We start from the raw sequence: 57671 nt of genomic DNA, 5'->3' as shown, positions 1-57671 counted from the left end.
TACAAATACTTTTAGCTTAAGAAATAACACCAATCTAACTTCCCTATCCTTTCCTGGATTGTTACGTATTTTATCTCTTGATATTAACGAAAGTAACTTAACGGAAATAAATTTTGATGTATTACAAGAAGCCACAAGAGTACAGATCCGAGAAAATGAAAATCTAAGTACCATTTCACTGCCAAGTCTAACATTTACTGAAGGTATTCAAATTTCGGAAAATAATGCTTTGACCAATATACGATTCGACGGACTACAAAATACCGATGCTTCAATTACTATTTCAGCAAACGAAAATTTAAACACTATTAGTTTTGCTAGCCTAGCTACATTAAATGGTAACTTAGGGATAATTAGTAATAATTCTTTAGAAAATATTCGGTTCCCACAGTTAACTTTGCTTGGAGTTTCTGACATCCGAACTGTTCTTACTATATCAAACAATAGTATGTTGAACAATATGGATTTCTCTAATCTTACCACCTTGAATTCTGGAGTTACTATAACAGGAAATGGTGCTATTACGTCTCTCGCATTTCCTAGTTTAACTACAGTTACCGGTTTCAATACTTCTACCGATATAAGAATAAATAGTAATCACTCGTTAACCAACATAGATTTTCAAAATCTTGAAATGATTACCAACATCAGACGTATAGTTATTACCGAAGAACTTTTGACAGATGTTAATTTTATGAATCTGGCTTCTTTTTCCGAATTAAATATTGATTCTAATAGCTTAATAACCTCTTTAGATTTATCTTCTGTTCAAGATTTTTCAAGTATGCGACTGGGTAATAGCGGTCGACTTTCCACAACAACAATTGATAGAATATTTGCAAGACTTGTAAATGTTACACCAGCATTAACCGGAAAAAGCATAACCGCGAGAGGAGAAGCTTCTACTCAAGCACTAGAACATGCCCAAACTCTTAGAGATAACGGAAATAACGTATCTCTTTCGAACTAAAATGAATCAATTTGACAAAAGAATTCTTGAAATAAAAATGAAAAAGATGCACTCAATAACTAATTGAATACAAAGATGAAATTGTAGTGATTAAAGGAAAATCTAGTATTCACAATTACAAGAAAGCATTGACCGATTAGAGGTATCTATGAAATTTTATAGCTCCTTTTTCAGCTAAAAATTGCCAAAATCTGCATTCACAAATAAAATGATTTGGCATAGTACATTGGATCCAAAAGTTTTAGTGAGTGACATTATTCAAATTCATATTTCACAAAACAACGTATTAAAAATCAAAGCTTTAAGTTTCATTTAAGAAGTAGTGCCAAATTATAATTTGAACCGTTTTTATTGAAATTCATAACTACATTGCCTTTTCTAACGCTCCAAACTAAACTCTTGATTTTTTTCATTTGGTAGTTGTTAGTGATTACAGTTTTGACATTAAAAAATCTTTACTCGTCAAAAACGCTTTCATACAAATCGAAAATACTCATGAAAATAATACTGCTTAAAACCTTCATATTATTTCTTGTAACGATATTTTGCTACGGATCTCCCGGAGATACGCTTTCGGTGAAAAAAAGTCAGTCAGCTAATTCAATAAATCCGAAAGAGTTTGTCACTTCATTCTTTCAATTTCCCGAGTTAGATAACAAATTCCCTTTTAACCATCAGGTGCATAGGTATGATGACCTAAGAAAGGAGATTTATGAAATGCCCGATACGGTTAATGATGCTAAATCAGAAGCTATTGAAGGCTTTAAAGAAATTGATAGCACAGGAAAATGGATATCGTCATTTGGGACAGAGGATATTCAAGTATTGCCCGTAGGAATCAAACATAAAATCAATGAAATAGAATATCAAATTGGTTTTATGAAAGCTAGTTTTACTAAAGATTATACTGAGTTATTAGTATTCGCCAAAGTTATTTTACCGCAAACTGATAAGGACGGATTACCGGTAGAGCTGTTTTTTGGAGCAAACAATGTAAAGCTTTCGCACAAAGGGGGTATATACGAAGGTGGTGATCTCGTTTTATTGGGAGATATGTTTATCCCATTTGGAGCTGGTAACTGGCTATTAATGCTTAAAGGAGGTTTTGATTATGAATCCAGTTCTGTAGAAAACCGAACTTATATCAAAATTAGCTGCGAAGGAGTAGAAGAAATGCAAATTGAAGGTGAAGTTCAATTTTCTCGAAATTTAGTGTTACCTCTAGACAAAAATGGAGATCTGGATACTAGAGAAACCATTCCATATGAGGGAGCGTTGAAAGAAACCATACAAGTTCCAAACAGAGTAAAAGGAGAATTTACAGCCCTAGCTACAGCTTGGAATGATTTTATTATTGAGGTTAACCTTACTCCATTTGTAATAGCTGATCAAACAGATAGATTTACTTTTTCTGCAAACAAAGCTATCCTGGATCTAAGTGATTTACGAACTGAGAATGTGATCTTTCCCCAACAATATATGGATAACGGTTGGTTAATTAATAAAAATGTTTGGAAAGGGATATATGTAGAATCACTAGAGGTTGGACTGCCCAAAGCATTTAAAAGTAGAAAAGAAGCAGGTAAAAAACGGGTATCTTTTGAAGCAGCAAATCTCTTGCTTGACAGTCATGGTGTTTCGGGACTCTTTTCTGTGAATAATCTTATCCCCCTAGATTCTGGAATTACATCTGAAACTGATGGATGGGCTTACTCTGTGGATAAAATGAGTATTGAGTTGGTATCAAATCAATTAACCGGAGCTGGATTCGAAGGACAATTAATTCTACCTATTTCTGGCAAGGAAACTAAAGAAATTCAGCAGGACAGTACCCAGAATACTAAAATAGGACTAAAATATAAAGGGCTTATCTCTGAAGAAGAATTCATGATGTCTGTAACAACAGGGAAAACAATTGACTTTGATCTATTTAGTGCTAAAGCAGAATTACTAGAAGACTCAAGGATTGAATTAGCCGTTGTAGATGAAGAATTCAAACCTAAGGCTGTTTTAAATGGAAGAATGGCCATCTCTGCTAGCCAGAAAAAATCTTTAGCCGATGAGGGTGAAAAAATCGAAGGAAGTAATGATGTTGTGAAATTCAAAGGGATTGAATTTAGAGGACTAACATTACAAACCGAGACACCTCTAATTTCGGTTGATTATTTTGGATATAAAGACAAAGTAGAGCTAGCTGGTTTTCCTGTTTCTATTAGCGATATCGAATTGAGTGCAAACGACAGTAATGCGCAGTTGGACTTTGACCTTATGATCAATCTAATGGGAGAATCTGATAAAGGTTTCTCTTCTTCAACACGTTTAGGAATCGTTGGTAAGAATAATAATTCAGAAGGAGTACAAAATTGGAAATACGATGGTATAACATATTCTGCCATTAAATTGGATGTTAATTTAGGTGCAGTAGCATTTGATGGCGAGCTATACATCAGAGATCAAGACAGTATTTATGGTAATGGTTTTTCGGGTGATGTAGAAGCTACATTTGGTGGTATTGGTCCAATTCGATCCACTGCTGTTTTCGGAAAAAAAGAATTTAGGTATTGGTATGTAGATGGAGCAATTCACGGTTTTAAAATACCAGTTGTGGCTCCCTTTGAAATTAATGGTTTTGCAGGAGGAGCATTCTATCGAATGACTAGAGGAGCCGGTACCGAAAAAGTATTTGCCCCTTCTGGATTATCGTATATCCCCAATGATACATCTGGACTTGGTGTTAAGGCTATGACTTTTGGATCTATTGCCGATCCAGGAACAGTGTCTATAGCAGCAGGTTTCGAAATCGAGTTTAATAAAAGGGGCGGTGTAAATAGATTAGGTTTTTACGGAGAAGCCCAACTGATGGATGATTTTGATTTTTCTAATCCCATGGGAAAACTTCAAGATAATTTAGCCAAAATTGTTGATTATGAGGTTATAAATCAAATAGAAGATCATAAAGTCACCAAAACTTTTTTTGATAAAGCTACCGAAGAATATCCTTCGAATACCAAAATAAGTGATGGAGCTATCAGTGGTTATATAGGGATTGAATTTGATTTCGCAAATGATGCCTTTCATGCTGTTACTGACTTGTATGTTAATATAGGAGATGTGTTACAAGGTAGAGGAACAGATGGAAGAGCCGGATGGGGTGAAATATATGTTGATAAAGAAGATTGGTATCTGTACCTGGGGACCCCTAAAGATCGCATAGGGCTCAAAATGGGTATTGGTCCTATCTCTGTCAAGGTAGGAGGATATTTTATGACAGGATCTAAAATCCCAGGAAGCCCTCCCCCACCCGCAGTCGTAGCAGAAATTCTTGGTGTCGAAGCCAGTTCGTTGGATTATATGCGAGATGAAAATGCTCTGGGAAAAGGACGCGGCTTTGCTTTTGGTTCAGATTTACATGTAGATACCGGAGATATTAGATTTCTAATGTTTTATGCTCGCTTACGAGCGGGAATAGGCTTTGATTTGATGATGAAAAACTATGGCGAAGCGCGTTGTTCAAATACTGGAAAAAAGGTAGGGATCAATGGATGGTATACCAATGGTCAGGCCTATGCATATTTGCAAGGAGAACTAGGCATTCGAGTAAAACTATTTTTCAAAAAGAAGAAAGTTCGGATTTTTAAAGGAGGAACTGCTGTATTGATGCAAGCAAAACTGCCAAACCCATTCTGGATGCGAGGATATATGTCTGGAGATTTTGATGTTCTAGGAGGATTAGTCAGTGGCCGTTTTAGGTTTAGAGTGACTATAGGTAAAAAATGTGATTTTGAGGATGAATCACCTATTGATGGTATCAAAATGATCACCGATGTTTCTCCAACTAAGGATGAACAAGAAGTAGATGTATTTACCTCTCCACAAGCCACATTTGCATTAAAAGTAAATCAACCAATTGTAATTCCTGAAGATGATGGAGATAAGACTTATAAAGTAATCCTAGAAAAGTTTACGGTTACAAATGAAGCCCAAGAGAAAATTGGGGGTACTCTAGATTGGGGGGCAGGTAGCGATCGCGTTACTTTTATTCCAGAAGATATATTTCCTCCAAACACAAAGCTAAAGGTTACTGTAGAAGTAAGTTTCCAAGAAAAAATCGGAGGTGTTTTCAAGCCAATAATGGAGAATGGTAAAAAAGCTTTAGAAACAGAAGAGCGCAACTTTACAACGGGAACAGCTCCTGATCATATCCCTCTACATAATATTCAATATTCATATCCAGTTGTAGATCAAAAACATTTTTACAAAAATGAATATGGAAAAGCATATATAAAATTAAAACAAGGTCAAGATTATCTTTTTGAAAATGAAAAATGGAAGAGTACCGTAAAGCTCACAAATCAACAAGGTAAAACCTTAAAAACAGACCCGTCTTATAATAATGCCACTAATGAGTTATATTATGATTTACCCAATATTGACACAGATGAACTTTATGAAATAGTAGTTGTAAGTTCCTCTAAATCCAACACTACCAGCAATCAAAATCAAACGGCTACAGAACAACAAAATTTTGAAGATGGGAACACTATAGAAATCCAAAGAAATACAGCTCAGAATGTTTTAAAAGAAGGTGAAATTGAACGATTGGCATATAGTTTTCAGTCCAGTAACTACAGAACTTTTGCAGATAAGATAAAAGATATTGATATCGAGGAGAATAATTGGGGTAAAATCTCATCAAATGTAATTTTTCTCTCTTCTAAAATCAATCCGCACGAAGGGTTTGATCTTGTAGAACTAAAAGGGACTAAATATACAGAAAACAAAGCATTGGTAACTGTTGAATCGGATCTGAAGGATGTTTATTTTAAAGAAGATATTGATCCTATTTTATATCAAAAATTTCCGTTAGGTGGTAAATATAGCATTAATAGAAATCCTGAAATTTTAGGTTTTCGACCTAAGAGAGCATTACCACTTCTGAGCAATTACGTAACCAGTCTCGAAAACAATACTAATCTTACTTGGTTAACTACGCGATTCCCTTATCGCTATAACCTTCCCGATGCTTACTATCAAGATTATATAAGTATTCGGGATAGGGTAATTAACGATTACGCCAATGGGCTATTAAATCGTAATGCACCAGAGCTTGCAATAATGACAGAGGATTACAAATTAATGTCTTTTGGCAAATATACCGTAAAGCTACAGTATATACTTCCCGGAGGCAAGTTAGGTAGTTCTTCAAATTATAAATTTAAAAATCCTCTTTCACTAAGACCATAGAAAAAAAATAAAAAATGTATCATATTAAAGGGGCTTTATCATCAAATTCATTAAAAAGATCTATCTGTCTTTTTATTCTGTTCGTAGTATCTCTTTCTGCATTCACTCAAAATGTAGGTCAAGACCCGACGATACAGGTAATAGCCCGTGTTCAAAACGAAAAAATTTTATTGAGATGGGCTCCTACATCACCTTCTGCTTGGATGAAAGCCAATACCTATGGATATCAGATTGAACGATATACTGTTTCAAGAAACGGAATATTAGTTTCGCCTCCTGAAAAAAAAATACTTACATCTGCCCCGTTAATTCCTGAGCCTTTAGAAGAATGGCAAACCCTAGCTGAAAACAACGACTATGCGGCAATTTTGGCACAGGCCTTATTTGGAGAAAATTTTGAGGTGGAAGGTATGGAAGATGAGGGCGCGATGGCTCAAATCATTAACAAATCCAAAGAAGCAGAACAACGATTTTCGTTTGCACTTTTTGCTGCCGACATGAATTTTGAAGGAGCAAAAATGGCAGCATTAGGTTATGAAGATAGATCAATCTCTGATAATGAAGAATATCTGTATAGAATATCCGCTGTTGTACCAGAAAACTTATTAAAAATACATTCGGGTTCGGTAGTTGTGAAATCTTTGCAGCCAGAACCCTTACCTGCCCCGATAGATCTTATAGCAATACCAGATGATAAAACGATCCTATTAACTTGGGAATACGAAATGTTCAAATCTTTATTTACAACGTATTATGTAGAAAAATCTGAAAATGGAATTGATTTTACTCAATTAGAAGACATTCCGCTGGTTAATCTAAGCAGAACATCTGAAAGTGAGAGACAAAGAATGCAATATGTTGATACTCTTTCTGTAAACAATAAAAAATATTACTACAGAGTGAAAGGTATTTCTCCTTTTGGAGAGGAGAGTTTACCCTCAGAGGTAGTTTCTGCAGAGGGAATCAAAAAATTGACCGCTATACCTCATATTGTAAACTATACATTAGAAGACATAAACACTGTACTGATCGAATGGGAGTTTCCAAAAGCAGTAGAAGGCAATATATTAAGGTTTGAATTGAATTGGTCTATGAATAAAAAAGGTCCTTATACAATTGTGGATAAGGACCTTTTGCCTAATTCCAGAAAAACCAGATATCAAAAGCTAGCACCTTCTAATTATTTCACGATCACTGCAATTGGAAAAAACAACCAAAAAAAAGAATCCCTATCAGCTTTTGTTCAAACTATAGATGAAACTCCTCCAACGCCCCCAATAGGTTTTGAAGGAACAATAGATTCCTTAGGTATTGTTACGTTGCAATGGCAACCAAATATGGAGAAAGATATTTTGGGATATCGGATTTTTAGAGGGAATTTGGCAAACGAAGAGGTTTCGCAAATCACCATTGCTCCTATAGAAAAAGCTGTTTTTCGGGATACGGTACAAATCAAATCGCTAAATAATGAGGTTTTCTATCAAGTTGTCGCAGTTGATAGACGTTTTAATATGTCTGACTATTCCGAAAAAATAAAACTTGAGAAACCGGATGTGATTCCTCCTTCTTCTCCAACATTTGTTGATTATAAAATAAATACTAATGGAGTCTATTTAGAATGGATTAGAAGCAGTAGTACAGATGTAGAATCACATCAATTATACAGGCAAAATACTGAAGAATCAGAAAAGGGATGGGAACTACTATTGACTACAAAAACCGAGACTTCGTTTACGGACACTACGCTTAAATCAAACACAAAATATAGGTATGCCATTTTTGCAAAAGATAATACAGGTCTAATCTCAGAAGCCTCAACTCCAGTTACTTTAGTCTTTAAAAATACTGTCCCTGATATGATAAAAGGGTTTTCTGTTATTGCAGACAGAACAAACAATAAAATCAACTTGAACTGGAGAAATACGTCAAAAGATATCGCCGAGATTTTGATCTACAAATCAAAAAAAGAAGAAGATCCAGTTTTATGGAAACAAGTTCTAGGATCGATCAACAAAATAGAAGATAGATCAGTTTCTCCCAATAACATTTATGTATATCATCTTAAGGCGATTACTACAAACGGTAGTCATTCAACTATAAAAACCAAGGAAATAGAATTTTAACTATGAAAGCAAATATGAAAAATGTAATCACGGTACTTTTTGTTTTATTCTCCTGTATTGTTTTTGCACAACAAACTAGCATAAAAATCACAAACTACGATTATGATGCCCGATGGGGAGATGGAAGATGTAGAGATAACATATATCTCACAGCTTATTTCAAAGGAGGAGGTTCACAAAGATTTTTGACAGACGGAAATGGTCGTGAAGGTCCGTTACCTGATAGAGAATTTATCTTAGACGGCATTGTAGAACGGATGGATATCTACATGTACGGGAAAGATAGAGTTAACTATGGTTTTTTTGGAACACGTTGCGTCGGTGGATCCAGAGGAGGTAGAGTACGAGAGACTTTTCGAAGAAACATAGATATGGATCCATGCACAACGGGTTCTTTCTATGCTAGAGAGCGAGATGGAAATATTTTTACTGGAAGTATGGAAGTTCAATTAACACTGTCTTTTGATTATGAGATTACTCCATTACCTGATGTTCAAAGAACATCTCCATCCGATATAGTAGGTTATGAAGATCCTTTTCAAGTATTAGCAAGTGAAGAATATAATAGTAGCGTTTACAATTGGCAATATACATTTTTGGATGGAACAACTCTAGAGCCCTGGCAGGATTTTCCAGGTTCATCTTCTAGCCCTGTATTAGATGTAGCACTAGAAAGTCTATTTGATGACTCTGTTATAGGCAAAGAAATCCTATTTAGAATAGAAGGGTGTGAATATATTGGTGATGGAGAGCAGCAAACTATAAACTATCAGATTAGAAAATCGGCACCTCACATCATTGATATATCCACGAAACCGGTAAGTTGTTATGATGCAACCGATGGAGAGGTTACACTAACTTTCGATAGGCCACTTATTGAAGGTGATTTATTCGGTTTTAGTATCTCTGATAACTCAAGTTCTGATGCAGAGATTGTAGCAAACGCTAATAACATTACAACCTTTCAAGAGGGAAACACATTAACGATAACGAACCTACCTCCAAGTTCTACAGATTTTTTGATCCAAGCTTTGGGCACTTATGAAGGAGCAACCTATTTTACCGGTGCACCAAACCATTCAGCAACCTTTGTTATTGACAGACCAGCACCTGTTGCTTTTATCGAAGCCCCTGCCGATAATGTCGTGAATGTATTTTGTTTTGGAGGACAAGACGGTTCGATTACTATAAATGCTACAGGTGGTATTGGAGGCTACGAATACCTAATCAAAACAGAAAACGAGACTTGGGAGGAGAACCAATGGTTGCCTTTTTCATCAGCGACATCCCACATTCTAGAAAATCTCTTCCCGGACACTTATGATATCAAGATACGTGATGGTAATGGGTGCGTAGCAAAGAGGCAAACAGTTATAGACGGAGAAATTGAACTCGGAGAAGAAATCGTACAACAAGTAGTAATAACTCAACCAGATGCCCCCTTATTTATTAGTACTGAAGTTTTAAACAATCCACTAGCATATAATTTTACAGATGGAAGAATTATTGCAACTATTACCGGGGGTACTTCTTTCGATAATAATTCTTATGAATTTGAGTGGCGAGATCAAAATAATAATATTGTAACAACTACAAATACTGTCTACAATGAAGGTCAGGGATATTTAGTAACGCTACATAGTGTTGGAGAGGGAGAATATACACTTACGGCAAGAGATGCTAATTATGCTGGCGCAACCAACAAAGAAGGTTGCACCATGACCAGTGAATCTGTTATTCTTACTCAACCACCACCTATAGAAATAAGCATTCAAACAACTCCTATTTCTTGTAATGCTTCAAATGCTTACAGTAATAACATAGATACTAATTTTGATGGCACCCCGGATCAATTTCAGGATGGAGTATTAACGGCTACCGTCACCGGAGGAGTTCCTTTTGACATTGATAACCCGGACTATAGCGAACCAGTGCCTACTAATCCCAATGGCGATCTACTCCCATATTTCTACCATTGGAGAATACAATCAAACGATGGGAGTTCGCAAGAGATATCTACGAATAACAATTATATTGATTTTTTGGATACGGCAACATACTACTCGCTCAATGTAACCGATAAAAATGGAATAACCCTAGGAACATATTCTACTCTGATTGAAGCAGATGGTTCTTTAAGCTACCAAATTGCTCAACCTAATGATGTGACTTCATATCTGCCTCAACCAGAACAATTAACTGTAGATTTTCTCAAAAATGATGTTACCTGTTCTAGAGGAAACGATGCAAGCCTGGAGGCTTTGGTAACTGGTGGTGTCCCGCCTTACTCCTACGAATGGAGTAATGGAGGAACTACGCAAAACATAGACAATCTGATAGCAGGAACTTATATTGTTTTCGTTGTTGATGCTAACGGATGCCAGGTTGAGGGCACAATTACTGTTGAACAGCCCAATACAATTACCATTGAGCCTGTAGCTGTAGAATCTCCAACTTGTGCTGAAGGCAATGATGGTCAAATCGACCTAAACATCACAGGAGGTCAAGCACCGTATACCTATTTATGGAATACGGGAAGCACATCTAATAGTTTACAAAATTTATCAGCCGGCATTTATAGGATTGAAATTACAGATGCTACAGGATGTAAGGCATTTTATGAAACTACTCTAGAAAATCCGGAACCACTGCTTATAGATATGGTTGAACGGAGATCTTTATGCAATGATCAATCCTTAGAACTAGATGTTAGCATTGATGATTCCAATGCGACTTATTCCTGGACCAGCACAAATGGTTTTACAAGCTCTGAAAGTATAGTAAATCTAACACATACAGGGACCTATACCGCTACTGTCACTAATGGATCCGGATGTGTGGGAGTAGGACAAGTGAACATAGAAACTTTTGACAGACCGATCGATTCTAATTTTTACATCACTACGCAGGCATATACCAACGAAGACGTGATCCTAATTAACGTAAGTAATCCCATTGGCGAAACTGTGGACTGGAACGTTCCAGAAGGAGTAGAAATTATCTCACAATCAAATGAAGAATTAGTTGTAAGATTTGAGCAAGAGGGTGCATATGATATTAACATGAGGTCCTACCAGGGAGATTGTTTTTTGGACTTCGAAAAAACCATTTTGGTACAACCCGCCATAGACGCCCCACAGGTTACAAATACAAATCTAAGAGGATTTATCGAAGAGTTTATTTTATATCCGAACCCAAGTGCAGGAGATTTCAATGCAAAAATCAGTTTGAAAGAAACTTCTAATATCAAGATAAAAATCATTGACCTTGTGTCTGGAGCTACTATGAACGAACGTAGTGAAAGTAATAATCAAGAATTTCTACTTGACTATTCTCTATCCATGTCCACAGGGGTTTACTTAATGCTTCTTGAAACTCCTTATGGTTCTGAAACTCGAAAATTAATCGTTCAATAGGAGCATATGAGAACAATCGCGTATATAACAATTTTGGTTCTTTTTTGGGGATGTGTAAAAGAAGAAGCTATTCCCGTTATAGTCGATTTTGATTTAGAAGTATTTAATGATGACTTTTCTGTTCCTGTACAAATAGTTTTTTTCAACAGAACAAATGGAGCAGAAAACTATGAGTGGAGATTTACAGGAGGATCTCCTTCAAGATCAATAAATAGGAATCCAGGAGTAATAGTATATGAAACTCCAGGTGTTTATTACATAGAATTAATAGGGACAAACCAAGACGGTTCTCGGGATGCCAAAATTATTGAAATAAGAATAGATGATCCAGTCGAGGTAGATTTTGAAATTCAAGAAACGACCGATAACTTTTCTCCTGCTTCCTATACGTTTGTGAACAGGTCTGCAGGCGCTACCTCATATTTATGGCTGTTTGAAGGAGGAACTCCTTCAGAATCCACAGAAAGGGATCCGGAAGAAGTAGTTTTTACAGAACCTGGCGAACATTCAATTACCTTAACTATAACCAATGGTAGAGAAACTTATGAACTTCAGAAAACAATTACAGTAGCTCCATTGTTATTTGCGGACTTTACCTATCAACCTGCTTTCGAAGATGATGATTATCAAGTTCCCGTTCAAATTGAGTTAGAAAATAATTCAATAAGTGCTACTTCATTTCAATGGAGTTTCAGCAATGCAACTCCTCAAACCTCTAATGATGAGAATCCTGAAGTAGTTTTTGACCAACCTGGTATGCAGACAATAACACTAACAGCCTCGAACAGCAAAAACATCGAAGTAATAACAAAAACCATAGAAGTATTCCTCAATACCAACTTGCGAGTGTTTAACGATGTTAGGCTTGGCATCAATACCGCTCATACATCAAATACTGTAGGAAGTTTTTTCAGCATCTCGAATCGACTTGTTTATACAAGCGACGAAATTACTAACGAAGTTGAAAGAAGTATTGACTTGGTCTTCTTTGGATTGAATGAAGGATTTACAAGAAATAGATTCGTGAGTCCAGATCAGTTATCAGAAACCACATTTGAACCCTTTCAAAACGGTAAGCGTACAAGAGTTATTAACTCGCAAGAACTCTGTAATTGTACGGCATCACTTTCAGTAGAACAATTTGATGAAATACAAGACGACACTCAACTTAGAAATCTTGTAATCACCGAAACACCCGGTGGATTACAAAGTTTCGATAATCAAGAAGTCCCACGCATAGTTCTTTTTCAAACACAAGAAGGTAGAAAAGGCGCGATAAAAATAAAGCAATTCGTTCTAGATGGGCAAAATTCATACATCATTGTTGATATAAAAGTACAAAAGCAAGGTGTTTAGAACTGTAATCTAGAATATAAAGTACATGGAGATGAGATCATACACAAATCAACTGCTATTTTTTTTACTCTGTATCCCTATTTGGATACATGCACAGGTGTTTCCTGTCCAAGTAAGTCCCCAGCTTATTCCTCCTTACAGCTTAAATCTTTCAGAGTATGCGACCTCTGGAAGTGAAAAGCTAATTCTTAATTTGTTGTTTACCGATATTAACGAATCCAATGTACAAGTAAGGATAAAATTCTTTTTAGAAAATAATGCTGGACTTTCTGTTCAAAACAATGATGTTTTGGTAGGTGCAAATCCTATTTTCTTGGATGGAGGTGTTCCTCTACGATTAACAAACTTAGATCTACAAGCCAATTTTTCATTTCAGAATCTTTTGGGAATATCTCCTCAACAATATGCTAATCCTCTACCAGAAGGCTTGTATCAATTCTGCTTTGAAGTATTTGATGTTTTTTCAGGAAGACGAATTTCTCGTAAAACTTGTGTACCAGTTTATCTGGTGTTAAATGATCCTCCTTTTCTGAACATTCCCAATCGAGGAGAACAAGTATTATATAAAGAACCACAAAATATTATTTTTCAATGGACACCCAGAAACCTTAATGCCACAAATGTTTCTTATGAATTTACATTAGCAGAGTTGTGGGATACTCAAATGGACCCACAGGCCGCGTTTCTTGCCAGCAGACCATTGTATCAAACCACTACCTTTGCAACCACTTTATTATATGGACCCGCAGAGCCTCCTTTGTTGCCAGACAAAATGTATGGTTGGAGAGTTAGAGCTATTGTTGATGACGGAATTAGCGAGACTTCTGTTTTTAAAAATGACGGATTTAGTGAGATTCATCACTTTCTATATACAGGGATCTGTGCAGAGCCTGCGGCAATTTTGGCAGAAGCAAAAAACCCAACAACCGAAAAAATATACTGGCAGGGTATTGATCATAAGTTATATGATATTCAGTATCGAAAAAAGAATGGAAATACCAGTACTTGGTTTAATGCTGGCACTCAGAATCAATACACTACCATTTATAACCTAGAGCCTGGTACAACGTATGAGTTTAGAGTTGGAGGTCAATGCTTACAAGATGGTCCACTTACCTACTCTCAGGTTTATGAATTTACAACTACCCTTCCCGGTTCTGAAAATGAAACGGTATATAATTGCGGTATCACTCCCGAAATAGAAATTACAAATCAAGAATCTATTCAACAATTGGTTATTAATGAAACTTTTACGGCAGGAGATTTTCCTGTCACCATAAAAGCTATCACAGAAGGGAATACAACCTACACTACAACTATCCCTAAAGAGCCTGATGAAGATGAAAACCCAACAGAAATTGAAAATGAAAACCAAGGGTTAGCACAAGAAAAAACATTTTCGGGGTGGGGATACATCGTAGTACCATACTTAAACGACACGAGAATTAAAGTAAGTTTCAATAACATAAAAATCAATACAGATTATCAACTGATTGATGGTAAAGTAGAAACTGACTATGATCAAAAATGGGGAGGTTTGGCCTCTGTAAATGAAATATTAGATGTTTTTGAAGGAGATAATGATTTACGTAATATCAATCTAGATTATGATATCACCATAGAGCATATAAGTATTGCAGACGATGGTAGTATTGTGATTACTAACCCTACCAGTGGTGCAACTATAGAATATCCTGGAGGAGATGATGTGACCATTATGGATACTAATCCCGATGGCTCCAGAGATATTTTTCATGTAGATGCTGACGGAAATATCAGGGAAGGTGGACAAATGGCTCCGGGTGGTCCAATAAACACTCAAAATACTGATGGTGTAAATAGTAGCGGAGAAGTTACTGAACTCACCGCTCAAGGCATTAAAGTAGAATTCTTGGAGTACAATGACTACTCCTTTGGATTTGATAGAATACCAACCGGTCAGGAATCTAAGTTAGGACCCCATTACAAGCAAATTAAAGATGTTCAAGGAAACGCCTACAATATCATCAATAAATCCGTGGGGAATGGAGATACCGATATCATACGCGCAAAAGTTACCATTACTGATCCCGATCTTAAGATTAGTGATTTGGTAATAAAAACCGTCCATGGAGAAAAGATAGATTATGAAATCTATCAAGATAATATCATCACACTTCAAATAAAGGGATACTACACTTTTGAGCATGAAAACATTTATGCTACGATACAGCCAAAAAACAACAATGATCAACAGAAAATTGCGGGAGTATTCTCGCAGTGGCACTTAGCTAATAAAAATGTTAATATCACTGTTATACCCGTTAACGGAGCCAACTTGCCTGCCTCAGATGTTTTGGGGTTGCAACTCAACAAAATATATAAACAAGCTTCGGTTACGTTTAACCTTAATATTGCCGGAAACATAAATATTGATAAAACTGAGATTGGTGTTGGCGAAACTGGAAATCTTTCTAATTATACAAGCGATCAGAAAACACTTATCAATCAATTTAAAGCAAGTCGCCTTGTAGATCGTAAATCGTATTATGTTTTTGTTTTTGGTAATGACATACGCCCTAGCCGATCCAGCGTTGCTGGATTTATGCCGCTAAAACGACAATTTGGTTTTGTGTTTTCTAACAACCTCTCCCAACAAGAAGAAGGAAAATCTTCGTTGGCAGGAACGTTGGCGCATGAATTGGGACATGGTGCATTTGCATTACAACACCCTTTTAAAAAATTAGGTACTACCCCGGGAGGTACCGATTGGTTAATGGATTACGGAAGTGGATTAAGACTTTCGCATTTTGATTGGTCACAAATCCATAATCCTGAATTTCGACTGTACTTATTTCAAGATGAAGAAGATGCTGCTTTGACGGTTTCAGTACTAGCTCCAAACGGATATCCTATCACCTATCAAGGAGAGGGTGGTATTGTTTTTACAGAAGAAATTCCAACCTATAGTAATGGAGCCGCTTTTGCCATTTTTGAAAATGATAGATTGTACACTTGGGATCCAGGCAGAGGAGATTATTTTTTCGAAGATATTAGAAACTCTAATATAGTTGAAGCATCAAATACTGGAATTATACAATTGTATTGGCATAAAGGTAGTTGCGAGGATAATGAGATTTATCAGACCTCATTCACAAACATTAGACAAAACTATTTAAACAATAACCAGATTCAACTAAACTTGAATGTTTCAAAAAACAGCTTACCTCAAGGAATATCCTTTGTAGGTAAAGCAGGTTGTTCAGCTGATGACTGCGGTAATATTGCGATACCCGAGGTGTTTTTGTTAAAAGATCTGGCCAAGGAGATTAGCATTTCTAAAAATATGGAGTTGGTCTCAAATCTTGATATGATAGAATATATTAATAATCTCAATCAATGCGCATTAAAAGAATTGACATACGAAGAAGTATCTAAATTACTTACCATCGCTATGCTACAAAGTGATTTTGGTACACCGCAGCAAACAGAAAGGGCTATTATGAAATTAATGCAATTAATCCCTTTGGATCAAGAGAGGGTTTTAATGCGTCAACTTCTAGAAATTAATAATGGTTTACCTATTGGTAATACGATTGCAAGAACTGTTAATGAGAGGTTCCCCGAAATTTCAGAAAATAAAGATGGTGTTTTTATCTATCGCTTATCAGAAATGATTTCTTCTTTGTCAAATGATGAAAAGTGGAAAATATTCAATCTAATTATAAAATATAAATTCGATTCATTAGAAGGAATTGTTCTAGAATCTTTAAATAATGGTTTGACTTCTTTAAGTGAACAGACTGATTATCAAAAGGCACAAATCCCTGGAGTTTTAAGTCTGTTTGTGGAAATGCTAAAAGATCCAAACATAACCTCAGCTATTAATGATTTTAAGTTGGTTTATGATATTGCAGAGTTAAAACTTCAACATCGAGAACAGTTTATTGCATTTACAATTTCGGATCATTTGATTCTTGATTTTAATCACAATCACCCTAGACAAACTCCGATTACCCCCAATACTCCAATGAAAAGAGTATTCCAAATAACACCTAGACAATTCTCCTGGATAGTACCGATTTTTAATATCAGGCAAGCCCAGAACCGATTTGTACTTGAAGGCGGTCAGTATAGAATTGTCGATAATTATCTCGAAGAATATGTGCATTGGTATCAATACTTAAGAGATAATAATTGGGATAAGACCAATTTTGAAAGAAATCCCACAGATTTTTTAAAAGCTTTCTATGATGAATTTATTGAGTATCTAGAATTAAGTAACGAAAACAATGCTGCCTTTTGGAATAGAATAGGCACCGTGACTTGCGACAATATTACAGAGGTAATCCGCCATATTAATGAAAAAGAAAATGCAGAAACACTTAGGAACTTGAATTTGGAAACCAGGGCTTCATTTTTAGAAAGTTTCTTTAATCCAGATTGCAGTTATACTTCAACAATTGCTACTGACAACCAATCTCATACTATACCAGCATCTGTAAGTAGTGTTACTAAAGTACTTAATAGTTATACCAAAAATGATAGATCTATTTTGAGTACTATTGAAGACATAGGTTTGAAAAACATTGAAAGAAGGTTTTTCTTTGATCGCGACTTTAATATGTTTTGTCTTTGGTTAGGTACACAGATTATGGTTACAGGCCAAGGAAACATTGTACAACTACCTAGTGGAGCTTTTGACATTAAAGATATTCCCTCGATTGATCCTTCCCAAATGCTTCAATTGGAAGCCGACATTTTTCAATTTGAAAACTTTAGCGCTCAACTCGAACAAAATCAAGTAGTTGTTTCTGAGATGATCGATCACGGTGGTAGATCTAGAGTACCACAAATAAGAAAAGATGTTTATAATTATGATGATCTGGTCTTAGTTTATGTAAGTGGTAGTTTTAACTTTTTAGGTAAACCCCTCAAGAAAGGAGAGGTTTTGTTGCTTCCAGCCATTCAGGCTTACGCCATGAGCGAAACCAATCAAACCACAGTTGGATGGAACACATTTATGTTGGCTCTTGATGTAGCATCTGTGGTTGTTCCTGTTGTTGGTGGTACCGCAAAAATATTTCGTTTATCTGGGCACTATGCGGCCAAAACTATACTGGCCAGTGATATTGCTGCTTCAAGTGCAAGTGCAGTAGTTACTGCCTTAAATGCAGATGCTATAGATCCGGATTTACGTTTCAAAATTCAAATGACCGCTCTGGTCACTTCATTACCCGCATTTTTTGTCAATGCTCCTAATCGTGCAGATCTCGATGCATTAAGGCGAAATTTGGATAATGAAATAAATGGTCTGGATATACCTTCTAACATGAAGACTGATTTACGAAGTTCTTACGGAGGAAGCAGCGTAATTAATCAAACACCCGCGCAGAAAATGCGCAATAGCTTACCTACTGATGAACTAAGAAGAATTTTTGATGAAGATTTTCAGAATATCGATCGATTAGATGATTTAGGAGATGAATTCTTTGAAGGCTGGTTAAAGTTTAGAACAAATAATCCAACCCAAGGCCGTTGCAATTAAAATAAACCAATTATGTGGAATAAAATAAAAATATACAGTGCTCTATTTCTGGTCCTGTTTAGTATCAATACAAATCTTGGTCAGGATAGTTGTTGGTTTTCTGATTTAGCAACGATCTTACAAGCTCCAGGAAATCCCGAATTCAAAAGGTTTATAGGCAGTCATGAGGATGGCTTTATGAAGTTTAGAGCCTTGCATGAAGTGGTAGGGTCGACAACCGCTCGCACCAACAATAATGTTCTCAGATTTTATGCTAATGTCGCCGACGAGGTAAGGGATAAAATGACCAACTTTACCCATCGTCAGGTCGTAGGTTTTGCCAATGATTTTGGGTATACTTCAAATAGTACTGTAAGAAATCTAGATGCACAGTTCGTCGATAGTTGGAGAGTATTGGACGAAGCTGGAGTTGATGAGGCTGTAAGAGGAAATATTAATGAAATACAACTTGTTTCTAGGCACTATGATGAAATTATTAATTACCGCGGAGGTTATAATGCATGGAAAAGTGATAATCTTACAGATTCTTTCTTTAGAAATGTTGATGAATTTGCATCTACAATTGACGGAGGAGCTAGTCAAGACGTCTTAAATAGAGCTTTTGACCTGTATAAACAACGTAATTGGATTGAGTTAGAAAACCTATTTAATAGGTATGGTTTAAATGATAGTTGGCCTCCGGCTAGAGGTGGATTCAATATTGTTGATAATGTGAGGATAAGGAAGAATCAAAAGTTTGATCGCTATGGAGGGGGACGTGGTTTTGACAGTAACGGCAATCCAATCTTGACGGGTGAATTTACAAGCCCAATAATTAACAATAGCCCTTATAGTTTTCCTCAAAGAGCTTTGCGAGATGAACAAAATAAATATGATTATTATTATGAAATAGAAGTCCTTAGAGATTTACCTTTCGGTTCTCAAAATGCCGATGTAATTCCATGGTTTGGCCAACCTGGTCTAGGACGACAAGCAATGTGGAAAATACCAATTGATCCTAACACAGGATATCCAAAGACCTGGAACAGATTGGCGGAAGAAGGATATGTTAAAATAACCATCATAAGTTCTCCTAGCGGAAAATTTTCGGATAAAGTTGGTAATGTAATACAAGACTAGTTATGAAAAGAATAGAAGAAAAAATACACTCAATTAAACCGGTATCTTACGGAAAAGATAAATTTATAAATAAAGAATTAGAGCCTAGTGCAAAAACATTTTACGTCTGCAGAAATTGCAAAACTGAAAATGAAATAGAAATTGAACCTTATAAAACTGGATTTCCTTTCTTTGAAATCTACAGAAATAAATTGATTGACGAATCGATAATATTGGATTCTGGCATGGCATCTAAATCAATAAGGCAATCAGAATACCTAGGAGAATATTTAGTCCTTAATTTACCTACACTTTACTTCAAAACTTCTTGTAAAAATTGTAATAGTGATCATATGGTTGTTTTTGGTTGTGGAGAAAGTCAACCTGGTAAACAAATCTGTAAAATTTCGGGGGTATGGAATATACCAGAAACTACTAAATTACTTTAGTTCTTCGATTCCTCAAACCACTCTTTTATCATTTAGGAAAGTATAATTGTTACCTTTTGCAAAAGCTAGTATACATACTGTTGCTCTTCTCTGCTATTGCTCATGCGCAATCGCTCGACTACGAAACTATAACCAATAGTAAACCTTTTAAACTAAGTGGTCAAATCTCTGCCAGTGGTGTATACTATAATTCAAACCTTAATCAAAGTAGAGAACCCTATACTTACTTTTTGCAAGGAGTGTTGAATGTAAATATTTATAGTTTTTCAATACCTATCTCGTATAGCTTTTCCAACCAGGGAGAAAATTTGGGCTATCAATTGCCCTTTGATTTTAACCGTTTGAGCCTTCATCCAAAATACAAATGGATTACCGGCCATATTGGTAATGTAAATATGACTTTCTCTCCTTACACTCTTAATGGACATCAATTTACAGGAGGTGGTATTGATCTCGCCCCATCAGGCCCTCTTAAAATTAGTGCCATGTCTGGGCGTTTACTTAGAGCCACAGAAGATGATGAAGACACTCGAACAATTCCTGCTTTTAATCGAATGGGGTATGGTATAAAAGCACAGTATCAAAAGGAAAGATATACATTGGGGATTATTGGCTTTTATGCAAAAGACGATGTCAACTCTTTAACTTCAATTCCGGAAGAGAAAGGAGTACTACCTCAAGAAAATCTCGTGGTGAGTATAGAAGGTACTGCCAAATTGGGGAATAACTTTGATATTCAAGCCGAGTATGCCACCACGGCAATAACAAAAGACACAAGAGCAGAAAAAATCAATCCCTCTGCGGTGTCCCCAATTGCCTTTTTTTTTAACAATCGAGCTTCAACAGAATATTATAACGCTCTCAAAACCCGATTAGGGTACGTTGTAGGTAAAGTAAATTTGGGGTTAGGATACGAACGTATAGATCCGGGTTATGAAACCCTAGGAGCTTATTTTTTTAACAATGATTTTGAAAATATAACCTTGGATGTGACTAATACGTTTTTCAAAAACAAATTAACCTTAGCCTTAAATATTGGTTATCAAAGAGACGATTTAGAAAATCTAAAAGCAAATAATACGAATCGGACCGTTGGATCCTTGAATGCAACTCTTGCCCTATCAAAAAGATTAAACATTACCGGGGCCTATTCAAATTTTAGCACATTCACAAACATTAAACCCAACCAATTTGATGAAATTAATGATAGTGATATTTTTGATGAACAAGCAGAGGATTTAGATTATCGACAATTATCCCAGACCGCAACGCTCACCGTGAACTATTTACTTTCTGACAAAAAAACAGCCCGACAAAATCTAGTAACAAACTATTCTCTTAATGATGTTTTTAATGAACAAGGAGGAATCGTTCGATTAGGCGACGCTTCTACTTTTCATAATATGAACATTGCTCATACTATAAATTTTTCAGAAAGAAACCTGTCTATAAATACTTCGATCAACGGAACATACAATACTATTGGGAGAGAAGAGTCTACGACATGGGGACCAACCCTGGGTATTGGAAAACGATACCTAGAAAAAACATTAAACACGAGATTGTCTGCAAGTTACAATAGCACAAAAAGCAGAACCTCAAGTACAAATATTGTAAACCTGAGAGCTACAATCAGCTATATCCTAAAAGAAAAACATAATTTTAGCCTTAATGCTATACAGCTCTTTAGACAGAGTAATACCACAGACAACCTAAGTGAGCTTACCGCAACCTTTTCTTATAATTATGCATTTGGTCTAAAAAAACCTAAACTTAATTTCAAAAAGAAAACTAAAGCCCCAAAAGAAGAAAACGACACTATTAAAATTCAATATAGAAAGTACAGATATGAGAATATCCCTAAGGCAATTACTCCAAAACTGATCATTTTACCAGAAAAAGAAGGTTTTGCCCATCTTGTTACCGATAAAAAAAGTAAGCTATCCAAACTTACAGATCAGTTAATCGAAACGCAGGAAAAAGATAAAAAAGTATATAAAGAAATAGCGCTCACCTATCTTAAATCTTTAAATGAGTACTTTGATTTTATATCATTTTACGACGAAAAAGTGTATGAAGCATATCTAAAGTTAATAAAAGAAGCTAGGGAAATAGATCGCCAAATTCGTGATGAATATACAGTGCTAACAGGTAAAATTAATAGTGCTGAAGAGGAAAACACAGAGGATATTGAACGTCAAAAAATACTAGAAAAACGATATAAAGCTCATTCGAAGTTGTTAAAATCATTACTAAAATGGAATCTAAAACCGGAAGACATTGAAAATCCAAATGATGATATTCGTTCTTTCAAAAAACAACATGCTTCAAAGGTTTTTGAGATGTATCAAAATCAGGCATCTGAAAAAACAATTATTGAATACATAGAAATAAGGTTGGCCGATTTATTTCATAAAGTACTGGACGAATAAATAGGACTTGGCTTACCTTTAAAATAAAAAAAATTATAAGTAATCATAGATTTGAAAGTAAATCTTTAAACAATCTAATCCGCGTCTTTTTCGTTAATAAATCATTCTTATTCTCAAGTGTAAATCATCATGTAAACAGTTTGATAAGATTTCTTTGTAAACTTTCTTTATACGCCTTGATTAAGGCCTCATTATGATATGCCGACAACCTTTTATGGTGTAAACAAAAAAGCTCAAAGCGAGTTTTCCTTTTGTGTTTACCTACTCCTTTATCGTGATCTTTCCATTCCTGTTCTGTTTGCTGAATCAATAATTGATTTCTGATCTCTTGTTTTACAACCTCTTGCTTTACAAACCATTTATAAGTTTCTCTAAAGCTATTCTTCTGGTTTTCTGGATGAAAGTATACATGTGCTGGCGGGATCTATCGATTTGAATCTCGTTCTAGCCATCTCGATACCATATCAATGCGTTTGTAGAGAATATCCTGATACTCCTTCCAATCTTCTTTGTTTCCTTCTATCTTAAATTTTAGATACACTGAAGACCAAATGTGATTAAGAATCTCCGCCTCCTCTGGCTCACTATACAATTTGTGGGTATACAAAATCACTCTGGCATATCTCCAGAAGTTGCGAATCAGTTGTAAAGAAAAAGCCGAATCTGATTCTTTTTTCAAATCCTTGATTTGTTTTTTCGAATCAAAAATCCGGCTTTCCTCCGTGTTCATGTCTTGTTCTTGTTCAGTTCCTGTAACGCAGTTATTATCTGTTTTGTGAACCGATAGGTGAACTCCTTTTTTTGAAGTTATCAACTTATCAACACCCCTATTATTATTTACTTGTTCTTGTTGTACATGAACTAATGGGTGTAAATTTTTCACTCTTTGACCAAAAACATCCATATTAACCCATAATTCGATCCCAGATTTACCTCTGTTTTGTTCATAACTTATAAACCCTGCTTGCTTCAATCTTCTCTTATGATTTAAGATCGTTTTCACTGTACATCCTTTACAACTAGCAAGGCTAGAATTATAGGTTCTAAATCCTGGAAGCCCCTTCTTAAAAGAATCTCCTAAACTAATAGCTTGATTTAGCTGTTTAACATACATTCTAATGATCAGTTCTGCAGTAGCTCTATGGCTTGCATTTAGTTTTGCCTTTAAATCACAATGTTTCTCATTGTGGGTATCAATAAATGTCTTCGTTTTTTGAAAAACTTTAGAGAAATTAATATATCCTAGGGCTTCCTTATCAGTCATGAGGTCTGTTTTTAAGGTGTTGTAATTCTTTTAAGGAAGTTAGCACAGAATCATAACAAAAGATCGTATGACTTATTTTTTCGTTGAAGATTTCACTGTTGCGTTCTCCAAATTGATTCCTCAAATTTTCTAAGGTTTGGATCATATCTTGCCGCTCTTGCTTTAAAAACACCAATTGTTCTTCTAGGGTTAGCATAAAAGGTAATGTTTACATGGGTATATTTCTCTCGAGATACTCTAAAATACTCTTCTTGGAATACCGGATTACCTTTCCTGCTTTAGAATATCGAATCTCATCAAAATCTCTTAGTTCCTGCATTTTAGTTTTACTTTTCACTCCTAATAATTTCTTGGCTTCCTCCGTGGAAAGCCAGTCATTTGCAGGATCCATATTTGCTAGAGCTTCTTCTTTGGCCTCGCGGATAGTGGTTCTTACCATTTGTAACATCTCTCGTTGTAAATGATGATAGGCTTCCGATTCAAACACTATAATTTCCATAAAATTAATTGTTTACATGTATTTCTAACTGTTCAAGGAATTTGTCTCGAGAGATCCAAATGGATGGGTATTGATCGTTACTATTAATCTGAATCAAATCCCCAAATGGTAGTTCATTTCTTTCCAATTTATACCATTCTATTTGTTGCTCTGTTGACATAGGCCCTTGATTAAAACTTATGGGAACAAAGAGAAGCATTTTGATAATACAAAAACAGTGGCAAAGGGGTTTACAACCCCTAAGTTTTTAAATCAACCTGTTGTATTTCAATGGTTTAAAGTTTGAAAAAAATCTATTTTGAAGATCACATTATTGCATTACTCAAAAATATCAACAAATCAAATCTAACCATCTATAACTTTTTATAAATTATGGTTTAGAATTAATAAGAAGAAAGAGGCTTCCTAAAACAACTTTGCAGATTTCACTAATATTTATCCTGTAATTTGTTAAGGTCCTACATTAGGATAAGAGATTCTATTTGAAAATACTCTCCGCAGCCTTATCTAAAACCTGATTGTCAAAATCTGCGAAGTAAGCCTCAGTTGTATAATAATTGGTATGACCTAGCATATCTCCAACCTGTGCTTTTGAAACTCCCTTATGTAAACCAGCTGTAGCAAAAGTGTGTCTAGCTACATAGGTAGTTAGTTTTTCTTTTAGTCCTATTTGTTTTCCTATCGTAATCAATCTTCTTAGATGATTTCTACGACGATTCTTATAAACTTCAAATATTCTATCATCAGATTCTTCGCGAAAAACGTCTTCTAGTATAGGAAAGATTAAATCATTACTCGATTTTTCTCGTAGATAATATTCAAAAATAGGAGCTACATTTTCTGGGATCAGAATATCAAATTCTTTTACATTACTGCCCCTTTGAGTTTTTCTTCTTTTATATTGAAGTCTTCCCTTATCTACAGCACTAACTTTTAAGTAGGCTAAATCCATAAAATTCATTCCTCTCATATAGAAACTCACTAAAAAGTAATTCTTATGATGCCATAATGGAGAAGCTACAGGGTATTCCTGTTCTACTATCTTGTTTATTACATCAAGTGATACCGCTCGTTTTTTGGTTCTTTGTTGTTTTATTGAATACCCGTTTCTCCCAAATGGATAATGTTCCATAGTAAGTTCCGTTTGCGAATCCTTAATCGCCAGATTATATATCCTTCGAATAGATCTTAAATGAACCCCCAAACCATTAAGACTATTACCCTGACCTAAATAATAAGCTTCTAAATCTTCTAAAAACAGCTCATTGATATCCAACATCAATATATCTTTACCATGATTGTATTTCATTAGAAAAACGATTGCATTATGAATAGCATCTGCAGTCCCAAATCGCTTAGCTCCATAATATCTTGTCATTACTTTTCTACCATATTCTTTTAAATATGTCCCTCTTTTCAGAGAAACTATATCGGTATTCATCGACTTCTGTTCTTCTTCATTTTTTATAGCTCTTACTATTAGATCTGCAACTTCATAAACCGTCATGTTTTTCAAATTAGTATGGTAGTCTGCAATTACTTTTGTAGCAACTACCATTCTCGAGCTAATGAAATGATTTGCTCTGGCCGAATTTTTAAATGTTGATTTTATTTGTCTCTTTTCTGCATTCCATTCCGCCGGATTTAACTTATATCCTAAAGCAATATTCTTTGGAATTCTTTTATGATAAACTCTAATAACTAGAGGAAATTTGATCGCCTTTTTATTTCGTTTATCCAACATTAAAGTTAACGTAGCCATATGAATATTTTTACATGTCTAAAGTAGGTCATAGGTTCTCGACACGCAAGCAAATTTGCTTGCATTTTGCTTGCATTTTCTGGTTTTATATGGTTTTATAAAATTCCATTTAGATTCATCTTTTTTTACAATTACCTTATTACCAAATAATTAAAGTCTATTTGAGATTCATTAAAATCATTTGTCTATTAACTGTTAATCAAAGGGTCCTTGGTTCGAGCCCAAGAGGGGGAGCAAAAATGAAAGAGCTGTACGAAAGTGCAGCTTTTTTTATTTTCCCAATCTTGGTGCGAGAAGTTAACCCTGAACTTGTTGAAGGGAGCCCAAGAGGGGGAGCTTAAAACAAGAAACGTCATCTGTAAAGATGGCGTTTTTTTATTGTACCCTGTTGGGTGAGAAGTTTATCCTGAACATAAAAAATGGCTTAAGAATAGTATTCTTAAGCCATTTAATTGTTGTTTTAAGAGAATAGATCTAGATATCAAATCGATCTAACATCATTACTTTGTTCCAGGCGGCTACAAAATCTTTTACAAATCGCTCCTTGGCATCATCACTTGCGTATACTTCAGATAAGGCTCTTAGTTCAGAATTGGAACCAAAAATCAAATCGGCCCGTGTTGCGGTCCATACTTTATCCTTTGTTCCTCTTTTAAACCCATTAAACAAATATTGTTTATCATCTACAGCTTCCCACTCATACTCCATACTTAATAGATTTTTGAAATACTCATTGGTTAGCGCTCCTGCTTTGCTGGTTAAGATACCCGTTTCAGAGGCATCATAATTTGCGCCAATCGCACGCATCCCTCCTACCAAAACGGTCATCTCTGGAGCAGAAAGTGTAAGCAATTGTGCTTTGTCCACCAACAGCTGCTCTGTAGTAAGTGTATACTCGGTTTGTTGATAGTTACTAAATCCATCGGCCATAGGTTTTAGCAATTCCATTCCTTCGATACTGGTTTGCTTTTGTGAAGCATCCATTCTACCCGGTGTAAAAGGAACCTTCGTTTCATATCCTGCTTTTTTTGCTGCTTCTTCAACACCTACACATCCTCCCAAAACAATTAGATCTGCTATAGAGATTTTCTTAGCTCCATTGTTCGCATCAAAATCTGCTTTTACCTTTTCATAATAAGCTAGAACACGTTTTAACTGTTTAGGATTATTTGATTCCCAATTCACCATTGGCTCTAATCTAATTCTGGCTCCGTTTGCACCTCCTCTACGATCCGAATCTCTATAGGTAGCTGCAGAATTCCAGGCGGTACTTACCAATTCGCTATTGCTTAGACCAGATGCTGCAATCTTGGTTTTCAACGATGTAATATCTTTTGCATTTACCAGTGTGTGATTTACTTTAGGAATAGGATCCTGCCAAACAAAACTTTCCTGGGGTACTTCAGGTCCTAAATATGTTGTGTTAGGCCCCATATCTCTATGCGTAAGTTTAAACCAAGCTTTGGCAAAAGCTTTTTCGAACTCCTTTGGATTTTTGTAAAATCTCTCGGATATTTTTCTGTACGATGGGTCATGAAGTAGTGCAACATCTGTAACCAACATGGTCGGTTTGTGCTTTTTATTAGGGTCAAAAGCATCTGGATACATCTTTTTAGGATTTACGGCTTGAAACTGATGTCCTCCTGCTGGACTTTTAACCAGTTCCCATTCATTTTCAAACAACCCTTCAAAAAAACCGTGACTCCATTTGTCTGGTGTTTCTGTCCAAATTACCTCCAGGTTAGAAGTCGTAGCGTCTGGACCTTTTCCTGATTTGTAATTGCTTTTCCAACCCAATCCCATATCGGTAATTCCTGCCGCTTCGGGCGCTGGACCTATATGCTCTTCAGAAGCTTTACCATGGGTTTTACCTACTGTATGTCCCCCTGCAATAAGTGCAACGGTTTCTTCGTCATTCATTCCCATACGACCAAAAGAAATTCGAATATCCTTTGCCGCTGCTGCTGGATCAGGGTTTCCGTTAGGGCCTTCGGGATTTACATAAATCAGTCCCATTTGTACTGCTGCCAGCGGTTTTTCTAACTCTCTATCTTCAGAAAATCGCTCATCGTCTAACCACTTTTTTTCAGATCCCCAGTACACATCGGTTTGAGGCTCCCAGGTATCTACCCGACCTGCCGCAAAACCATAGGTTTCGAAGCCCATAGACTCATAAGCCACGTTACCTGCCAAAATAAACAAGTCCGCCCAAGAAATCGCTTGTCCATACTTTTGCTTTATCGGCCATAATAACCTTCTTGCCTTATCAAGATTTGCATTATCTGGCCAGCTATTTTGTGGTGCAAAACGCTGTTTTCCTTCTCTTGTTCCGCCTCTACCATCACCAGATCTATAAGTTCCTGCACTGTGCCAGGCCATTCGTATGAACAATCCTCCATAATGTCCAAAATCTGCAGGCCACCATTCTTGAGAATCGGTCATTAAGGTTTTTAGATCTTCTTTGAGCGCAAAATAGTCTAAGCTCTCAAACTCTTTTTTGTAATCAAAATCTTCTCCTAGCGGATTTGATAACACTGCATTTTTACGAAGTACAGTAAGGTCAAGTGAATTAGGCCACCAATCCCTATTAGATTTGGGCTTGCCATTAGTTACCGTACCTGTAGATTTAGCAAGCTTATCAAAACCAAAAGGACAACCGCCCTTCTCGGATTCGCCAGTTACTTTTCCTTCATTACTACTAAATGAGGAGAATAGAACAATCGTTGCTGTGATCGCCAAGGCGCCTACAGTCATCAAAATTCTGGAAAGTGTTTTTTTCATTGTGTGATAAATTAATAGTTGGATTGTAAAATTCTTAAATATTTATCATTGATAAAAACTAATATATAAATGCAATTATTGATGATATAAATAATTATTATCTTTACATATGAACATTCAACAATACCAATACGTATTAGCGGTTGTGAATTCTAAAAATTTTGAATTGGCAGCCGAAAAGTGCTTTGTGACGCAATCTACCTTGAGCACTATGATCAACAAGTTTGAAAATGAAATAGGAATCAAAATCTTCAACCGTAAAACCAAACCGGTTACGGTCACTAAAGAAGGAGAAAAAATAATTGAACGACTACAGATTATTGTCAACGAAATCGACTTGCTTACCAATGTCATTCAAGAAATCAAAGGTGAAATGATCGGTACTCTAAAAATAGGAATCATCCCTACCCTTGCCCCATACTTGCTTCCACTTTTTATCACTGATTTTGTAGAGCGTTTTCCGAAGGTCACTATTAGTGTTCGAGAATTAAATACAAGTCAGATACAAGAACAACTATTAAAAAGAAATCTCGACATTGGAATTCTGGCCCTACCCTTAAAACACAAAGAATTAACAGAATACCCGTTATTTGAAGAACCTTTTTTAATCTATGATTGCACCGATGAACATACAAAATCCAAAGTTTCTCCTCCAGATTTAAAATTCTCAAAAATGTGTTTATTGGAAGAAGGGCATTGTTTAAGAACGCAAGTATATGATATCTGCGAATTATCTGCCAAGTACATGAAAACCCATGGTAATTTTAAATTTGAAAGTGGATCTATGGAAAGCCTTATCCGCATCACAGAATCCAGAAAAGGGATTACTATTTTGCCCTTTTTGGCCAACAGCATGCTAAATCATACCGAAAAGTCACGGATTACTGAGTTTAAGGCCCCTGTCCCCGTGCGATCTATTGGGCTGGTTACTCACAATTTTTTCGTTAAGAAAGTACTTTGTGAAGAATTAACACGACTTATACAGACTTCGGTTACTCCTTTAATTCCTAAAAAGGAGCAATTTAAAATTGTAAAGCCTATTTAAAAAACTGTTTTTATGATCTTATTCAACCATATTAAAGGTTCAACTGCCAAAGCCCTAAATTATTGATAAAAATCTTCGCGATGTTTCGAGCATCATCGATCCCTCTATGGTGCGTACCTTCCAGCGATAATTTTTCCATTTTTAAGGCACCGCCCATCCCGATAGGTTTTTTTAGTTGTTTAATCTTAGCAAATTGATGTTTTAAGCTAATATGTCGCTCCAACCAACCCGTTTCAAGATCATACAACTCGTTATCCTTTTGAAATTGTTTTTTATCATAGAACCCCCAGCTGCATAGCAAATACGATTCACTAAGGTTGATCCAGTTCTTAAATCGTTCTATCACCTTATCATAAGTATCTGCGCTATCGATATCGCTCTGCTCTATAGTGGTTAGTTCTTTGCAAAAGTCCGACAATTCTGGATGTAGTTTCGGTTTTACGAATTCATTAAACTCATCCGTAATTTTACCTACAGCATTTACTTTTACTGCTCCTATTTCTATGATTTCGTTTTGTTTTGGTGTATTTCGATCTTTCCAACAGGTAGCTTCCAGATCTAATATTATGTAGTTCATTGTTTTCTCTTATTCATAAATTCTGCCATCTTTTGAACTCATCTGGATTTTACTTTTTTAACTTCATCAATAAATACGAAAAAGACATGGCGCTAGATCTTGCAGATTGTTCATTGGTAGACGAACCCGCATGACCACCTTCGGTGTTTTCATAATAAAGTACAGGATGTCCCATATCGATCATTTTGGCTGCCATTTTTCTGGCATGTCCCGGATGTACTCTATCATCTCTAGTGGAAGTATAAAAGTACACCTCTGGATATGTTTTCCCTTTTTTCAGATTCTGGTACGGTGAATAGGTTTTGATATACTCCCACTCGTCTGGAATGTCCGGATTACCGTACTCTCCCATCCAGCTAGCTCCTGCCAGTAATTTATTATATCGTTTCATATCTAGCAACGGTACTTGACATACTGCTGCATTATACAAATCAGGACGCTGGGTAAATGCAACCCCAACTAATAAACCTCCATTGCTGCCACCCATAATACCCAGATGTTCTGGAGCAGTTACTTTTCGGGTAATCAAATCTTTTGCCACCGCATGAAAATCATCGTATACATTCTGTCGTTTCTCTTTCAATCCTGCCTGGTGCCACCTAGGGCCAAACTCGCCTCCACCTCGAATATTTGCCAATACAAAAACTCCTCCGTTCTCCAACCATGCTTTACCAAAAGTACCCGAGTAAAACGGATCCATGGATACCTCAAAACCTCCATAACCATATAACAAAGTAGGATTTGTACCATCGTATTTCATGTTCTTGGCAGAAACTATAAAATAAGGGATCTTGGTACCGTCTTTTGACGCTACTTTGATTTGATTTACTTCGTATGCGCTTCCATCAAAATATGCTTTACGTGATTTTAACGCTTTAAAACTTCCGTCACTCGCATTAGCTATAAACAATGTATTAGGTGTCAAAAAGTTGCTAAAACTAAAAAAGTACTCATCAGAAAACTCATCTAAATCAACAACAGAAATTGAACCATGAGCAGGAGCATCAATTTGTTGCTGTTTCCATTTTCCATCCACAAAAGAATATGTATATAGTTCTCCACTCACATTGTTCAACATGTTGATCAACACTTTACTTTTTGTAGTATAGATTCCCGATACACTAGAAAATTCATCAGGTTTTAGTAATTGTTGTATGGTTTTTTTGTTTTCTAATAAGTCTTTAAAATTTAGACTGATTACTGTTCCTTGGGTATAGGTGATTCCATCCACTTCCCAATCTGATTTTAAATCCAAAATCAACTGGTTATTTAATATACCCGAAATGTATACATCTTGAGGGATATCCAATTTAACCAGCTTATCATTGATCCAGGCAAAAGTTTGATACTCATAAAATGTAATCGAACGACCAAGGATGATATAATTTTCAGATCCGTCTCTAAGCGAATATCCTCTTGCTGCCACATCTGAAGTTTTTGCCTCGTATATCAATTTTGCATTAGAAAGCGGAGTACCTCTTTTCCAAAGTTTTATTTGCCTAGGATAACCACTGGTTGTCATGGTATTTTCACCAAAGTTTGAAGATACGATCAAGGTATTCTCATCGATATAACTAGCGTTACCCTTCGACTCTTCGATATAAAAACCATCTTCTACAAAGGTTTTTGTAGTTACATCAAACTCTCTTTTGATCGTAGCATCTCCTCCTCCTTTTGAAAGACGCACCATAAATCGATTGTATTTTGGATACAATCCATTTGCTCCTTTATATACCCATTTAACACCATCTTCTTTAGACATTTTATCAATATCGATCAAGGTTTCCCATTGCGGGGTGCCATTTAGATATGCTGCCTTTGGACTACGCCTCCATATTCCTCTTACATGGTCCTTATCTTTCCAAAAATTATATACAAACTCTCCATAAACACTAGGATATGCGATCTTTTCGGTATCGTTATAAATCTCTAAACTGCTATTATAGATAGCGTCGTACTGCTTAAAATTTGTTAGTTTATCTACTGTAATTTTGTTTTGTTTTTCCACAAATTCCAGTGCCTTTTTGCCATCTACTTCTTCCAGCCATAGGTATGGATCTTCTTGAGCATTAAGGTTGCCGAATATTCCTAAAATAATGAGAGTAAAGAAAATTGATTTTTTCATCGGTTTTAATTTGAGTTGATAAAGAGGATATTATAAACTTGCTTTTATGCGTTCGGTTATTTGGTCTATTGATCCCAATCCATCAAAAGTTTTGACTTCGAGTTTTGATTTCATATAGGTTATCGCTGGTCGTGTGGCAGCTTCAAAAACCTCGATTCTTTTTATATGAATCTGTGGGTCTTTGTCATCCTTTCTATTGGAGGTCTGTGCCCTTTTTTTGGCTCTTTCCAAAAGCTCTGTTTTAGGTACTTCGATATTGAGAACTTTAGTTATTTTCAGATCTTTTTGTGCTACCAATTCAATAAGGTCATTAACCTGAGCTTCAGTCCTAGGATATCCATCGAGGATTATTCCTTTATTGCTAAGATTTTCATCCAGAATTTGGCTGAATAATTCTTTCATTATTGCATCAGGAACCAAATCTCCTTTCTCCTCGTATGCAGACATCGTTTTCCCAATTTCAGTTCCATTTTCTTTTTCCAATCGACATCTGTCTCCGGTAGAGATATGCTTGTACTGCAATTGTTTATTCAGAATTTCGCACTGGGTTCCCTTTCCAGAGTATGGTGGCCCCGTTATTACTAATATTTCCATAAATTATTGATTCTCATCTTTTACCATACCTGTGCGTACAAACTGAGTATTACTTACAAGATGAAATACTACTTATAGGTGTTATAACCACGCCAAATGTTACCATTTAACGATTTTGTATTTACAAATATGGATTAAAGATAATTGTTAGCAGTTTCACTTTTTGAAACTCTTAGTTACAATCAAGACTTAATCATCTCTTCTATCTTGTCTAAAGCAGGTCTTCCTGAACCGCGATGTACTATTTCCAGTTTTGAATTCAATAAGATAAAAGTTGGATATGCTTCCACAGCGAAATTTTTGATGAGCCTAGGTTTTTCTTTGATATTGGCTTTGGCATACCCTTCGACAAAGATATGTTCCCATGCCATATTGTTTTTGGCAATGTATGTTACCAATGGTTCTTTCTTTTGATCGAAAGCGATACTTAGTAATGCCATCTTATTTTCATATTCTTGAGACATTCGTACCAGATCGGGAGTAAGTTCTTTACAAGGAGCACACCAGGTCCCCCAAAAATCAATCAACACATATTCTTTCCCGTCAAATACCTCACTTAGCTTTTTCTGTTCTGCATCGATATTTTCGAATGTAAAATCTACCGTGGTTTCTTCCACGCGGTATCCCCATTTTGGGGCTTTGATATCCAGTTTTCGGATAAACAATTGATCCTTCTTTGGGGTGATGCTATCCAACACATAATAGGTGTTTCCTAATTTGATACTATCTTTTATAGCATATCCTTGATGTTGAGGATCTATTGTAATTGCATCTCTAGGGCCCTCATGAAACTGTATTTTTGGACCTTGAAACCACTTCATGACATTAACCACATAGCCCTTGTCTTCTAGCTGCAATTGGCCTTCCCAATCTTGTTGATAAAACAGTTTTATAGCAAAACTATCCTTTAGTTGCCTTGGGGGAATTTGCTTCAATTGCTCTTTGTTTAAAAACTCCTCATAAGGCATTTTTTCCGGTAGCGGTTTTACTTTCATGGTTTTCTCGATGAGTTCTTCCCCATCAAAATCCTGATACACTATAGTTACAAAAGGAATGCTATCTCGAAGAAAAGGTTCTTTGGGAATGCGGTGTTTAAAATCGTTTTTAAAGTAAAAAACAGTATCGTCTTTAAAAGTATAATTGTTATTGGCATCGATAACCACAAACTGCTGCCCATCTCGATATCCATTGACCACATATACTCCTCTTTTTATACTATCCATTGGATATTTGATGCTATCCAAGCTTCCATTGGCATATAATTCCTTTATTTTTCGCGCACCCAAAAATCGAGTTAGCCGAACTTCCAAAGTATCTGCTTCTGGAAAATCCTTGAGAAAAGAAGGCGTTTCATCCAGCCAAGCTGCAGGTCTTGCAGTACCAAATTTTTGATTAAGTACCTGTTCTGCTTGTTGTTCTTGTAGCTGTATTTGATAGCGATCAGGATCGGTTGGCGTTGTAGTAGCTGTTTCCTTTTTCTGGCAGGAAATCAATACAGCGAAAAGACAAAGTGATAGTAGGTATTTCATTGATGGTTTGATTTTATATGCCCCAAACAAAGTGAGCAAGACTAATGTATCTTTATATGTTCCAATCTATCGAAATGTTACCTATCTTAATCACTATCAACTCTTATTGTCGAAGCCTTTGCAAAGCATCTTCATAGTTATTTAATAAACTTCGTTCCTGATTATAGAGTTCTCCAAAAGCCAGTTGAAATCGTAATGCCAATTGTCTGGCATTCTCTCGATTGAAGGAATCGGCTTCAGAATAGAAACCGGCAATAATTTTCCAGGTGCTATTAGGGCCACTTTCCTGAACTTGATACAGATTAGACAGTGTATACAACACCTCATAATCAAAAGAATTGACCACCCCACTTAGCACAGCACTATCCCAGGCGCCGGATTGCATATTGGGGTTATAAATCCCTTTAGACATTAACTGGGTTACCGCTTCTACTCCCGAATTGTATTGTAAACTACCCCACAAACTATCATTGGCCAAATATCTCCCGATCTCTTGAGAGGTTTTGAGATGGTATTTGTGTTTTATTTCCAGATCTTTTTTGTTGGCTTCTATTTCATTTACGATGTTTTCGAGCACTTTATCCACCGTATCCTGTTCTTTTACCGCGGTACGCCATTCATTAAGCACCAATGCCAATAAAACGGCAAAAACGATAAAAAAGGTTTCAATAAGCAGCTGTCGATAATTGATCTTACTTTTTTTAGCCATGGATCACGTTTGTTTTATTCCAATACGTTACCAATATAGGGTTTTTGGATGGGATAATAGGTTATCTAGATTTTGAAATCAGCTCCAGCTTCTTCAACAGTTGTTTGATATTTTCCTCATCTGTTTTTGCGTGAGGGTAACTCTTGCCGTATTTATGTCGATGCATATTATTGAGTAAAAAGGAAAACTTCTCTTTTGGGATTTTTCCTTCTTTATAACCTTGGTAAAGATATGGGAACAACTGTAGCTGTTTCTCATACGTAGGTTGATGCATCAAGACTGTATTAAAAGCATGCAATGCTAATTCGTTTGTGGGTTTAAAATCCGGAAATCCAAATCGCTCTAAGTAGGTTTTTATTTTAATAAAATTTAGTGAATCGGTGATATGAACTTTCTTCAAATATGCTTTATATTCCTGAGTTTGATAATCAAAATTATTCCTCTTAAGTATTTCATGTTCTTTTTTGTCATCACGAACCTTTTGATCATCTTGAAATATAGAAAGTAAGTATGCCTCCTTTTTGGTCTGACTGTCTAAAGCGGAAACGGTTGTTGCTATATCTTCGGTTTTTTGCTCTTTACAGGAAAAAAATGCTAAAATTACTACCAGCAATACTACTTTTCTCATTTGTTTTGGTTTTAAAAGTTCTGGGCGAATTATAACATGTTATAATATGCTTTCGCCTTATCTTTTAATGGATTATTAGCCCAAGGCTCCCAGGTGTTGGTATATGGATCATATCCACATTTTAATGGTTTCGAATATAGGTCTTCTGGATTTTCTAGGTACGCTCTACAATCTGTGCATACATATCTGAATTCGCAATCCTTGCAAGTGGTAATCGAATCTTTATTTACCAACCAAACTTGTTGAAATTCTGTAGATGAAATTATTTCTTCTGTGTTATCCACTTTGATATTTCCAAATGCTTTTGACATTGATGGGCAGTTTTTAATATTTCCTAAGTGATCAATAGACACCTTTCTATGCAAACATGAATTATATTTTAATGACTCTGTAAATGTTTTAATGTTTACTGAAAACAGGCTGGGATCTATCACTCCACAACATCGTTGATCCTTTAAAATGGTATCACTGTAGATAATGTATCCTCGTTGTTTGTCTACGGGTGGAATAAATTCATTAGTCGAAGCATTATATATTTTAAAAGAAGCAATCCTGGGATACTGCAATAGCAATTCGATGACATTTTCTTTACAAAAACCCGGGCTTTGGGGTACGATAAAATCTATAGATATAATTGAAGCCTGGATATCATTCAACATACTAACTATGGGTTGAAGTTCATCTACATTGGTACTTCTAAAAAATCGAATCTCAACATGTTTGCAACCAATTTCATTTAGATCTTTTAATACTTTAATAGGGTCAAAACTTGAATATTCTGAAATATCCAAAATCGCATTTGTAATGTCACTGGGTTCATGGTATTGCAAATCCATTTTTGGAAACAGCTCCGGTGTTTCGGTAAACAAAATAAATTCCTCTCTGACCAAAAAATCAAAATACTCATCAATAATAGCATCATGTTTATTTTGATAGCTCTCTTTGATCTCACCTACTCTTTTTCCTTCATGGAGATCTAAAATATCGTACAAATCATTAGGTATCAAACGAATTTCACTGCGTGTTAGGTCACAAATAGCACTACGTTTGGCTCCTTTTACAGGAATACAATTGCTAATTAATACAAATGGTAAATCTGGATTTATTGTCATATCGATACCATTTTTGAAATCGGTCTGTAAAAATTATACGGCTGCATTGCAGTAGTACCTATTGCTTTTACCGAAATGAAATGTGCATTCCTTTTTACGTCATACGGAGTCCTCTCTACCTTCTGAAAAGTTAACGGTAATATGGGTTTGAAGTCATCTAGTGTTTTCATTAGTTGGCAATTAAATATTCGGCAATATCTTTTTCTATATAATAATTGCAATTTTTGGAAACCCAATCCAGTTGCCCTTGGGGATTAACTTCCAAAAAGACATACTCCCCTTTTTTACTTACAATAATATCGATAGATCCTGTAGACAATTCGGATAATTCAATAAATTGTAACACCTTTTCCTTGATCTCACCTGGCAATAGCACAGGGATATTTCGATTGGGTTTTTCTCTATTATAATTGCGATAATCCACTGCTGTTTTGGTGTCATTTTGGGATAATATAGCCATGGGATAAAGACGATTTTTGAAAAAGAAGATTCTAATTTCATACTCCTTCTCTATTTTTTCCTGAATCAATGTCGGTCCAAAATCAGTATCCATTGTATCTATCATTTCTTGAGTGACTACAAACGTTCCTGAAGAAAACAATTTCCCATCTTCAAGATGAAGTTTGATCCCATATCGAATATCTTTAGTAATGATGCCCTCATGATGATTAAAAAAACGTATCAATTCTTTTTTTGAAGTTGTGATCAGGGTGTCTGGGATACGCAAATCGGCCTCCTTCGCATTTATTAAATGATCAATCTTGTAATTTTCAATTTCTTTATGATAGCTCCCCACATAATCATGTTGTCCTCTTAAAATATCCTCTATAGATTTTAATATACTATCTTCTTCTTTTTTGAGGTAAGGATAGAGGTTAGTAACATTTCGTAATGGCTCAGGCAAAAATCGAAGACTCCCTCTACGATGCCATACCTTTTTGAGACAAGATGGATCAATCCCTGCTACTTGTATGTTACACTTGGTATTGGATAATGCTACACGATGCAATCGGGCGTATGCATCATTATTGATTCTTTGATAAGTTGCTCCATAGGCATTGAGCCAAGCTACCACTTCATTAGTGGTTATATCATTTGTTTCACTAACTAGTAAAACCATATCAATTTTTATTTTGGATTCAACTATTTTACTACTTTAAAAGGAAGTTCTTTTCTCTCCCCTAGATGCCATTGTATCATAGCATACTCTAATGACCCTATTCTACCCGCTTCGCATTCTCGTACTAATAGTGGTCCAATTTTTTGATGGTATTTTTTAGAAGAATGATGAAAAATCATCCAAGCCGCAATAGGCTGATTGATCCTATTGGGATAAGGAAATCCATACTTTTCTGTTATTTCTATCAAACGTTCTGTATTGCTATCATCAATTTGCTTTTGTAAAGCCCATAAAGAATCCCATCCTTTCGGTTTCGCCTTATCCACACGATAGGCAGAATCTAAGGGTTTTCGATACTTTTGATCGTTAATTTCCATTTGTCTTAACTCTTGCCAAAAAGGTTCCTTATTAATTTCTACAAAAGCTTTTTCTATTTCTTCATCGGTTCTTTGTGGACTAGTACATCCTATCAAACAGCATAGTATGAGAAGAAACATTGAATTTTTCATGGTAGTTTTAATTAAGTATTGTTATCGATTATCAATGATTTGTAATCCTGTACCTTCTGGTAACCCTTTTCGACCATTAATATGCCATTTTACCAATCCGTAGGTAGTTTGACTAATTCTACCTGCTTTAAACTCTCGCTCTAATAGTGGTTTTATCTTTTTATGATATTGTGATGGGGCATGATGCAATAGTACCCAAGCGGCAATTGGTTTTCCTGTGCGATCGGGAGAAGGAAACCCGTTTTTTTTGGTAAAATCAATAATCCATCTAGTATTATGCTTATCGATTTCTAGCTGCAATGACCAAAGTGAGTCTCTCTTTTTTTGATAATCAACACTCGATTTATCCAGCCCACTCATCAAACTTCTATAACGTTGATCATTATGGCACATTTGCTCTAAATGTCTCCATAACTCTTCATTATTTACTTGTTGAAAAGCTTCTTCGATATCTTTGTCACTAGGTTCGGAGCAACACACAAATAATAACAAAAGACAACATGACAAGTATCTATACATTTTTCTTAAGGTTTTAAAAGTTTGATTCATTTTGAAGAGATAAGTTCTATTAAAATATCAATAAAACTCATCTCTTCTTGTAATTAATGATTTAATTTACATCATAAGGTTCCATAAAACAAATCATATCACCTTCTCCAAAATGTCCATCGCCATTACTGTCAATCCAGCCATCGGTTGCTTTACCATCCGAATTAATTCCGGTAGGACCATCACCTCCTGTAATGATATGTAATTTGTCTTTATTGATTTTATAATCCAAAACACTTTCAATTGTTTTCATTGTTGTTTGTTTTTATGATTAAACGATTATACACTACAAGAAACAATCTCCATACATTCACCTGGATCCTGCTTCCCATTATCATTGGAGTCTTCCAAACAATCACAATAACCATCAAAACTGGTATCAATATATTGTACTCCTCCATAGATTTTGGTTAACCCAATTGCTTTAATTTCAAATTCTTTAAAACTTTCCATAATTAAATGATTTAAATAAATATCCTACTCTATTCAAGGCTTTTCGGTTTTCGCCTGGGTTACGTAACGTATATTGATCAAAATTTTGTTTCTAGTGTTCTCGATCGATCTCAATAGCATAGTGCTCAAGCATATTTCTTAACTCCTTGTCTATTTGCATTGAGCGAAGCCGAAGTATAAAACCCAAACTGAAAGCCCACTGCCTCCTCATATACAAAACTTTCTACATATGGATCGTATACTACTGGGGCATTTAGATCTTTCATGGTATTAATGATGCGATACAAAGTAGTTTTTGAAACCCCTAATCGTTTGGATAAACTAACCGGACAACCTGTAGCTTCTAGACGGATCAATTGATCGATTCGTGCTATTAATTCTATTTGTTTGATAATGACATTCATGTTTTTCCCTTTACTGAGTTTGTATTCATTTTTATCGCAATCATAATGTCACTCACTTTCTCGAGATAAGGATAGGACCTTGCGTTTTGTTGAGATCAAAAGTAGGGGGAGAATAACATGTTATGCAAGTAAAGAAAGTCTTGATTCTAGAAATTTGGGCTCTTATTTCTAGAATTAAGAGTAAGAATACTCAATTTTAAACACCTAATTATCAATAAATTAAATTAATATCCCTAAGAAAATATTAAATGTATCTTTGTTTCGTTATCAAACAAGGTAACATTTTGCTAATTCACACATTAATAGATAGCTGTTATTAGTAATCCTTGAATGTATTATGCAATTATTGACTTTTAGTAAACAATACAAAATTTACAAGATAACCTATGTTGTAACTTTTCTTTTTGCAATACTATCGCCACATATTCTTTATGGTCAAAATGAACATTTTGCTTCAATTGATTCTCTTGTTAATCTAGATTACCAATTTCTTTTGAAAAAATATGATACCTTTATTAAATCTCACCCACAAAAAGCTGAACCTTTCGCAAGAGCTATTTTAATTAAAATAAAAAAAGGTAATGATGCCAATAATACTGCTAAAGCGTATCGTTTAATAGCACGTACACATGAAGGAAATCCTAGCCAATTTATAAAATATATAGATAGTGCTATCGTATATTCTAAACATACAAATAACAAATACTTTCCTACTTCTTTATATGTTAATAAAGGAGTATTTTACGAAAATAGAGGATTTTTCAACAAAGCTTTAGATAGTTATATAAAAGGATTATCATCTGCCCAAAATAAAAATGACAAGGACTATGAAATGATAATTAAGCATAACATTGCCATATTAAAAAGAAACCTTGGGAAATATAAGGAAGCAAAATCACTTTTTAAGGAGTGTTTAATTTATGAAAAAAATAAATTACGGAATTCCGGTAAAGATTCTATTGGATATTTAACTACACTTGCAGAATTAACGGCTACCTACAGAGATAATAAAGAAATAGATTCAGCATATCAATTGAATGCTAAAGGAATAAAAATGTCTAAAGGCAAGCCAAATCATTATTTATTTAAATTAAATGAAGGTATTATACAATATTATCGAAAAGAATATGATGATGCAATAATAACATTAAGCATTACTTTACAAGGGTTTCTAAGTCCAGAAAATGAATTTTATGATCAAAGTTATAATGTAATTGACACTTATCTTTTTTTGGGAAAATCGCATGCCGCTTTATCCGAAAATGAAATATCTATCAGTTATTACAAAAAAATAGATTCTTTAACTAAGAAAACCAATTATTTAGTTCCTGAAATCAGATCTGCTTACATAGGCATTATCGATCATTATAAATCTCAAGGCGATCAAAAAAATCAACTCCATTACATAAATAGGTTATTGTCAAACGATAGCATCCTTAATCAAAGATTTAGAAAACTGAATAATAAACTAATCAAGGATTATGACACCCCTATTTTATTGTCAGAAAAAGAAAAGATAATCGTAGAACTATCAAATAAAAAAAAACAATCTTATTACGGTCTTCTTCTTTTAGCAACCACAACCCTTATAATTACTACACTTTTAATTTTTAATTATAAGAAAAAGAAACAGTATAGGATTCGTTTTGAGGAACTGATGAAAGAGAAATTAGTGGTTGAAAAAAATATCCACTCAAATAAATCTAATTCTATTGGAATCGCTGAAGATGTAGTACAAAAGATCTTACATGGATTAGATAATTTTGAGAAGAATAAAGATTTTTTAAAACCTAGTATAACTTCTGGAATATTAGCAACCAAATTAAACACTAACAGTAAATATTTGACCACTGTTATCAAATATTATAGAAAAAAAAGATTTTTACCCTACATCAATGATCTAAGAATTGAATACATTATAGAGCAGTTGAAAATAGAACCAAAACTTCAAAAATATACTATAAAAGCATTAGCTAAAGAAGCTGGATTTAATTCTACAGAAGTATTTTCTACCTCTTTTTTTAAAAAAACAGGAATCTATCCTTCATATTTCATAAAACAACTACAACTAAGAAATAATCAATCCTTTACAAGTGAGTTTTGAGATCGAAATTCTAGAATCAAGAGAGTCATTTTGGAAAAAATTAAATATTTAGAATGCTAATCCTTTATATTTACCTAAAATTTTAAAGTATCAATGAATAATGAAAAAACGTAGAAAATTAACCCCTCTAAATCTGAATAAAATTAATGTAGTAAAACTTTCAAATGAACAATTCACTAAGATCTTTGGAGGAACACAAGGTCATGATGGTTGTGATAAAACGCAATTGGGAGATCCTAACTGTCCAGATGAAGATGAATTTACTGTTAGCTGTCCATAAATTTTAAAATAGTATAAATGGTAAAGAAAGTAATTTTTTTAATTTTTCTCTTCGTTGTTTCATGTAAAAAAAGGGAAAGTATTGCCCCCCCGATAGCAAAAACAGTAATTGCTGTTGATGAATATCATGGTAAGCTAGTAGAAGACCCTTATAGAAATCTGGAAAACATTAAGGATTCTACAGTGATCAAATGGTTAAAGGGACAAGGAAATTATGCTGATAGAATTTTACAGAAAATTCCTGCGAGACAAAGATTAATTAAGCAACTTCAAGGTTATGATATAAAAAAAGAAGTATCTATATATAAAGCCAAAACTACACCCAATGGAAAGTATTTTTACACTAAAACACAGGGTGATGAGAAAATTGCTAAACTTTACTATAAACCTAGTTTAGAAAGTGACGATATTTTGCTTTACGATCCATCTTTAAATGTTGAGAGTAATGATTCTTATATCAATTTTATTAAACCAGACTGGGAAGGTAATAAAGTAGTAATTAGTTTAGCTAAAAAAGGAGAAGAAGTATCTGACCTAATAATAATGGATGTAACTACTAAAAAAGTATTACCTGGAGTCATTAAAAAATGTCTATCAAAAATTGGAGGGGTAGATTGGTTATCAGATAATTCTGGGTTCATTTATCTATATTCACCAATTACAGATCCCACAAATAAAGACTATTGGACTAATACTAAATCAATATTATACAAGATCGGAAGCAATCCAAAAAAATTACAGGACGTTTTTTCTATGAAAAATAATCCAAATCTAAATTTACAACCAGAAGATTTTGCCATAGTAAATAATTATCGTTCTGGTGATGGTTATCTGTTTGCATTGGTAGCAGGATCTTCATCTTTTTTTGATGTTTACTACAAAAAAGAAACCGACATTCTTTCTAAAAAAAATCCATGGCGATTGTTATATAAGCAAAAGGATAAGGTAAAAAAGTTCGTTGTAGATAATGACGACAATATTATTTTTTTGTCAGCAAAAAACTCTCCTAATTTTCAAATATGTAAAACTTCAATAATAAATCCTGATTTTGAGAATCCAGAGATTTTGGTTTCCGAAAAAAAAGACCGTTTGATTACACGTTTTGAAGTGACAAAAGATGGACTATTTTATACAACTAAAAAAAATGGAATTGAAGCCAAACTATACTATTTAAATAATACTAATGAAATAGAAATACAACTCCCTATAGATGCTGGGGGTATTTATATAGGTTCCAATGGCCCTGATTTCGAATTGTTGAGGATAATTATAAACGGATATTTATCTCCATCAATAAATTATCTCTATGACGTAACTACAGGTACTTTTAACAAAGAAAGCATTGTCCCTCCAATTGATTATCCAGACTTTGAGAATTTAATAGTGGAACATATTGAAGTCACTTCTCATGATGGGATTATGGTTCCCGTATCTATAATTAGACAAAAAAACATTAAAAAAAATGGAAAAAACCCAACTTTATTTTACGGTTATGGTTCATATGGAGGTATAGGTAGAACCTCCATTAATCCAAACTTTTTGACTTGGGTTACAGAAGGAGGCATTCTAGTATTTGCTCATGTAAGAGGAGATGGTCATAAAGGAGATGCTTGGCATAAAGCCGGCTACAAAATTACCAAACCGAATACTTGGAAGGATATGATTGCTACAACGGAACACATGATAAGGGAAGGTTATACATCTTCCGATAAAGCGGCCATTTGGGGATCTAGTGCTGGGGGTATTTTAGCAGGTAGAGCCATGACCGAAAGACCCGATCTATATAAGGCTGTAATCCTTACGTCCCCTGCAACTAATATGTTACGATCAGAAGTGCAACCCAATGGCAAAAACAGTATTAAGGAATTTGGAACCGTTGAGATTAAAGAAGAATTTGAGGCGTTATTAGAAATGGATTCTTATCATCATATTAAAAAAGGAGTAAAATACCCCGCTACCCTTGTTACCGGAGGAATGAAAGATGGGCGTGTAGTAATTTGGGATCCAGCGAAATTTGTTGCGCGATTACAAGTCTCTAATGCTGCAAATACCCCTATTTTATTTAATGTAAATTTTGAGCATGGCCATGCAGGCATTAATACAAGTAAGCAAGATCTTTACGAATCATATGCTAATGCTTTCTCATTTGCACTTTGGCAAATGGGACATCCGGATTATCAACCTAATTAACCATATTTATTCAGTATCTCAAGATTTTACTAGCTATTAAGAAAGTTAATGCTTGGTAATTTTGTTTTTATTGTATCATTGGATTGGTGCCATTCCAATCTTTGTTACAAAACAGAGGAAAGTCTTCAAAAACATCTTCTTAAAGTATTCGAATGCAAATAAGTAAAGTACATAAGGGGTTTCTTTTTTTATTAACTCTTCTATCTTTTGGTTGTCAAAAGGTTCAAAAAGAAGTGGTTCATGATTCTTATTTTGGTCAAGTTATCCAAGATCCTTTTAGAAATCTAGAGTATCTAGAAAATAAGGATGTGTTACAATGGATTCATAAAGAAAACTCGGTTACCACATCGTATTTAAATACGATACCCAAACAACAAGACCTTATTGATCAACAAATTGCTCACGATCAAAAAAATAAATACTTCATCAGTCGATTAAATTATACCCCAAACGGAATGGTGTTTTTTCTAAAGCAAACCGCCAATGAAAACAGAGCTAAGCTTTATTATAAGAAGAATACAGATAGTTCCGAGGTTGAACTATTTAACCCAAAAGACTTCGATCCACAATCAAAAGATGAATATCAAATTAGTTATATAAAACCTAGTTGGGATGGCAGTAAAATTGTAGTGAGTTTAATTAAAAATGGAGATGAAAACGCTACAATGTTCGTTTTGGATGTAAAAACAAAAAAGAAACTTTCTGGTTCTCTGACAAATGGAATCCCCTCTGGGGGTGTTGGTGGAGTGCAATGGTTAGCCGATAACACCACATTATATTACACCTATTTTCCCAATATCAATAACAAATCCTCTTCTACCTATTTAAACGGAAAAGCAATACTATACAAAACGGGAACTGATTTCAGTCAAATCAAAGATGTTTTCTCCACAAAAAATAATCCTGATTTAGGTTTAAAGTCAGAAGACTTCCCCACATTAAGTATCAACAATTCTAATTTCAAATATGTTATCGGTATTGTATCGGGAGCAACTCAATTTCAAGATGCTTTTTATCTCCCAACCAAACAACTTTTTGAAAAAGAGCAACCATGGAAACCACTTTACAAAAAAGAGCACAAAGTAAAGACACATGATTTCATTGGCGAAAATGATATCATTTACTTGACAGCACAAAATGCTCCAAATTTCAAAATTTGTAAAACTTCATTTACATCTAAAAACTTTGATCATCCCGAAGTACTGATTACAGAAAAAAAAGATGAAGTCATTAAGTACCTTACAGTTACCTCAAAGGGGATATTCTACTCCACTGTAAAAAATGGAGTCATTGCCAGATTATTTAGATACCACAAAGGAGAAGAAAAGGAAATTACACTTCCAAAACCTTCGGGAGACATTAAATTAGCCAAGAATGGGCAAGAAATCATAATTTCGTTAAAAGGTTGGTTGAGTAAAACTCAACGATATACATTTGATGAAGAGACAAATTCCCTAGTACCGTACAATATTTTTCCAGACAATGGACATGAAAATAACTTTGCTGACTTAACTATAGAAGAGGTAACCGTAAAAGGTCATGATGGGGTCGAAATTCCTCTTTCTTTAATCTATCAAAGGGATTTGAAAAAAGATGGTACGAACCCAATTCTTATGAGAAGTTATGGAGCATACGGTTCTTCAATGATCCCAACTGCATATTACCCTTTTTTACTCTATGTAAGAGAAGGGGGGATATATGCCGTAGCACATGTACGTGGGGGTGGAGAAAAAGGTGATGCCTGGCGCAATGGAGGTTATAAAACCACCAAACCTAACACTTGGAAAGATATCATCTCTTGTACAGAATATTTGATAACTAACAATTATACATCAAAACGAAAAATAGCTATTTGGGGAGGTAGCGCCGGTGCTGTAGGCGTTGGCAGGGCATTAACCGAAAGACCTGATCTATACGGTGCTGCAATACTTAGCAGAGGAATCCTCAATACGGTTAGAATCGAAGCAGGAATTAATGGAGCCAATAGTGCAAAAGAATTTGGAACCATCAAAGATTCCATAGAATTTAGAGGTTTGTACAATATGGATGCGTATCATCATATCAAAGATAACACCTCGTTTCCTGCAACACTAGTCACTACTGGGATGAATGACTCCAGAGTCCCACCATGGCAATCCTTCAAATTTGCGGCAAGGCTCCAAGAAGCCAATACTTCCAAAAATCCTATATTGCTTAAAACTGAATTTGACTCAGGTCATGGACTTCAATCGACAAAAAAAAGAGGTTTTGAAACAATAGCTACTGCGTTGTCTTTTGCTTTGAGGCATACTGGTCATCCTAACTACCAGCCAGAGGAGTAAGCACATAAATAAATGATTTACAAATTAGCGTGAGAGTTTTTGAAACATCAACTAATAAGATATGTTGTTAATTATCAGGCATAAAAGTTAGACTACCATTTCAGAATTTCTTTCATTAATTCGTTCCAGTTTCATTTTTTGAAACTGAAAACTTTTAATTTTAAATCTTGATATTTTTATCTCAGTTATGAAAAAGAACCTAATATCTTTTGTTTTATATATTATTCTTTTCTTTTCGTCATTTAACAATGCTATAGGGCAAAGTACTATACCTTCTTTGAAAGAAGGAATAGAGCGAAATGTAAAAGGAAATGAATTCCACTCATATACTTTACCACTTACCAAGGGTGATTTTGTACAGTTGCATTTGCGTCAAAAGAAGGTAAATCTTCAAGTGATCGTTTCCATCCCAGAAAAAGACACACTTAAAGGATTTTTAAGCAATTTTAGAGCTCATGATGGGCTCGAGATGGTTGAGTTTACTGTTGAAAAAAGCGACACTTATACTATTAAAGTTTCTCCATATATCTCAAGATGGTTAAAAGAAGATAAACGTCAAAATTTCATCGATAACATAGATGGTGGATATACTGTAGAAAAGTTTAAGGTGCTTTCTCCAAAAGGGCATAAAGCACTTTTAGCTTCCAGAAAAGCCAAAAAGGACAGTGTAATTTATTGGTTAGATGAGAAATCATTATCTCTTAATGGAGTAAAAGCAGAAACTGGGTTTAGTGACTTATCGTATTTAAAACCTATTCTAAAAGATGCACGAATTGTGGGTATGGGCGAGACCAGCCATGGCACTAGAGAGGTCTTCCAGATGAAACACCGTATGTTGGAATTCTTAGTGAAAGAGATGGGGTTTACCTTGTTTGGGATCGAGGCTAGTCATGTTGGGTGTAAACCAATAAATGATTATGTATTATACGGTAAAGGTAATAGCAGAGATGCATTATCTGCTCAAGGATTTTGGGTTTGGAATGTAGAATCTGTGATTGATATGATCGAATGGATGTATCGCTATAATAAAACTGTACCTGAAGCCAAAAAGGTAAAATTTATTGGTGTTGACACCCAAACTGTAGGGTTGGATTTAGCCTACCAAAATATTAGCAAATACTTGAAAAAAACTGGACTTCATCCTCTATTAGAACAACCCGTTGATTCAGTATTTCAACATATTAAAACAATCTCAGACAGAAGTGATTTATCTAAGCAACGGCAAGAATTACATGCTTTACTTTCATATATATACTTGAACGAATTAAGCCTGACTACCAAAAGTTCCCCTGAAGATTATAAAAGCGTACTAGAGGACCTAAAAAAAATCATTCAAGGCGTACAAGCAGTTGATGGAAAACTACAGGATAAGGTAGATTACAATATTAGAGATGATTATATGGCACAAACCGTTCTGGAAATCTTACATGAAGAAGGTCCAGATGCCAAAATGATGCTTTGGGCACATAACGGTCATATTCACAAAGATTCTTATGCATATACTAATGGAGCTCAAAAGGCTCTAGGAAGTGTTTTAAAAGAGTATCTAGGTGATAAAAAATATTATGCGATTGGATTTGCCACTTATCAAGGTACATTTCAAGCTAGAAGTTATGTCATAGAAGAAGAAGAGTATGTTTATGGTAAAGTGGGTTCTTTTAAAATATTTCCTGCAAGAGAAGGAGATTTGGACTGGTATTTCGCACAAACCGATAAAGATTTGTTCTTTATTGATTTTAAAGAAGATAATAAACCTAATGCTATCCATTCTTTTTTAAACAAATATCAACACTTACATACAGCGGGTGCTACTTGGGCTTATGGTCGTGAGTATTCTCCATTTTCAGAGATCATACCCGACAAGTATTTTGATGGAATGATTTTTATCAAAAAAACCTCTAGTGCAGTACTTACTCCAGGAGGTGAAAAAGAGATTGAAAGACGGATTAAAAATGGGAAGTAACAATTACTCTTCATCAAGCCCCGCTATGTATCCCATGCCATAGCAGGGCGCTACGTCGAACCCCAATCCTGCCCCATTGGATCAGGGTTCTATCAACACACAACATATTGTTGTTTTGTGTACCGATGGACAGCTATAGTTTATTTATAAAAACTACGATGCCTATCGTTTTTACTTTGTACCCCTTTAGTTTCGGGAGGGTACAAGGCTTTACTCATGGATTGGATATAGCTTGCAGCCCACCTCTTCATCGTTGCGGTGATCAACTGCTTCCAACCCTTGGTTCTTGTTTTTTGGCTAGTAACGTGAGTTTCCATTGTTTTATCATTTATGGATTAGACATGGTTTGTATTCTGGCAGGAATAGCAAGACTCGAACTCGCATCTCTGGGGTCGTAACCCAACGTTCTATCCGATTGAACTATATTCCTTGGTGTGTTGCCCGAAAATCTTGGGCATAAAAAAAGACGCCGTGTTCGGGCGTCTTCTTTTAGATCTTAGGATACTATGCAATTACTACATACGATTCCTATTCCTTGTTATACTACAGACACCCTTTATGTACACATTAGACCAGTAGATCACCTGCTTAGCTCCCAGGCGATTTAGTCTATGTAGTGTGCAAATTGGTGTCATAATTTTCTGTTTTTAAATGTATTTTCTTTTCTATCTATTGTTATGTGAGCTGTTCGTTTTGATGTGTTTCAATCACAAGGCAAAGATGAAAACTTTATTTGAAATACACAAGAAAATTTTAATTTAATTTATTGATTATCAAGTAGTTAAACTCAATTTTAAGCATAGGGGTTCCTGTCCGCTTTATGCAGAAATTGGATCGTTATCGCATACTACTGTCTCTCTGATGCTTACCTTCCAAATGTGATTTTTATGTATGTATTAGCGTATGTACATTGGATGAAAAAAATTCATAAAAAAAAAGCGTCCAATAAATTGGACGCTTCTGGTTATATCTAGTTTTTGTGTTTATTTTATCTCATAAAACAATCAAAAATAGCTATGCAACGCCCAATCCCGTAAAGACCCGTTCTGGATCCAACGGTAATTACACTGCTTATGCAGTGAGATCGTTGTGATATTTTTGATTTTTTGTACCATTCTGTTATACAAATATTTGCGATTTAATCCAGACTTCCAAATTTATTTTTGAAAGCCATCTATCCGATTCACTTTTTTGTTTGCTTATTCTGCTTAGCAAACTGCTCTTAGTTCGTTGTACATTGGATCCTCTTCGATCATGCTCAACAACTTCTTTTTGGCCAGGAACTTCTTTTTTCGAGTGTACCCTACCGAATAGCCCTTGATCTGCGAAATCTCTTTCATGGATTTCCCTTCGAACACCAAGCCTAGTAATTCTCTGTGATCGGCGCTTAGATTTTGAAAATGTTTTCGGTATAGCAATTCTCGCTCCTGGTTTTCGATATCTTCGAACCCGATCTCATCTACTTCTTCATCAAAGCGATGATGTGCATGATTGACTACCGATCTCATTTTTTTACGCAAACGGTTACGCCAAAGATTCTTGCAGATGCCATAGAAATAAGTGCGTACAGGCACTCTAATCTCTAGCAGACCCGCTTTTAGTTTTTGGTACAACACGACCAACGCATCCTGAAAGATGTCTTCTACATCTTCTGCGTTTCCGTAATTGCGAAGAATATACCCTTGTACGTATCGTATATTCTCTTTGTAAAAACAGTTTAAAATTCTTTCGTCCCCTTGAATGATGCCTGTGATGATGGTTTGGTCTTGATTCATCATTGTGTTAGTTTGTACTGTTTCTAATTATGGATCAGTAATTTGCTGCTCCGTATATTCCCCATTGCTAAGTTGATACAAACTTAAATCGACAGCACAACATCTCCTTACAGATTTCTGTAAAACGGGTGATTTTTTTTAGAAAATTTTACGATTTGGTAATATTGGATTGGGTGTGGGATGAAATATCACAGAGAAAATCTATTCAGCTTCGTTATCAATGATCTATATATTTCTTGATCCTATCTCTATTCGTTAAATCAACAAGTTGTGAAGTATTCCAATCCATTAAGATCAAATCCCATTTTTCTCCGATCTTGAATAGTACATTGATGACATGGTTAGCATTCAATTCAAACAGATTTGTAACCCATATGTTGATTACAACATCATTCTCATATTGAAAATACATTGCTGCATAACCCTTTCCAAACCCAATTGTATTTTTACTTTTCTCACGGTATTCGGTACCGTAACCAGTAATTACTTCAGTATGTCTTTCGGTTTCAAGTTCTGCTAATACCTTTTCAAGTTCAGATTTGTTTATTTTTCGAGCGCTTAAAGTTATTTTACGTTCTTCTCGAACATAAATATCTGAATATCCGTGCTCTTCGGTAAAGTCACTAATATTATCTACTTCCTTTAAAAGATGGAATACATTTTCTTTCGGTAAGATTTCTATTTGGCAGAAATCATCTTCATGATAAAAAATTGTTCCTTTTGCTTTCACTTTTTGAAGGAATTACAACAACCCCATATCTTTTACAATCGCCACCAAATGCGTAGTATTTTTGGCTTGAAAATTATCAAAAAGCTTACTTACTCTTTTGTCTATAGAGCTTTCGCCATTGGGTGTGATGTTTTCGGCGATCAGTTTGAGTCTTATTTCCTTTTTGGTAAAGCCTTTGGCCAGTTCTTCTAGCAAGATCATATCCAGGTCGTCTAGCTCTACAAAACCATCATTATCCGCCATTTCGGTAAGTTCGGGCGGCAGCACGGTTTGTCCCTCAAACACACCATCTACGCAATGGATCAATTCTTTGATGGCATGTTGTCCCTTACACACATAGCCATTGATTTTGTATTTCTCAAACAACATATTGATCTTATCTGGGCGATCTTCTTGTGAGTATACAATCACCTTGATATCAGGTTGTATCAATCGTACATCTCTGATCAAATCGATACCCGAAGTTCGAACTTGTATTTTGTGGTCTTCCCGAAAAGAAAGATCCGTAATAAGCAACTGAAACGGGGTATCATCCTGAAATGCTTTTCTAAACTTGAGATAGGCATCGTCACAATATTTGGCTTCCTCAATTTCGGCAATACCAATATTGTCATTCAATACTTTTATGATTCCTTGATTGGCAATTTCATAATCCTCTGCCACCAATACTTTCGTAAACATTTTGTAAACGTTTTAATTAGGGATGCTGATGTTAGCTTTAAACCCTTTTTCTTTTTCGGATTCAAAGATAAGGGTTCCATCTATAGCACGAATACGCTTTTCTGTATTGTGTAATCCATTTTTGGATTGTAGTTGTGTTTTATCAATCCCCACCCCATTGTCAGTATACTTGATATGCAGTGTATTGTTGTCTTGAGTAAATACCAAAACGACCCTACCCGCCTGACTGTGTTTTTGCATATTGGTCATCAATTCTTGCAACACCCGATAGACAGTAATTTTTACAGGAGCCTCAAAGCCTTGCCAATTGATTTTGTCTAATCCTCGAACCAACAATTGTATCCCATTTTTGGTATAGTTTTTTAGCATATCGCTCAACTCTTCCGAGAAGGACTCATCGACATCGAACTCATTATTTTCTCTAGAAATATCTCTGGCTTTAGCATAAGTTGCATTTAGTCGTTCTAAGATTTTGGAATCATGAGGATCATTTTGATATTGCAACATGACTTGAAAAATATCATTCCCCAGCTCATCGTGCAACCGTTTAGAGATTCGCGTCTCCGTTTCATAACTGGCTTGAAACTGTACCATTTGATTTTGTTGGGCCAGGTATTTGGTACGTTGTCTAAAGAAGTAAATGGCAAAGCTAATTCCCATTAATAGTAATAAAATCCCAAGTAGATAAATCGTATTTTGATTTTGTACTGTGGCTATTTGTTGTTCCTTTTGAACAATTTGCGCCTCCTTCTCTACAATCTGTTGTTCTTTTTCCTCAGTTTCAAACTGAATACGAGCGATTTTGTCTCGAAACAGTCGTTCTTCCTTTACCAAGCTATCATTTAGTTGGATATAAGCTTCAGCATATTGCAGGCCTTCTTTAGGGTTACTTACTTTGGAAAGAATTTGATAAGATTTTAAAAGTTCTTCGTTATTGCCTATTTCTTTTGCAAGTTTTCTAGCGGTTACCGCAAATGATTTTGCCCTTTTGAAATCTCCTATTGATTGATAATATTCCGCCAGATGCAAATTATTAGTACTTAAACCGGTTTTATTTTGAATACTATCGCGTACTCTTAACGCTTCATAAAAAAGTTCGGGTATGTTTTCTAAGTCATTGGAAAGAAACTTTGCGTAAGCCAAATTATCTGTTAGCAAAGCATATCTTCTACGATCTTTTTTTAAAAAATCCTTATAAGATAATGCTTTATGAAATGCTTCTTTAGCTTGATCATATTTTTGTTGAGATTTGTAGGTTACTCCAATATTATTTAGAGAAATTAGTATACGTTGTTTTTTTTCAGAACTTCCATCAAATTCCATCGCTTTTTTGTGATATGCTATAGCCTCATCATACCTGCCTAAATATTTGGCAACTGAACCAAGGTTTGAATAACATAATGGAATATATTCTTTATTTCCGGATAAATGAAATTGTTTGATAGCAGCTATAGTATAAGTTTCACTTTTACTGTAATCTTTTGCTCTCCTCTTTATTTGAGCTAAATTAACCAAGATATTACCATGAGTAAAACAAACATCATTGTTTTTATTGATCAAGGAACATATTTTTTCGGCTTGGTAAAAATTCTTGTAGGCAATTGTATAATTTCGAAAATTTCTATAGTAAATACCTAAATTTAAATATGACTTTGCGATTCCCAATGAATCACCGATAGAAATTGAAAGATCTAAGGCTCTATCAGAAATAGCTTTAAAATTTACATAATCTTCCAAATAATAATAAATTATACCCAACTTACGATGTTTAAGAATCTTATTAGAATCATCTGGCAACTTAGAAACAAGACTATCAACCTCTCTTAGAAGCTTTTTCTTTTCTTCTTTAGATTTGTTTTTATCCTCTGCCTGTTCGATAAGTTCATCTATTACATCTAACTGAGTAATAGCAGCATCGACTGTAGGAGTAGGATCCTCATCCTTACAAGAAAAGAAAACACATACGATCAGCAGTAAACAGGCAAGTCTTTGAAGCATACAATGACGATTAACCTTATAAAAATAAGGAGATCTCTTGAAGAAATAAACGAACTAAGCAGGAATCTTAATATCGGCTTTAAACCCTTTTTCTTTTTCGGATTCAAAGATAAGGGTTCCATCTATAGCACGAATACGTTTTTCTGTATTGTGTAGTCCATTTTTGGATTGCAATTGTGTTTTATCGATCCCCACTCCATTGTCGGTATATTTGATGTGTAGTGTATTATTATCCTGGTTAAATACCAAAACCACCATACTCGCCTGACTGTGTTTTTGCATATTGGTCATCAGCTCTTGGAGTACTCTATACACCGTTATTTTTACCGGTGCCTCAAACCCTTGCCAATCGATTTTATCTAGACCACGAACTAACAATTGTATGCCATTTTTGGTATAGTTTTTTAGCATATCGCTCAGTTCTTCCGGGAACGACTCATCAATATCAAACTCATTATTTTCTCTGGAAATATCTCTTGCTTTAGCATAAGTTGCATTTAGTCGCTCTAAGATTTTGGAATCATGAGGATCGTTTTGATACTGCAACATTACCTGAAAAATGTCATTCCCCAAATCATCATGCAAGCGTTTGGAAATCCTGGTCTCGGTCTCATAACTGGCTTGAAACTGTACCATCTGGTTTTGTTGCGCCAGGTATTTGGTGCGTTGTTTAAAGAAATAGATAGCAAAGCCAATCCCCATAAGCAGCAACAAGATACCTAACAGATAAATCGTATTTCGGTTTTCTACTGTAGTGATTTGTGCTTCCTTTTCAACAATTTGTGCTTCCTTCTCAACAATCTGCTGTTCTTTTTCTTCGGTTTCAAACTGGATACGAGCGATTTTATCTCGAAACAGTCGTTCTTCTTTGACCAAGCTATCATTTAGTTGAATATAAGCCTCTGCATATTGTAGGCCTTCTTTAGCATTGCTTACTTTGGAAAGGATTTGATAGGCTTGTAGAAGTTCTTCATTATGATTCAATTCTTTTGCTAAATACACCGCCTGATTTGCATACTTCTTTGAAATCCCATTCTTACCGATTGATTGAAAATACTCTGCTAAATGCAAATTATTAGTAGTCAAACCATTTTTATCTCCAATACTATCTCTTATATTTAATGCTTTATAAAAAAGCTTAGGTATATTTTCCAAATCATTGGAAAGAAACTTTGCGTAAGCCAAATTATCTGTTAGTAAAGCGTATCTTTTGCGATCTTTTTTTAAAAAATCCTTATAGGATAATGCTGTATGAAATGCTTCTTTAGCCTGATCATATTTTTGTTGAGACTTATAGGTTACCCCAATATTATTTAGAGAAATCAAAATCTGTCGTATTTCTCTATCAGAGTTTACATCAAATTGCATAGCTTTTTTGTGATATGCTATAGCTTCTTCATATCTTCCTAAATATTTAGCAATTGAACCAAGGTTTGAATAACAAATTGGGATATATTCTTTATTTCCGGATAAATGAAATTGTTTGATAGCAGCTATCGTATAAGCTTCACTTTTACTATAATCTTTTGCTCTCCTCTTTATTTGAGCTAGATTAACCAAGATATTACCATGAGTAAAACGGACATCATTGTTTTTTTTGATTAAGGAACATATTTTTTCGGCTTGATAAAAATTCTTGTAAGCAATTGTATTATTTTGAAAATTTCTATAGTAAATACCTAAACTTAAATATGATTTTGCGATTCCTAATGAATCACCGATAGAAATTGAAAGATCTAAGGCTTTCTCAGAAATAGCTTTAAAATTCACATAATCTTCCAAATAATAATAAATTAAAGCCAACTCACGATGTTTATGAATCTTGTTAGAATTATCTGGCAACTTAGAAACAAGACTATCTAACTCTCTAAGAAGCTTTTTCTTTTCTTCTTTAGATTTGTTTTTATCCTCTGTCTGTTCGATAAGTTCATCTATTACATCTAACTGAGTAATAGCAGCATCGACTCTAGGAGTAGGATCCGTATCCTTACAAGAAAAGAAAACACATACGATTAGTAGTAAACAGGCAAGTCTTTGAAGCATACAATGACGATTAACCTTATAAAAATAAGGATAAGTCCCGAAGAAATAAACGAACTAAGCAGGAATCTTGATATCAGCTTTAAACCCTTTTTCTTTTTCGGATTCAAAGATCAAAGTTCCATCTATAGCACGAATACGCTTTTCTGTATTGTGTAGTCCATTTTTGGATTGTAGCTGCGTTTTATCGATCCCCACCCCATTGTCGCTGTACTTGATATGCAGTGTATTATTATCCTGGTTAAATACCAATACCACCATACTCGCCTGACTGTGTTTTTGCATATTGGTCATCAACTCTTGAAGTACCCGATAGACTGTGATTTTTACCGGTGCCTCAAAGCCTTGCCAATCAACTTTATCTAACCCTCGAACCAAGAGTTGTATCCCATTTTTGGTATAGTTTTTTAGCATATCACTCAGTTCTTCAGGGAAGGATTCATCGATATCGAACTCATTATTTTCTCTGGAAATATCTCTTGCTCTAGCATAGGTAGTGTTTAGCTTTTCGAGGATCTGCGAATCATGAGGATCGTTTTGATATTGTAACATGACTTGAAAAATATCGTTCCCCAACTCATCGTGCAAGCGTTTGGATATCCGCGTCTCGGTTTCATAACTGGCTTGAAACTGAACCATCTGATTTTGTTGCGCCAGGTATTTGGTACGTTGTCTAAAAAAGTAGATGGCAAAAGTAATTCCCATAACCAACAATAGCATTCCTAAGAGATAAATCGTATTTTGGTTTTCTACTGTAGCGATTTGTGCTTCCTTTTCAACAATTTGCGCTTCCTTCTCTACAATCTGCTGTTCTTTTTCCTCAGTTTCAAACTGAATACGAGCGATTTTATCTCGAAACAATCGTTCTTCTTTGACCAAGCTATCATTTAGTTGGATGTAGGCTTCAGCATATTGCAGTCCTTCCTTGGGACTACTTACTTTAGAAAGGATTTGATAGGACTTTAGTAACTCTTCGTTATGATTTAATTCTTTGGCTAAATTCTCCGTTAGATATCCATATATTCTAGAAATGCTATCATTTCCTGTAGATTCAAAATATTCTGCTAAATGGAAATAGCTTGTAGTAAGTCCGTCTCTATCCCCTATACTATCTCTTACCTTAAGTGCTTCATAAAAAAGGTCAGGAATCTCAGCTAGATTATTTGAAAGAAAATCTACGTAAGCCAGATTATCGGTCAATAAAGCATATCTTCTAGGATCCTTTTTTAAAAACTCCTTATACTCTAGTGCTTTAACATATGTTTCCTTTGCCTTTGAGTACTTTTTTTGAGACTTATAAGTGGTTCCTATATTA

At 35.0% G+C, this 57671-nt stretch carries 42 protein-coding genes and 1 tRNA gene (2 of these 43 running past the window's edge); 15 read left to right on the top strand and 28 right to left on the bottom strand.

What is annotated here, in order from left to right; all coding sequences use genetic code 11:
* The 9 genes from BUE24_RS19680 to BUE24_RS19640 all read left to right on the top strand — a co-directional run.
* Window positions 1-970, top strand: partial view of a hypothetical protein gene (locus BUE24_RS19680; protein ID WP_139242061.1) — the 3' portion only. Its footprint begins 887 nt before the window's first position; 970 of the gene's 1857 nt are visible here — the last part of the coding sequence; its start codon lies off the left edge, out of view; it ends in the stop codon at window positions 968-970.
* Window positions 971-1465: 495 nt separating this feature from the next.
* A complete protein-coding gene (locus tag BUE24_RS19675; protein ID WP_084549624.1) occupies window positions 1466-6214 on the top strand; it encodes a hypothetical protein in 4749 nt (1582 codons plus the stop codon).
* Between the two features lie 14 nt (window positions 6215-6228).
* Window positions 6229-8337 carry a fibronectin type III domain-containing protein gene (locus BUE24_RS19670; protein WP_073320033.1) on the top strand — a complete coding sequence of 703 codons (2109 nt, stop codon included), beginning with the start codon at window positions 6229-6231 and terminating at the stop codon, window positions 8335-8337.
* Between the two features lie 2 nt (window positions 8338-8339).
* Window positions 8340-11753 carry a T9SS type A sorting domain-containing protein gene (locus BUE24_RS19665; RefSeq protein ID WP_073320028.1) on the top strand — a complete coding sequence of 1138 codons (3414 nt, stop codon included), beginning with the start codon at window positions 8340-8342 and terminating at the stop codon, window positions 11751-11753.
* A gap of 6 nt (window positions 11754-11759) precedes the next feature.
* Entirely contained in the window at window positions 11760-13109 is a 1350-nt protein-coding gene (locus BUE24_RS19660; RefSeq protein WP_073320025.1) for a PKD domain-containing protein, read from the top strand.
* Between the two features lie 31 nt (window positions 13110-13140).
* Window positions 13141-18636, top strand: a complete 5496-nt coding sequence (locus BUE24_RS19655; RefSeq protein WP_073320022.1) for a fibronectin type III domain-containing protein — start codon at window positions 13141-13143, stop codon at window positions 18634-18636.
* Between the two features lie 12 nt (window positions 18637-18648).
* Window positions 18649-19755, top strand: coding sequence for a glycohydrolase toxin TNT-related protein (locus BUE24_RS19650; protein ID WP_073320019.1), 1107 nt, complete (start codon window positions 18649-18651; stop codon window positions 19753-19755).
* A 2-nt stretch (window positions 19756-19757) separates the two neighbouring features.
* Window positions 19758-20183 (top strand): hypothetical protein, encoded by a 426-nt coding sequence (locus BUE24_RS19645; RefSeq protein WP_073320016.1) that lies wholly within the window; start codon window positions 19758-19760, stop codon window positions 20181-20183.
* A 56-nt stretch (window positions 20184-20239) separates the two neighbouring features.
* Window positions 20240-22615 carry a hypothetical protein gene (locus BUE24_RS19640; RefSeq protein ID WP_073320013.1) on the top strand — a complete coding sequence of 792 codons (2376 nt, stop codon included), beginning with the start codon at window positions 20240-20242 and terminating at the stop codon, window positions 22613-22615.
* 424 nt (window positions 22616-23039) lie between these two features.
* On the opposite strand, the gene BUE24_RS19630 is transcribed toward BUE24_RS19640, so the two are convergent.
* The 6 genes from BUE24_RS19630 to katG form a co-directional block, all read right to left on the bottom strand.
* The gene (locus BUE24_RS19630) at window positions 23040-23879 is read right to left on the bottom strand and encodes a hypothetical protein (RefSeq protein WP_073320007.1); all 840 of its coding nucleotides are present in this window, start codon (window positions 23877-23879) and stop codon (window positions 23040-23042) included.
* Complete coding sequence (locus tag BUE24_RS19625; protein WP_073320004.1) at window positions 23872-24075, bottom strand: hypothetical protein; 204 nt, start codon at window positions 24073-24075, stop codon at window positions 23872-23874. Before BUE24_RS19625 ends, BUE24_RS19630 begins: the two co-directional genes overlap by 8 nt.
* A 12-nt stretch (window positions 24076-24087) precedes the next feature.
* On the bottom strand, window positions 24088-24378 hold the full coding sequence (locus BUE24_RS19620; protein WP_073320001.1) for a helix-turn-helix domain-containing protein: 291 nt from the start codon (window positions 24376-24378) through the stop codon (window positions 24088-24090).
* A 4-nt stretch (window positions 24379-24382) separates the two neighbouring features.
* Window positions 24383-24538 carry a hypothetical protein gene (locus BUE24_RS24080; protein WP_170864642.1) on the bottom strand — a complete coding sequence of 52 codons (156 nt, stop codon included), beginning with the start codon at window positions 24536-24538 and terminating at the stop codon, window positions 24383-24385.
* Between the two features lie 318 nt (window positions 24539-24856).
* Window positions 24857-26140 carry a site-specific integrase gene (locus BUE24_RS19610; RefSeq protein WP_084549623.1) on the bottom strand — a complete coding sequence of 428 codons (1284 nt, stop codon included), beginning with the start codon at window positions 26138-26140 and terminating at the stop codon, window positions 24857-24859.
* Window positions 26141-26614: 474 nt separating this feature from the next.
* Window positions 26615-28921, bottom strand: a complete 2307-nt coding sequence (katG, locus tag BUE24_RS19605) for a catalase/peroxidase HPI (protein WP_073319993.1) — start codon at window positions 28919-28921, stop codon at window positions 26615-26617.
* Between the two features lie 109 nt (window positions 28922-29030).
* Between katG and BUE24_RS19600 the strand changes: the two genes are divergently transcribed.
* Complete coding sequence (locus BUE24_RS19600) at window positions 29031-29966, top strand: hydrogen peroxide-inducible genes activator (protein WP_073319990.1); 936 nt, start codon at window positions 29031-29033, stop codon at window positions 29964-29966.
* Window positions 29967-29997: 31 nt separating this feature from the next.
* Here BUE24_RS19600 and BUE24_RS19595 read toward each other — a convergent pair whose 3' ends face one another.
* The 14 genes from BUE24_RS19595 to BUE24_RS19540 all read right to left on the bottom strand — a co-directional run bounded on the left by BUE24_RS19595 (window position 29998) and on the right by BUE24_RS19540 (window position 40275).
* Window positions 29998-30543, bottom strand: a complete 546-nt coding sequence (locus tag BUE24_RS19595; protein WP_073319987.1) for a 3'-5' exonuclease — start codon at window positions 30541-30543, stop codon at window positions 29998-30000.
* 49 nt (window positions 30544-30592) lie between these two features.
* Window positions 30593-32668 (bottom strand): prolyl oligopeptidase family serine peptidase, encoded by a 2076-nt coding sequence (locus tag BUE24_RS19590; protein ID WP_073319984.1) that lies wholly within the window; start codon window positions 32666-32668, stop codon window positions 30593-30595.
* A 30-nt stretch (window positions 32669-32698) separates the two neighbouring features.
* Entirely contained in the window at window positions 32699-33262 is a 564-nt protein-coding gene (locus BUE24_RS19585) for an adenylate kinase family protein (RefSeq protein ID WP_073319981.1), read from the bottom strand.
* Between the two features lie 182 nt (window positions 33263-33444).
* The gene (locus BUE24_RS19580) at window positions 33445-34791 is read right to left on the bottom strand and encodes a TlpA family protein disulfide reductase (RefSeq protein WP_073319978.1); all 1347 of its coding nucleotides are present in this window, start codon (window positions 34789-34791) and stop codon (window positions 33445-33447) included.
* Window positions 34792-34894: 103 nt separating this feature from the next.
* Complete coding sequence (locus tag BUE24_RS19575) at window positions 34895-35500, bottom strand: hypothetical protein (RefSeq protein ID WP_073319974.1); 606 nt, start codon at window positions 35498-35500, stop codon at window positions 34895-34897.
* A 61-nt stretch (window positions 35501-35561) separates the two neighbouring features.
* The gene (locus BUE24_RS19570; protein ID WP_073319971.1) at window positions 35562-36128 is read right to left on the bottom strand and encodes a hypothetical protein; all 567 of its coding nucleotides are present in this window, start codon (window positions 36126-36128) and stop codon (window positions 35562-35564) included.
* 29 nt (window positions 36129-36157) lie between these two features.
* Window positions 36158-37240 (bottom strand): grasp-with-spasm system SPASM domain peptide maturase, encoded by a 1083-nt coding sequence (gene gwsS / locus BUE24_RS19565; RefSeq protein ID WP_073319968.1) that lies wholly within the window; start codon window positions 37238-37240, stop codon window positions 36158-36160.
* A complete protein-coding gene (locus BUE24_RS24075; protein ID WP_170864641.1) occupies window positions 37237-37410 on the bottom strand; it encodes a hypothetical protein in 174 nt (57 codons plus the stop codon). The genes gwsS and BUE24_RS24075 overlap by 4 nt, the downstream gene beginning before the upstream one ends.
* Window positions 37410-38360 carry a grasp-with-spasm system ATP-grasp peptide maturase gene (gwsG, locus tag BUE24_RS19560; protein WP_073319965.1) on the bottom strand — a complete coding sequence of 317 codons (951 nt, stop codon included), beginning with the start codon at window positions 38358-38360 and terminating at the stop codon, window positions 37410-37412. Before gwsG ends, BUE24_RS24075 begins: the two co-directional genes overlap by 1 nt.
* A 23-nt stretch (window positions 38361-38383) precedes the next feature.
* Window positions 38384-38869, bottom strand: a complete 486-nt coding sequence (locus BUE24_RS19555; RefSeq protein ID WP_139242059.1) for a hypothetical protein — start codon at window positions 38867-38869, stop codon at window positions 38384-38386.
* Window positions 38870-38890: 21 nt separating this feature from the next.
* Entirely contained in the window at window positions 38891-39388 is a 498-nt protein-coding gene (locus tag BUE24_RS19550; RefSeq protein WP_139242058.1) for a hypothetical protein, read from the bottom strand.
* Between the two features lie 91 nt (window positions 39389-39479).
* Complete coding sequence (locus tag BUE24_RS19545; RefSeq protein WP_073319957.1) at window positions 39480-39671, bottom strand: hypothetical protein; 192 nt, start codon at window positions 39669-39671, stop codon at window positions 39480-39482.
* A 26-nt stretch (window positions 39672-39697) separates the two neighbouring features.
* Entirely contained in the window at window positions 39698-39871 is a 174-nt protein-coding gene (locus tag BUE24_RS24070; RefSeq protein WP_170864640.1) for a hypothetical protein, read from the bottom strand.
* Between the two features lie 125 nt (window positions 39872-39996).
* Window positions 39997-40275 carry a hypothetical protein gene (locus BUE24_RS19540; RefSeq protein ID WP_073319955.1) on the bottom strand — a complete coding sequence of 93 codons (279 nt, stop codon included), beginning with the start codon at window positions 40273-40275 and terminating at the stop codon, window positions 39997-39999.
* 337 nt (window positions 40276-40612) lie between these two features.
* On the opposite strand from BUE24_RS19540, the gene BUE24_RS19535 reads away from it, so the two are divergent.
* The 5 genes from BUE24_RS19535 (at window position 40613) to BUE24_RS19515 (ending at window position 49132) form a co-directional block, all read left to right on the top strand.
* Window positions 40613-42379, top strand: a complete 1767-nt coding sequence (locus BUE24_RS19535) for an AraC family transcriptional regulator (protein WP_073319952.1) — start codon at window positions 40613-40615, stop codon at window positions 42377-42379.
* 100 nt (window positions 42380-42479) lie between these two features.
* Window positions 42480-42659 (top strand): class I lanthipeptide, encoded by a 180-nt coding sequence (locus BUE24_RS19530; RefSeq protein WP_073319949.1) that lies wholly within the window; start codon window positions 42480-42482, stop codon window positions 42657-42659.
* A gap of 17 nt (window positions 42660-42676) precedes the next feature.
* Window positions 42677-44848 carry a prolyl oligopeptidase family serine peptidase gene (locus BUE24_RS19525; RefSeq protein WP_073319947.1) on the top strand — a complete coding sequence of 724 codons (2172 nt, stop codon included), beginning with the start codon at window positions 42677-42679 and terminating at the stop codon, window positions 44846-44848.
* Between the two features lie 152 nt (window positions 44849-45000).
* Window positions 45001-47169, top strand: coding sequence for a prolyl oligopeptidase family serine peptidase (locus BUE24_RS19520; protein WP_073319944.1), 2169 nt, complete (start codon window positions 45001-45003; stop codon window positions 47167-47169).
* 187 nt (window positions 47170-47356) lie between these two features.
* On the top strand, window positions 47357-49132 hold the full coding sequence (locus BUE24_RS19515) for an erythromycin esterase family protein (RefSeq protein ID WP_073319941.1): 1776 nt from the start codon (window positions 47357-47359) through the stop codon (window positions 49130-49132).
* Between the two features lie 140 nt (window positions 49133-49272).
* Here BUE24_RS19515 and BUE24_RS24065 read toward each other — a convergent pair whose 3' ends face one another.
* From BUE24_RS24065 to BUE24_RS19480, 8 genes are all read right to left on the bottom strand, one after another.
* Entirely contained in the window at window positions 49273-49449 is a 177-nt protein-coding gene (locus BUE24_RS24065) for a hypothetical protein (RefSeq protein ID WP_170864639.1), read from the bottom strand.
* Between the two features lie 37 nt (window positions 49450-49486).
* Window positions 49487-49562 (bottom strand) — tRNA-Arg (locus BUE24_RS19510).
* Window positions 49563-50340: 778 nt separating this feature from the next.
* Window positions 50341-50910, bottom strand: coding sequence for an RNA polymerase sigma factor (locus tag BUE24_RS19505; RefSeq protein WP_084549622.1), 570 nt, complete (start codon window positions 50908-50910; stop codon window positions 50341-50343).
* 214 nt (window positions 50911-51124) lie between these two features.
* Window positions 51125-51637, bottom strand: coding sequence for a hypothetical protein (locus BUE24_RS19500; protein WP_073319937.1), 513 nt, complete (start codon window positions 51635-51637; stop codon window positions 51125-51127).
* A 12-nt stretch (window positions 51638-51649) separates the two neighbouring features.
* Window positions 51650-52318, bottom strand: coding sequence for a DNA-binding response regulator (locus BUE24_RS19495; RefSeq protein WP_073319935.1), 669 nt, complete (start codon window positions 52316-52318; stop codon window positions 51650-51652).
* Window positions 52319-52330: 12 nt separating this feature from the next.
* A complete protein-coding gene (locus BUE24_RS19490; protein WP_073319933.1) occupies window positions 52331-54316 on the bottom strand; it encodes a tetratricopeptide repeat-containing sensor histidine kinase in 1986 nt (661 codons plus the stop codon).
* Window positions 54317-54370: 54 nt separating this feature from the next.
* Window positions 54371-56359 (bottom strand): tetratricopeptide repeat-containing sensor histidine kinase, encoded by a 1989-nt coding sequence (locus BUE24_RS19485; protein ID WP_073319931.1) that lies wholly within the window; start codon window positions 56357-56359, stop codon window positions 54371-54373.
* A gap of 54 nt (window positions 56360-56413) precedes the next feature.
* Window positions 56414-57671: the 3' portion of a tetratricopeptide repeat-containing sensor histidine kinase gene (locus tag BUE24_RS19480; protein ID WP_073319929.1), read on the bottom strand. The gene runs 743 nt beyond the window's last position; only the last 1258 of its 2001 coding nucleotides appear in the window; the start codon falls outside the window, past its right edge; the stop codon is at window positions 56414-56416.

It is taken from the genome of Aquimarina spongiae (assembly GCF_900141785.1).
Classification (GTDB): domain Bacteria; phylum Bacteroidota; class Bacteroidia; order Flavobacteriales; family Flavobacteriaceae; genus Aquimarina; species Aquimarina spongiae.
Note: the sequence above shows the minus strand (reverse complement) of the source record. Positions and strands in the feature narration are given on the sequence as shown.

Bases quoted from the DNA above. Each gene is read 5' to 3' on its own strand.
- BUE24_RS19675 (WP_084549624.1), top strand. From the start codon at position 1,466: ATGAAAATAATACTGCTTAAAACCTTCATATTATTTCTTGTAACGATA.
- BUE24_RS19670 (WP_073320033.1), top strand. From the start codon at position 6,229: ATGTATCATATTAAAGGGGCTTTATCATCAAATTCATTAAAAAGATCT.
- BUE24_RS19665 (WP_073320028.1), top strand. From the start codon at position 8,340: ATGAAAGCAAATATGAAAAATGTAATCACGGTACTTTTTGTTTTATTC.
- BUE24_RS19660 (WP_073320025.1), top strand. From the start codon at position 11,760: ATGAGAACAATCGCGTATATAACAATTTTGGTTCTTTTTTGGGGATGT.
- BUE24_RS19655 (WP_073320022.1), top strand. From the start codon at position 13,141: ATGAGATCATACACAAATCAACTGCTATTTTTTTTACTCTGTATCCCT.
- BUE24_RS19650 (WP_073320019.1), top strand. From the start codon at position 18,649: ATGTGGAATAAAATAAAAATATACAGTGCTCTATTTCTGGTCCTGTTT.
- BUE24_RS19645 (WP_073320016.1), top strand. From the start codon at position 19,758: ATGAAAAGAATAGAAGAAAAAATACACTCAATTAAACCGGTATCTTAC.
- BUE24_RS19630 (WP_073320007.1), bottom strand. From the start codon at position 23,879: ATGACTGATAAGGAAGCCCTAGGATATATTAATTTCTCTAAAGTTTTT.
- BUE24_RS19625 (WP_073320004.1), bottom strand. From the start codon at position 24,075: ATGCTAACCCTAGAAGAACAATTGGTGTTTTTAAAGCAAGAGCGGCAA.
- BUE24_RS19620 (WP_073320001.1), bottom strand. From the start codon at position 24,378: ATGGAAATTATAGTGTTTGAATCGGAAGCCTATCATCATTTACAACGA.
- BUE24_RS24080 (WP_170864642.1), bottom strand. From the start codon at position 24,538: ATGTCAACAGAGCAACAAATAGAATGGTATAAATTGGAAAGAAATGAA.
- BUE24_RS19610 (WP_084549623.1), bottom strand. From the start codon at position 26,140: ATGGCTACGTTAACTTTAATGTTGGATAAACGAAATAAAAAGGCGATC.
- katG (WP_073319993.1), bottom strand. From the start codon at position 28,921: ATGAAAAAAACACTTTCCAGAATTTTGATGACTGTAGGCGCCTTGGCG.
- BUE24_RS19600 (WP_073319990.1), top strand. From the start codon at position 29,031: ATGAACATTCAACAATACCAATACGTATTAGCGGTTGTGAATTCTAAA.
- BUE24_RS19595 (WP_073319987.1), bottom strand. From the start codon at position 30,543: ATGAACTACATAATATTAGATCTGGAAGCTACCTGTTGGAAAGATCGA.
- BUE24_RS19590 (WP_073319984.1), bottom strand. From the start codon at position 32,668: ATGAAAAAATCAATTTTCTTTACTCTCATTATTTTAGGAATATTCGGC.
- BUE24_RS19585 (WP_073319981.1), bottom strand. From the start codon at position 33,262: ATGGAAATATTAGTAATAACGGGGCCACCATACTCTGGAAAGGGAACC.
- BUE24_RS19580 (WP_073319978.1), bottom strand. From the start codon at position 34,791: ATGAAATACCTACTATCACTTTGTCTTTTCGCTGTATTGATTTCCTGC.
- BUE24_RS19575 (WP_073319974.1), bottom strand. From the start codon at position 35,500: ATGGCTAAAAAAAGTAAGATCAATTATCGACAGCTGCTTATTGAAACC.
- BUE24_RS19570 (WP_073319971.1), bottom strand. From the start codon at position 36,128: ATGAGAAAAGTAGTATTGCTGGTAGTAATTTTAGCATTTTTTTCCTGT.
- gwsS (WP_073319968.1), bottom strand. From the start codon at position 37,240: ATGACAATAAATCCAGATTTACCATTTGTATTAATTAGCAATTGTATT.
- BUE24_RS24075 (WP_170864641.1), bottom strand. From the start codon at position 37,410: ATGAAAACACTAGATGACTTCAAACCCATATTACCGTTAACTTTTCAG.
- gwsG (WP_073319965.1), bottom strand. From the start codon at position 38,360: ATGGTTTTACTAGTTAGTGAAACAAATGATATAACCACTAATGAAGTG.
- BUE24_RS19555 (WP_139242059.1), bottom strand. From the start codon at position 38,869: ATGAAAAATTCAATGTTTCTTCTCATACTATGCTGTTTGATAGGATGT.
- BUE24_RS19550 (WP_139242058.1), bottom strand. From the start codon at position 39,388: ATGTATAGATACTTGTCATGTTGTCTTTTGTTATTATTTGTGTGTTGC.
- BUE24_RS19545 (WP_073319957.1), bottom strand. From the start codon at position 39,671: ATGAAAACAATTGAAAGTGTTTTGGATTATAAAATCAATAAAGACAAA.
- BUE24_RS24070 (WP_170864640.1), bottom strand. From the start codon at position 39,871: ATGGAAAGTTTTAAAGAATTTGAAATTAAAGCAATTGGGTTAACCAAA.
- BUE24_RS19540 (WP_073319955.1), bottom strand. From the start codon at position 40,275: ATGAATGTCATTATCAAACAAATAGAATTAATAGCACGAATCGATCAA.
- BUE24_RS19535 (WP_073319952.1), top strand. From the start codon at position 40,613: ATGCAATTATTGACTTTTAGTAAACAATACAAAATTTACAAGATAACC.
- BUE24_RS19530 (WP_073319949.1), top strand. From the start codon at position 42,480: ATGAAAAAACGTAGAAAATTAACCCCTCTAAATCTGAATAAAATTAAT.
- BUE24_RS19525 (WP_073319947.1), top strand. From the start codon at position 42,677: ATGGTAAAGAAAGTAATTTTTTTAATTTTTCTCTTCGTTGTTTCATGT.
- BUE24_RS19520 (WP_073319944.1), top strand. From the start codon at position 45,001: ATGCAAATAAGTAAAGTACATAAGGGGTTTCTTTTTTTATTAACTCTT.
- BUE24_RS19515 (WP_073319941.1), top strand. From the start codon at position 47,357: ATGAAAAAGAACCTAATATCTTTTGTTTTATATATTATTCTTTTCTTT.
- BUE24_RS24065 (WP_170864639.1), bottom strand. From the start codon at position 49,449: ATGGAAACTCACGTTACTAGCCAAAAAACAAGAACCAAGGGTTGGAAG.
- BUE24_RS19505 (WP_084549622.1), bottom strand. From the start codon at position 50,910: ATGATGAATCAAGACCAAACCATCATCACAGGCATCATTCAAGGGGAC.
- BUE24_RS19495 (WP_073319935.1), bottom strand. From the start codon at position 52,318: ATGTTTACGAAAGTATTGGTGGCAGAGGATTATGAAATTGCCAATCAA.
- BUE24_RS19490 (WP_073319933.1), bottom strand. From the start codon at position 54,316: ATGCTTCAAAGACTTGCCTGTTTACTGCTGATCGTATGTGTTTTCTTT.
- BUE24_RS19485 (WP_073319931.1), bottom strand. From the start codon at position 56,359: ATGCTTCAAAGACTTGCCTGTTTACTACTAATCGTATGTGTTTTCTTT.